The organism is Marinifilum sp. JC120 (assembly GCA_004923195.1).
Taxonomy (GTDB): Bacteria; Desulfobacterota; Desulfovibrionia; order Desulfovibrionales; family Desulfovibrionaceae; genus Maridesulfovibrio.
The window spans coordinates 57464-111670 of record RDSB01000017.1 but is presented as its reverse complement, the minus strand read 5'-3'; the positions used below and the strand labels follow the sequence as shown (position 1 = coordinate 111670).

At 47.8% G+C, this 54207-nt stretch carries 48 protein-coding genes and 1 tRNA gene (1 of these 49 running past the window's edge); 21 read left to right on the top strand and 28 right to left on the bottom strand.

The window, feature by feature from the left end:
• A partial coding sequence (locus D0S45_15885) for a hypothetical protein (protein ID TIH13266.1) occupies nt 1–79 on the top strand: 79 nt, incomplete at its 5' end.
• Between the two features lie 141 nt (nt 80–220).
• Here D0S45_15885 and D0S45_15880 read toward each other — a convergent pair.
• From D0S45_15880 to D0S45_15870, 3 genes are all read right to left on the bottom strand, one after another.
• Nucleotides 221–297 (bottom strand) — tRNA-Pro (locus D0S45_15880).
• 110 nt (nt 298–407) lie between these two features.
• Entirely contained in the window at nt 408–1421 is a 1014-nt protein-coding gene (gene amrS, locus D0S45_15875) for an AmmeMemoRadiSam system radical SAM enzyme (protein ID TIH13265.1), read from the bottom strand.
• A 21-nt stretch (nt 1422–1442) separates the two neighbouring features.
• Nucleotides 1443–1712: a hypothetical protein gene (locus D0S45_15870; GenBank protein ID TIH13264.1), complete on the bottom strand. Its 270-nt coding sequence runs from the start codon at nt 1710–1712 to the stop codon at nt 1443–1445.
• Nucleotides 1713–1872: 160 nt separating this feature from the next.
• Here D0S45_15870 and D0S45_15865 point away from each other — a divergent pair, with 160 nt between their 5' ends.
• Nucleotides 1873–2919, top strand: coding sequence for a phosphoribosylformylglycinamidine cyclo-ligase (locus D0S45_15865; protein TIH13263.1), 1047 nt, complete (start codon nt 1873–1875; stop codon nt 2917–2919).
• 78 nt (nt 2920–2997) lie between these two features.
• Here the strand turns inward: D0S45_15865 and D0S45_15860 are convergent, their stop codons facing one another.
• The 11 genes from D0S45_15860 to recA form a co-directional block, all read right to left on the bottom strand.
• Nucleotides 2998–4251, bottom strand: coding sequence for a hypothetical protein (locus D0S45_15860; protein ID TIH13262.1), 1254 nt, complete (start codon nt 4249–4251; stop codon nt 2998–3000).
• Between the two features lie 23 nt (nt 4252–4274).
• Complete coding sequence (locus tag D0S45_15855; protein TIH13261.1) at nt 4275–5729, bottom strand: YdiU family protein; 1455 nt, start codon at nt 5727–5729, stop codon at nt 4275–4277.
• 14 nt (nt 5730–5743) lie between these two features.
• A complete protein-coding gene (locus D0S45_15850; GenBank protein ID TIH13260.1) occupies nt 5744–6331 on the bottom strand; it encodes a DUF1318 domain-containing protein in 588 nt (195 codons plus the stop codon).
• A 17-nt stretch (nt 6332–6348) separates the two neighbouring features.
• Entirely contained in the window at nt 6349–8418 is a 2070-nt protein-coding gene (locus tag D0S45_15845) for a hypothetical protein (GenBank protein ID TIH13271.1), read from the bottom strand.
• A gap of 222 nt (nt 8419–8640) precedes the next feature.
• On the bottom strand, nt 8641–9921 hold the full coding sequence (locus D0S45_15840; GenBank protein TIH13259.1) for a radical SAM protein: 1281 nt from the start codon (nt 9919–9921) through the stop codon (nt 8641–8643).
• Nucleotides 9922–9935: 14 nt separating this feature from the next.
• Entirely contained in the window at nt 9936–11351 is a 1416-nt protein-coding gene (locus D0S45_15835; protein TIH13258.1) for a sensor histidine kinase, read from the bottom strand.
• A 40-nt stretch (nt 11352–11391) separates the two neighbouring features.
• Nucleotides 11392–12642 carry an HDOD domain-containing protein gene (locus D0S45_15830; protein TIH13257.1) on the bottom strand — a complete coding sequence of 417 codons (1251 nt, stop codon included), beginning with the start codon at nt 12640–12642 and terminating at the stop codon, nt 11392–11394.
• Nucleotides 12643–12961: 319 nt separating this feature from the next.
• Nucleotides 12962–13354 (bottom strand): 30S ribosomal protein S9, encoded by a 393-nt coding sequence (locus D0S45_15825; GenBank protein TIH13256.1) that lies wholly within the window; start codon nt 13352–13354, stop codon nt 12962–12964.
• A gap of 19 nt (nt 13355–13373) precedes the next feature.
• Complete coding sequence (locus D0S45_15820) at nt 13374–13802, bottom strand: 50S ribosomal protein L13 (protein TIH13255.1); 429 nt, start codon at nt 13800–13802, stop codon at nt 13374–13376.
• 88 nt (nt 13803–13890) lie between these two features.
• A complete protein-coding gene (locus D0S45_15815) occupies nt 13891–16533 on the bottom strand; it encodes an alanine--tRNA ligase (GenBank protein TIH13254.1) in 2643 nt (880 codons plus the stop codon).
• A 111-nt stretch (nt 16534–16644) separates the two neighbouring features.
• Entirely contained in the window at nt 16645–17712 is a 1068-nt protein-coding gene (gene recA, locus D0S45_15810) for a recombinase RecA (GenBank protein ID TIH13253.1), read from the bottom strand.
• A 336-nt stretch (nt 17713–18048) separates the two neighbouring features.
• Here recA and D0S45_15805 point away from each other — a divergent pair, with 336 nt between their 5' ends.
• From D0S45_15805 to rnr, 7 genes are all read left to right on the top strand, one after another.
• On the top strand, nt 18049–19101 hold the full coding sequence (locus D0S45_15805; GenBank protein TIH13252.1) for a DUF814 domain-containing protein: 1053 nt from the start codon (nt 18049–18051) through the stop codon (nt 19099–19101).
• 2 nt (nt 19102–19103) lie between these two features.
• Entirely contained in the window at nt 19104–19322 is a 219-nt protein-coding gene (locus D0S45_15800; protein ID TIH13251.1) for a hypothetical protein, read from the top strand.
• Between the two features lie 217 nt (nt 19323–19539).
• Nucleotides 19540–20487 (top strand): calcium/sodium antiporter, encoded by a 948-nt coding sequence (locus D0S45_15795; GenBank protein ID TIH13250.1) that lies wholly within the window; start codon nt 19540–19542, stop codon nt 20485–20487.
• Between the two features lie 152 nt (nt 20488–20639).
• Entirely contained in the window at nt 20640–22088 is a 1449-nt protein-coding gene (locus D0S45_15790) for an MFS transporter (protein TIH13249.1), read from the top strand.
• 220 nt (nt 22089–22308) lie between these two features.
• Nucleotides 22309–23040, top strand: coding sequence for a Bax inhibitor-1/YccA family protein (locus D0S45_15785; protein TIH13248.1), 732 nt, complete (start codon nt 22309–22311; stop codon nt 23038–23040).
• Between the two features lie 171 nt (nt 23041–23211).
• Entirely contained in the window at nt 23212–24291 is a 1080-nt protein-coding gene (gene lpxK, locus D0S45_15780; GenBank protein TIH13247.1) for a tetraacyldisaccharide 4'-kinase, read from the top strand.
• Nucleotides 24292–24437: 146 nt separating this feature from the next.
• A complete protein-coding gene (gene rnr / locus D0S45_15775) occupies nt 24438–26678 on the top strand; it encodes a ribonuclease R (GenBank protein ID TIH13246.1) in 2241 nt (746 codons plus the stop codon).
• A gap of 64 nt (nt 26679–26742) precedes the next feature.
• Here rnr and D0S45_15770 read toward each other — a convergent pair whose 3' ends face one another.
• A complete protein-coding gene (locus D0S45_15770; GenBank protein TIH13245.1) occupies nt 26743–27042 on the bottom strand; it encodes a hypothetical protein in 300 nt (99 codons plus the stop codon).
• Nucleotides 27043–27206: 164 nt separating this feature from the next.
• Here D0S45_15770 and D0S45_15765 point away from each other — a divergent pair, with 164 nt between their 5' ends.
• Nucleotides 27207–27863, top strand: a complete 657-nt coding sequence (locus tag D0S45_15765; protein TIH13244.1) for a helix-turn-helix transcriptional regulator — start codon at nt 27207–27209, stop codon at nt 27861–27863.
• Between the two features lie 771 nt (nt 27864–28634).
• On the top strand, nt 28635–29345 hold the full coding sequence (locus tag D0S45_15760) for a hypothetical protein (protein ID TIH13243.1): 711 nt from the start codon (nt 28635–28637) through the stop codon (nt 29343–29345).
• A gap of 73 nt (nt 29346–29418) precedes the next feature.
• Here the strand turns inward: D0S45_15760 and D0S45_15755 are convergent, their stop codons facing one another.
• Nucleotides 29419–29757, bottom strand: coding sequence for a hypothetical protein (locus D0S45_15755; GenBank protein TIH13242.1), 339 nt, complete (start codon nt 29755–29757; stop codon nt 29419–29421).
• Nucleotides 29758–29870: 113 nt separating this feature from the next.
• Nucleotides 29871–30440 carry a hypothetical protein gene (locus tag D0S45_15750; GenBank protein ID TIH13241.1) on the bottom strand — a complete coding sequence of 190 codons (570 nt, stop codon included), beginning with the start codon at nt 30438–30440 and terminating at the stop codon, nt 29871–29873.
• Between the two features lie 81 nt (nt 30441–30521).
• Between D0S45_15750 and D0S45_15745 the strand changes: the two genes are divergently transcribed.
• Nucleotides 30522–30983 (top strand): hypothetical protein, encoded by a 462-nt coding sequence (locus D0S45_15745; protein ID TIH13240.1) that lies wholly within the window; start codon nt 30522–30524, stop codon nt 30981–30983.
• Between the two features lie 267 nt (nt 30984–31250).
• Here D0S45_15745 and D0S45_15740 read toward each other — a convergent pair whose 3' ends face one another.
• Nucleotides 31251–32009, bottom strand: a complete 759-nt coding sequence (locus D0S45_15740; protein ID TIH13239.1) for a hypothetical protein — start codon at nt 32007–32009, stop codon at nt 31251–31253.
• A gap of 68 nt (nt 32010–32077) precedes the next feature.
• Here D0S45_15740 and D0S45_15735 point away from each other — a divergent pair, with 68 nt between their 5' ends.
• The 3 genes from D0S45_15735 (at nt 32078) to D0S45_15725 (ending at nt 37350) form a co-directional block, all read left to right on the top strand.
• Nucleotides 32078–33118, top strand: a complete 1041-nt coding sequence (locus tag D0S45_15735) for an endonuclease/exonuclease/phosphatase (GenBank protein ID TIH13270.1) — start codon at nt 32078–32080, stop codon at nt 33116–33118.
• A 129-nt stretch (nt 33119–33247) separates the two neighbouring features.
• Nucleotides 33248–34309: a hypothetical protein gene (locus D0S45_15730; GenBank protein ID TIH13238.1), complete on the top strand. Its 1062-nt coding sequence runs from the start codon at nt 33248–33250 to the stop codon at nt 34307–34309.
• Between the two features lie 20 nt (nt 34310–34329).
• Nucleotides 34330–37350: a response regulator gene (locus tag D0S45_15725; protein TIH13237.1), complete on the top strand. Its 3021-nt coding sequence runs from the start codon at nt 34330–34332 to the stop codon at nt 37348–37350.
• Between the two features lie 10 nt (nt 37351–37360).
• On the opposite strand, the gene D0S45_15720 is transcribed toward D0S45_15725, so the two are convergent.
• Complete coding sequence (locus tag D0S45_15720) at nt 37361–37786, bottom strand: iron-sulfur cluster assembly scaffold protein (protein TIH13236.1); 426 nt, start codon at nt 37784–37786, stop codon at nt 37361–37363.
• A gap of 180 nt (nt 37787–37966) precedes the next feature.
• Here D0S45_15720 and D0S45_15715 point away from each other — a divergent pair, with 180 nt between their 5' ends.
• Together D0S45_15715 and D0S45_15710 are read left to right on the top strand one after the other, a co-directional pair.
• Nucleotides 37967–38884, top strand: a complete 918-nt coding sequence (locus tag D0S45_15715) for a LysR family transcriptional regulator (protein ID TIH13235.1) — start codon at nt 37967–37969, stop codon at nt 38882–38884.
• 16 nt (nt 38885–38900) lie between these two features.
• Nucleotides 38901–40091 (top strand): GNAT family N-acetyltransferase, encoded by a 1191-nt coding sequence (locus tag D0S45_15710; GenBank protein TIH13234.1) that lies wholly within the window; start codon nt 38901–38903, stop codon nt 40089–40091.
• Here D0S45_15710 and D0S45_15705 read toward each other — a convergent pair.
• Nucleotides 40088–40693: a hypothetical protein gene (locus D0S45_15705; protein ID TIH13233.1), complete on the bottom strand. Its 606-nt coding sequence runs from the start codon at nt 40691–40693 to the stop codon at nt 40088–40090. The genes D0S45_15710 and D0S45_15705 overlap by 4 nt on opposite strands.
• A gap of 103 nt (nt 40694–40796) precedes the next feature.
• Here D0S45_15705 and D0S45_15700 point away from each other — a divergent pair, with 103 nt between their 5' ends.
• On the top strand, nt 40797–41945 hold the full coding sequence (locus tag D0S45_15700) for a GAK system CofD-like protein (protein TIH13232.1): 1149 nt from the start codon (nt 40797–40799) through the stop codon (nt 41943–41945).
• Nucleotides 41946–41963: 18 nt separating this feature from the next.
• Nucleotides 41964–42815: a deoxyribonuclease IV gene (locus D0S45_15695; protein TIH13231.1), complete on the top strand. Its 852-nt coding sequence runs from the start codon at nt 41964–41966 to the stop codon at nt 42813–42815.
• Nucleotides 42816–42890: 75 nt separating this feature from the next.
• Here the strand turns inward: D0S45_15695 and D0S45_15690 are convergent, their stop codons facing one another.
• On the bottom strand, nt 42891–43166 hold the full coding sequence (locus D0S45_15690; protein ID TIH13230.1) for a DUF2325 domain-containing protein: 276 nt from the start codon (nt 43164–43166) through the stop codon (nt 42891–42893).
• Nucleotides 43167–43400: 234 nt separating this feature from the next.
• Between D0S45_15690 and D0S45_15685 the strand changes: the two genes are divergently transcribed.
• Both D0S45_15685 and D0S45_15680 read left to right on the top strand, forming a co-directional pair.
• A complete protein-coding gene (locus D0S45_15685) occupies nt 43401–46517 on the top strand; it encodes a PAS domain S-box protein (GenBank protein TIH13229.1) in 3117 nt (1038 codons plus the stop codon).
• 175 nt (nt 46518–46692) lie between these two features.
• Entirely contained in the window at nt 46693–47193 is a 501-nt protein-coding gene (locus D0S45_15680) for a hypothetical protein (protein TIH13228.1), read from the top strand.
• A 39-nt stretch (nt 47194–47232) separates the two neighbouring features.
• Here the strand turns inward: D0S45_15680 and D0S45_15675 are convergent, their stop codons facing one another.
• The 7 genes from D0S45_15675 to D0S45_15645 all read right to left on the bottom strand — a co-directional run.
• The gene (locus tag D0S45_15675; GenBank protein TIH13227.1) at nt 47233–48096 is read right to left on the bottom strand and encodes a 4Fe-4S dicluster domain-containing protein; all 864 of its coding nucleotides are present in this window, start codon (nt 48094–48096) and stop codon (nt 47233–47235) included.
• A gap of 112 nt (nt 48097–48208) precedes the next feature.
• A complete protein-coding gene (locus D0S45_15670; protein TIH13226.1) occupies nt 48209–48745 on the bottom strand; it encodes a hypothetical protein in 537 nt (178 codons plus the stop codon).
• A gap of 104 nt (nt 48746–48849) precedes the next feature.
• Complete coding sequence (locus tag D0S45_15665) at nt 48850–50037, bottom strand: GAK system CofD-like protein (GenBank protein ID TIH13225.1); 1188 nt, start codon at nt 50035–50037, stop codon at nt 48850–48852.
• A 224-nt stretch (nt 50038–50261) separates the two neighbouring features.
• Nucleotides 50262–51350: an HprK-related kinase B gene (locus D0S45_15660; protein ID TIH13224.1), complete on the bottom strand. Its 1089-nt coding sequence runs from the start codon at nt 51348–51350 to the stop codon at nt 50262–50264.
• Nucleotides 51347–52225, bottom strand: coding sequence for a GAK system ATP-grasp enzyme (locus tag D0S45_15655; GenBank protein ID TIH13223.1), 879 nt, complete (start codon nt 52223–52225; stop codon nt 51347–51349). Before D0S45_15655 ends, D0S45_15660 begins: the two co-directional genes overlap by 4 nt.
• A gap of 21 nt (nt 52226–52246) precedes the next feature.
• Entirely contained in the window at nt 52247–53899 is a 1653-nt protein-coding gene (locus tag D0S45_15650; protein ID TIH13222.1) for a PhoU family transcriptional regulator, read from the bottom strand.
• Between the two features lie 41 nt (nt 53900–53940).
• A protein-coding gene (locus D0S45_15645; GenBank protein TIH13221.1) for a hypothetical protein crosses the window boundary here: on the bottom strand, nt 53941–54207 show its 3' portion. The gene runs 876 nt beyond the window's last position; the window shows 267 of its 1143 coding nt (coding positions 877–1143); its start codon lies off the right edge, out of view; its stop codon occupies nt 53941–53943.

Genomic DNA, 54207 nt, shown 5'->3' with positions numbered 1-54207 from the left:
GAAGCTCATCCAAAGGCGGGCATACGGGTTTAGAAACTTTGAAAATTATCGACTGCGTGTACGCGTTTTGTGCGGGTAGTCGATAAGAAAATTAACGGTTGGAAATTTGGTCAATCGGGCTATCGCCCCTTTCTTTGGTGTAGACCCCCAAAAGGTTCCCCACCCGGTTCCCCATAAAAAAAAGGACTTACATCGTATTAATGTAAGTCCTTGAATTTACTGGTCGGGGCAGGATGATTTGAACACCCGGCATCTTGCTCCCAAAGCAAGCGCGCTACCAGACTGCGCCATGCCCCGATTTGCTGTGTGCAGAAAAGGTGTTTACGTGGATTGGGTATGCTTGGCAAGAAGAAAATGTATTTTTTTTAAATATATTCATTTTCGGCTTCGCGTTATTTTTTAACTACTTAAAATATCCCGTCAATTTTGCAGCCGCAATACTTACACATGCCGTCGGCGAGGCCTGCATTGGTCATCTCAAATCCGTATCGTTTGAGTAGTTCCTTGTGACAGTCCGGGCAGAAGGTGGATGAGTTGTCATTGCCCGGAACATTGCCGATGTAGACGTATTCGAGGCCTGCGTTGGTCCCGGCCTTTCTTGCCAGTTGCAGGGCTTCCATGGATGTGACCGGGCAGTCCTGCATTTTGTAATCCGGGTGGAAGCGGGAAATATGCCACGGTACTTCCTTGCCCAGTTCATTGGCTATGAAGGTGGCCAGCTGCTTCAGTTCGTCCGGGGAATCGTTTTTGCCGGGGATGAGCAGAGTGGTTACTTCCACCCACCAGCCGTTTTTTTTCATGTGCTTGAGATTTTCTAATACCGGATTCAAGCGGCCGGAGCAGACATTCCGGTAGAAGTCATCATTAAAAGCTTTGAGGTCGATGTTGGCGGCATCGATCAGCCCGGTCAGTTCTTCGATGCAGTCCGGGCTTTGGAAGCCGTTGGAAACCATTATGTTTTTGAGTCCCTTATCGTGAGCGATCCGGGCGGTATCCTGCATCAGTTCGAAAAATATGGTCGGTTCGGAATAGGTGTAGGAGATGGAATCGCATTTGTGACCCATAGCCGCTTCCACCAGAATCTCCGGGGTTACTTTCTGTCCGGTTATTTCCCTACCTGTTTTGGGATGCTGGGAAAGGGAAGCGTTCTGACAGAAGGTGCAGCCGAAATTACAGCCCTGCGTGCCCAGTGAAAATGTACTGGTGCCGGGCAGGAAATGATAGAGCGGCTTTTTCTCCACCGGGTCCACATTAAGTGCGGCAACCAGTTCATAGGTGCGGGTCATGAGTTGGCCGTCAACATTTTGCCGAACCCCGCAATTGCCGTGTTCGTTTTCGTCAATTATGCAAAAGTGGCTGCACAGGCGACATTGGACCTTGCTGTCCTTGAGGGATTTCCAGAGTCTGGCGGGATGAAGCATGCTTTTCCTTATGAGTTGTGACTACGGTTTAATTTCAGGGACCACGAAAATGGGGCCGACCTGCTGATCTTCTTTGTCCTTGTTTTTCTTTTTGGGAGACACACGTATGGTATTGGAATCATTGTCTGATTGGATTGTGATCTGGCTCTTGTTGCCGTTCCCGGTACCCATACGGATGGGCTTGCGGTCCTTGGCGGTATCTTTGTTGATGAACTTGGTTCCTGCGATGGCGTTGCCGCATAGGAGCACCCCTAAAATAATAAAAGCGATGAGCAAAGTTTTCTTGTACATGGTATTTCTCCGTGGCATAGTATAAACTCTTATTTGGTCCTGTGCAAACAATGGACCTTTTTCTTTTCCCGGCAGCGGGAAATGGGTGATGTTGTTCCTTGAACTTATGCGGGATTCAGCATATACAGTCCGTTCTTAGAGACTGTTAGGAGAAATTAATATGGCAAGTCGTTCTGATGCATATAAAGCCGCCGGTGTAGATATCGACGCGGCTAATGATTTTATTGGTCGCATTAAAGGTATGGTGGGTTCCACTTTCACCAAGGGTGTGGTCACTGATATTGGCGGGTTCGGCGGGCTGTTCAAGCTTGACCTTACTCAGATGGAAGAGCCCGTGCTGGTGGCAGGTGCCGACGGCGTGGGAACCAAGCTTAAACTCGCTTTTGCCGTGGACAAGCACGATACCATCGGTATCGACCTTGTGGCTATGAGCGTAAACGACATTCTCGTGCAGGGCGCAAAACCCCTGTTTTTCCTCGACTACTTCGCAACAGGTAAACTTGAGTCCGGTGTGGCTGAAGAAGTTATCGCGGGTGTTGTGGAAGGCTGTAAGCAGTCCGGCTGTGCGCTGCTCGGCGGTGAGACCGCTGAAATGCCCGGCTTTTATGCTGACGGCGAGTATGACCTTTCCGGTTTCTGTGTAGGTATGGTGGATAACACCAAGATCGTAGACGGTTCCTCCATTACCATTGGGGATTCCATCATCGGTCTGGAATCTTCCGGTATCCATTCCAACGGTTATTCTCTGGTGCGTAAGATTTTTGATGAGTCCGGTCTTAAGGCAGATGATCTGCTGCCCGGAACTGATCGTAAAATTGGTGAAGCCCTGCTGACTCCCACCAGAATCTACGTTGATGCGGTTCACAACCTTTCCCGCGATATTGAGATCAAGGGTATGGTTCATGTGACCGGCGGCGGTTTTTACGACAACGTACCCCGCATCCTGCCCAAGCAGGTTACCGCTGAAATCAACTTTAATTCATGGGAAGTTTCTCCCGTGTTTAATTGGCTCAAAGAACAGGGCGATCTCAGCTGGCCTGAAATGCTGCAAATCTTCAACACCGGTATCGGATACATCCTCGTTGTAGCCAAAGACCGTGAAGAAGATGTGCTCAACAGACTGGCCGGAATGAAGCTCAACTCATGGAAGATCGGTGAAATTACTCGCCGTGACGGAGATTCCGAGCAGGTTAAAGTTAATTTCTAGTTTTTATTGTTGATATGTTTAAAGCCCTCGAACCGTTTGGTTTGAGGGTTTTTTTATTTCATCTTTTTCAATCTATAATCATCGCCCGTGGGATGGTTCCCATTTATCCGCCAGTTCCAGTGCCTCATTTATCTCTGATTGGGTCATTCTGTTTTTGAGTCTGGACCTACTTTCTATGGCCTGTTTAATTCCTCGCGTGGCAGACAGGCTGAACCACATGTATGCCTGAATGTCATCCTGCGGAACTCCCTGACCGTTTTCATACATTGCGCCGATGTTATACTGGGCTTCAGGAACTCCCTGTTTCGCAGCCTTTAAGTACCAGAGGGCTGCTCTGGCGTGGTCCTGCTTTACACCCTGTCCGTTGTCAAACATAAGTCCCAGATTGTACTGGGAGAGAGCATAACCCTGCTCTGCGGCGGTTAAGTACCAGAGTACCGCATGTGAGTCGTTCTGAGGTACTCCCAATCCCTTTGAGTACATAAGGGCCATGTCGTGCTGGGCTTTAACCAATCCCTGTTCCGCAGCCTTCATGTACCATTGAGCAGCCTGCGTGTAATCCTGTGGCACACCCTGACCGTTTTCGTAAAGCCGCCCGAGATTGAGTTGTGCCCCTGCAAAATCCTGTTCAGCGGCCCGGCGGTACCATTGAGCCGCAACAGAGTAATTCTGCTCAACCCCTTTTCCACTGTCATACATAAGCCCAAGGTTGTTCTGGGCCATTGCATTACCTTGCTTTGCAGCTTTGCGATACCATGCCGCAGCCTGCTTTAGATCCTGTGGAGTTCCCACGCCGTGGGCATACATTATGGCCAGATTGTATTGGGCCATAGCCAGTCCTTGTTCCGCAGCTTTGCGATACCATGACAGGGCAATTTTATAATTTTGTGTTACTCCCAATCCTTTTTCATACATTGAGCCGAGGTTGTTCTGGGCTTCAGCGAATCCATGGTCGGCAATAGGACGGTACAATTGTACGGCGCGGGCAAGATCCTGCTTAACTCCCATGCCGTTGGCATACATCATTGCCAGGTTGTACTGTGCACCAGTCGAGCCTTGATCGGCTGCTTTGCTGAACCACATTGCCGCTTGAGAAAAGTCCTGCTCCATACCGATTCCGCGAGTATACATTACTCCCAGATTATACATGGCTTCAGCATGACCTTGGTCGGCAGCTTCGAGGAATTTTCTGCCCGCAAGTTCGTAATCTCCTTGCTGGTAGGCTACTAAGCCGTCTTCAAAGTTGTCAGCGTATGAGGGAGTGGGTAGAACAGTAAATATCCCCATAAACAACAGGGTTGCACAAAATATTATATGTATGGGGTATCTCATATATACTCCGGGCTTGTTTTTGCTTAAGTGCCACAAAATGTCTGGTAAACCCGCTCTGTTGGTTTCGGCGGAGTCGTATATTCAACGTTCTCCGGCTGATCTTCGTAAGGATGGCGCAGAATGTTGATGAGTTTTTTAGTCGGTTCGAAATCATTTTGCTTTACTGCGGCGGTGATTGCCTGCTCCACGCGGTGGTTGCGGGGAATAAAGGCCGGATTGTTGCGGTCCATGGTTTGGGCTGCTTCTTTGCTATTGATGTTTTGCCAGGTCAGTTCATTTTTCCATTTATCCAGCCAGTCCATGATCTTGGCTTGATCGCTAAAAAGTTCAAGCAGCGGATTTGTTTCACCTAAAACGGCTTTACTCAGCATCCGAAAGCTGAGGGTGAAGTCTGTTTTGGACTCCTGCATAATCTGCAAAAAATTATCAAGCAGTTCATGGCTGCGCTCTTTCGGGGGAAGACCTATCTTGCTGCACATTTCAGAAAAGTAGTGGTTTCTGAATTCAGCTCCGAATCCCTGCACTATTTCTTCCGCGCGGACTTTGGCTACATCCGGGTCCTTGTGGATTAGGGGAAGCAGACATCCGCCCTGCCCGGCCAGATTCCACTGGGCAATGGACGGTTGGCGTGCGTATGCATACCTGCCGTAATGGTCGATGGAACTGAATACTGTTGCCGGATCATAACCGTCCATGAAAGCGCAGGGACCGTAATCAATGGTCTCACCGGAAATTGTGGTGTTATCGGTATTCATGACACCGTGGATGAACCCGACCCGCATCCATTTTGCTACCAGTCGTGCTTGAACAGAGCAGACCCTGCCGAGGAATGCCGCATAGGGATTCCTCACATCTTTAAGTTCCGGATAATGGCGGTCTATGGCGTAATCGGCCAGTGTTTTTATGCCTTCGTGATCGTTACGGGCGGCATAATACTCAAAGCTGCCGATCCTGATGTGACTGGAGGCAACACGGGTGAAGACCGCGCCGGGAAATTCCTCTTCACGGAAGACTTTTTCTCCGCTGGAAACCATGGCAAGGGCGCGGGTGGTAGGAATACCCAGCCGAAACATAGCTTCGCTGACAATGTATTCGCGGATAACCGGGCCAAGCGGGGAGCGGCCATCACCATTACGCGAATACATGGTTTGGCCAGCCCCTTTGAGCTGGATATCGTAGCGCTGGCCGTTGCTGTTGATGAATTCGCCGAGCAGGACAGCGCGTCCGTCACCCAAACGGGGCACGAAATTGCCGAATTGATGTCCGGCATAAACTTGAGCCAGCGGATCTGATCCCTGCGGCATTTTGTTGCCGGAGAAGAGCTGTGCAAGTTCAGAATCTGCTTCCGGCAATGGGAATTCCATTTCCCCGGCAAGTTCTCGGTTCACGAGTATGAGCCGGGGGTGCTTTACCGGGGTGGGATTTATGCGCTGGTAGAATTTACTATCCAGCCGTCCATAGCTGTTATCAAAAGGCATGGGCTTCTAAACCTTTATTTCCTTTGCCACTTGCCGCTCTGGCTCTGAATAAACCAGCCGGAGGGCGCGCCTTCCTGCCATTTTTCAGCAAAGATAGCCTTAACTTTTCCGATCTCGCTGCCGGCAATATTCATGGAAGCTGCTACTTCAGTGTAAAGCTGGTCGCGGGTGTCGTTGTCTTGCGATACAAGGCGACGCAGTGCGGCGGTCTGTTTGATATTCAGTCCGTCTTTGTTAATGATCTGAACGTATCCTTCATTGTTGATGCCGATGTTGCCTGAATTGTAGTATGGGATCAGTTTTTTGTGGTCATTGGCAATGGTGTTTTTCAAACCCCGGATGGCGGAGTTGGAGCTTTTGTTTATCTCGGATTTGCTCACTTGGGCATGCGCGGCCTGCGGGGCCATTATGGCGAGGAAGGTTTCCAGTGCGGATTGATCGTCCTTGTTCTGTTGCTTGGTATCAGTTCCGTATACGTCTTCCACAATATCCTCAGCTGCCCGTTCTACCTTGGCTGCCGGGAAGTATATGTTCACTGTCACACAGGCGACAAAGGAAAGAAGGCTGAGAAATGTTAAAACCTGCGCGGTTTTTTTGAGCATGGTAAACTCCTGTGCTGTTAATTGCCGATGACCCTTTTCAGCCTTTTAAGCATGTCTGAAAAGCTGATCAGGTTTTCGGGGTTGCTGTTGATTACGTTGATGCCGAACAAGGGCGGCCTTTTAATAATGTACTCGATATCGTCATCTCTGATCAAGCCTCTAATCTTGAAGATGTCGTCATCGAGTGTACATTCAAGGCCGAGACCTGCATATCCGAATTCTTTGAAAAATTGAGAAAACATCCCTACGCCAGCCCCGGTCAGTCCGGAACCAGTACCAATTACCGAGAGGGTGTTAACTGCCTTGAGACTGATATCCCCGGATTTACCGGAACCGGGAGTTGTCCGGGCCAGCAGATGGAAAGCCGCAGGCTGATCATAAGCAATGACTAGCTCGGTCAGGTCGAGGTCCATGCGTCCGGTAATGCGTCCGATGTCCAGAGCCTGACTGAGCGGTTCCAGATTAAGATGTTTTACACTGAAATCTGCACCGTACTGCCGGGAATCTTCAAATGGATTTTCCGCGAAAATTTCATCAATCTCCATCTCTCCGTCATAGACCTTACCGAACAGCTTACCGCTGGTGGAAAGGTGATCCTTGAGTAACCAGAATTTTAGGTCTCCGCTGATCTGTCCATCGACGGGCAGTGATTCTGGTGAAAGAGGCAGTAGGTTTATGTTGTTAGCTACAATTTCCCCCTTGAGTACGAAGTCATCATTGAAGGGATGGCGCATCTTTAAGTCTGAAAAATTGAGGGTGCCTCCTTCAAGATTAATAGTCGGGATAGTTCCGAATTCAATTGAATTGGATGATACGCTGATGGGGAAAGCAAAATTTTCTATCTTTAGATTTCCAGCAGAAATATTTTTAAAGCTGACCATGCCGGACGGGATATAGGGCAGGGTTTTATCCGCTTGCGGTAGAAAATTTTCATTGAGTGAGAGTACAAAAGGTAGACCTGCCTTAATTCCACTGAACACGGTTTCAGTTTTATTCACCGTGCAATTTTCAAAGCTCATTTCCCCGCGCAGGTGAGTTTTCTGTTTTGTACCGTTAAAGGCGCAATGCAGGGCAAATTTACCGCTACCATCCAGTCCTTCCAGAGAAAAAGGATCAATTGCAAATGTCCTGAATGGAACGGACAGCTCGGCTGCCTGGTATTCTGCTTTGCCGGAAAATGAGAGGTTTTGGAAAATTTCTTGTATCCGCGCCCCCGCTTTCAAACTTCCCATAGCCCCCCAATTAATGAGGGTCTTAAGTTCAAGGTTACCTGTTTTGTCAGGCACAGTGGATTTAATTTCAGCTTGTAGAGGGTGGTCAGTAAGATTCACATAGAATGTATCGTAAAGTGCTTCCCCGGAATTCAAATTAATTTTCAGGGCAGGTTGCGGAGTTTCCATCTGGCTATGGGCTTCAATGTTTCCGGCGACACTGTCCACAAGTGCCATGCCGTCCGGTGATGCGGCAGAAAGGTTTTTGAAGTCAAATCGCAGAAGAGCTTCCGGAGAGGTATGTATCTTGTTCAGCCCAAGAGTTAGCGTGAATTTTCCTTCCTTGTCCCATTTCTTAAAGTCCGGGAAATTTAGCTCCACTATCCGCTCAAGCAAGGGCATGGGGTTATTAATTTTCAGCAGGCAGTTGCCATTATTGGCTGGGGAAAAAGTCAATCTGGTTTTGAGTTCGGGGAGATTACCAGCTTTGATGTGTAAATTCTTGAGGTCTGCCGCACCTGAAGCAGGATCAATAATCCCGTTCCCGGTAATACTCAGGTCGGGATTTTTTAATCCAAGTTGGGGTAAGTTTGTTTCCAGCTTTTTAATTTTGAGAGCAAAATTTTGTAGCTGTAATAAGCCTGAGTTGAGACTAAATGTGGTTGTAACGTTTATGGGTCCGGATTTGAGTGGTCCTTTTTTATTCAGGAATTCGCCGCTGAACCTGAAATTTGTTCCCTGAAGATGTTCAATATATCCCTTGAGAATTCCAGATATTCCCGCCTGTGGCAGATTCACTGAGAACTGCCAGTTCAGGCCGAAGCTGCTTTTTGCAGGTACGGATTGCGGGATGGTGAAGATCAGCAGCAGAAATATACATGCGCTGAAGAAAATGGACCGTCTGTTCATCACTTTCTTATACACGGGTGAAAGGCGACTGGGAAGTTAGCACACTCAAAAGAAAAAGGGAGATCTGATCCAATTGATCAAATCTCCCCTTGTTTGAATTTTATTTCTTATCCTTAAAAGTTTTAGGAGAGTCCAGAGAACCCTTTTTCAAAAGGGTTCTTTGGCCCCCGGAGGGCTGCCAGAGGCAATCTAATCCTTCTTCACTCCATCCCCAAGATAGGGGTTGAAGTATCCGAATCCGACCCATGGACATTCGGTCTTAATCCGTTTGCGGAAATTCACGAATCCCATGCCCGGACCGAATTCATGTGGCTCCATAAGCTCCATGTACAGGTCGGGGTCGATGTTCAGGTTGCGTAGCTGGATGAAATCGAATTTGGTCTGCTTGGCTATTTCAATGAGCGCACTGACTTCAAATTCAGTATCGCTGATACCGGGAAAATAGAGATAGTTCAGAGATACGTGCAGCCCCAGTTCTTTGGCTTTGGCAATGGTTGCCACAACATCGTCAAATTTGTAGCCCTTGGGACGGTAGTAGGCATTGTAAACAGGTTCACGTAAACTGTTCAGGCTGACCCTGATAGAGTTGAGCCCAGCTTCAGCCAGCGGTTCCATTGATTCGGTGATGGAGCCGTTGGTGTTGATGTTTACGGTCCCGATTCCGCCTTCGTCGCGAAATTTTTTGATCGCCTCGGCAAGCAATACATGCTCGGTGAGTGGCTCGCCTTCACAGCCCTGCCCGAAAGAAAAAACGGGCTTGCGTTCACGCTTGAGGTGGTAGTGCATGACCTCGGTGATTTCCTGGGCAGTGGGGGTGAACTTGATGCGTTCCTGCGGTGATGGAAAACCGGAATCTTCGGGCTGTTCGGAAATACAGCCGATACAGCGGGCGTTGCAGGTTCTGGCTGTGGGCAGGGGAGCCTCAAAACGGCCGAGAGCGAGGTTCTTTGCCGCAGGACAGCCGTAAGTGAGGGCGCATCCACACAGATGGCTGACCAGCCTGTTCTCAGGAAATTCCTTCATCATGCGGTGGGCACCGGCATCGATTTTTTTGTTGGGAATTTTGGTGAAGACCTGACGTTTGTCCTCGTCCACCTGTTTTGCGGTAACCCAAAATTTTCCATTGGCATAACCTACTGCGCCGTAAGAAAACATGGGCAGTACCGGTGCATCTTCGGTGTTGCCATAGGCGGCAAGCCCGGTAAGGGTATGTCCGGGACAGGGAAAGGCTGTAACAGCAGTGCCTTCCATTTCGACCACTTCTCCGGTTTCCGGGTCAAGGCCGATAGGGTAACGTCCCGGTAGCAGGAAAAACTCACTGTCCGGGGGCAGGGGAATGTATTCTTCGGGCTTGGGCTGGAAGAGTTCATCACCCCGGCGGCACATCATTTCAAGTTCAGGATGATCATATATTTTTCCGTCCTCATCTGCAAAGACGAGTAGCGGACGTGGTTTTTTTTTAGCAGCCATTCTCTGGTCCTGTTTTATTTAATTGGTGGTTTCGGGATTGTTGTGATCAGGGTCGTACCCTTTTCTTCAGAAGTTGTGAATGAAATATCTCCACCGGACCCGCTGGCGATGAGTCTTGCGCTGTAGGTTCCAAGCCCGGTTCCCTTTTTCTTTCCGTAGGTGGTGTAGCGGTCAAAAAAGGTATCACGGATGCTGACCGGGATTTCGCCGAAGTTATGTATCTTGGTGGTGATAAAGCGGCTGTTTTCAGTGATGTTGATGGTAATTGTAGAGTTTTCAGGAGCAGCTTCTGCTGCGTTCTTCAGCAGATTGGAAAACATTGTGATAATCAGCGAAGCTTCGCCGTAGCAGACAATAGAGCATTCTTCGGTGAGCGGTTCCCCGTCCAGCAGACTGGTAATTGTCAGCTGTTTATCCTCTACCAACTGGCTTAAGTCACCTGTCGCGGCACTTATGGCACTATAGAGGTTGAAGGGGTGGGCGTCCGCCTTGAGTGAGCCTGTTTCCAAGCGGATCAGGGTCAGAGAAGTGTCGATCTGGCGGATCATGCGTTCACTGGTCTTGCGCACTATTTCGGCCAACTGCTGGAATTCATCAGCAAGTCCTGCTTCGGTTTCAAGGATGCGGGACATTCCTACAATATTGGCTGTGGGGGAGCGCAGGTCGTGTCGTGCAATGCGTTCCATCTCTTCGCGCAGTTGCAGCTGCTGGCGTTGCTCGGTGACATCCACGGCAAGCAGCATGAAAATTGAGGGGGCTACCTGATCTATTGTCAGATCCCAGAACCTTTCGTAGGCATTGACTGATTTCAGGTAGTGGAGATGGTAGGATTCCAGATCTGAAAAAAGATTCTGGCGCACTTCACCGGAAAGTGCAGACATGAAAGGCGGAGCCTGTTCATATTCAAAAACCGGGAGCTGGTCATGAGCGGCCTTGTTGGCGAGGATGGTTTTCTCGGTTTTGGTACTTATCAAAAGTGCAGGAAAAGGCAGGCTCTGCATGATCAGGCCGAAGAGCTTGGCGTCCTCCTCATGCTTTTTTTTACGGACATGCTGGGCCTGAAAGTTGTTGATGAATGTGAGCAGCTTCTCTTTAGGTGCAGAGGAAGGCAAAAAGGAAATGTTGCTGAAATCAAAAAGCGGTTCAAAAGATTCCGGCTTTGCGGTGTCAATGATGAAAAGGGCTTCGGCTTCTTCGTTTACCTCGCGGATGCTGGAGAAGGTCTGGCAGGTTTCGTCCTGCTCGGCCATGATAACCAGATCCGGTTGCTGGCTGGCATAGGTGAAGAGGGTTTCTCTTGGGGAGAGGGTTATGGATACCGCATGTCCGAAATCGTGCAGAACGGGCATGAGGGTATGGATTATCGGGCTTTTCCCGGTAATCAGGATGTTCAGCTTCGCATTTTCATCACTATGGCATGAGTGCGGCATGTTGGCTCCTGTTTAGGTGCTTGCGCTGAAAGCGTTTTGATCAGGATGAGCCTGGGATCTGGAAAAAACCGTTGGCCCAGCGGGTAGAGTCATAATAGCTTTTTGAAACCATCACCGGGTCCAACTCCATTTCATCCAGTAAAAAGTCAAGATTTTCCCAGTCTCCCGATTCAAAGAAAGTGGTAATATCCAAATACCTGCTGTAAAGGTTTTCATCCCCGCATAGAGCCTGAGTGATTTCCTCCTCAAGGGGCAGGTAGCTGGTCAGTTCTTTCATGGGCAGATCGAACATAGCACCGAGTAGGGAAAAAAGTCCAAGCAGGAACATAGAGTCCGCAGGTAGTCCTTTCTTAGAGTTCTGGGCGAGTAATTGCAGAAATTTAGCTCTTTGAGTGGCCAATTGCGGCAGTTCCCGGCTCTTCTCTTTTGGGGTTAGGTCAGTGAGCAGAATAACCCGCAGCCAGTTTTTAAGCATTTTCCATCCGGCGAGAACAAGGGCCTGCTTGATGGAAGTTATCTTTTGCGTAAATCCAAAAGTTGGAGAGTTGAGCAGGGTCAACAAACGGAAGCTGATAGAAACATCGTTCTGCAAGGCTTCGGCAAGGGCTTCGAAGTCCGGGGAAGGGTCTTCAATCAACTTGAGCAGTTTGAGCTTTACAATTTCCCCGGAGCGGAGCTTGCGCCCTTTTATATTTTCCGGTCGTTTGAAATAAAAGCCTTGAAAAAAATTGAACCCCAGTTTTTGGGCCATATTGAACTGGTCGGTGTTTTCCACACGTTTGGCGATAAGCTTGGTGTCGTACTCCCGACACATGTCGCATATGCGTTCCAGTTTCTTTTCATCTGTAGAGAGAAAATCAACTATAATGGCATCGGCATAGGCAATAAGGAATTCCCCTTGGGGCCTTGCTTCAAAGTCATCGATAGCAATGTAAAATCCGTCTTTGGATAGTTCTTTCAGGGCCTTGATCAAGTTGGGGGTGGGCGGTGTTGTTTCCGGAATTTGGACAACGGTTTTTCCCGCAGGCAGGGAGTATGGAACTTTGTCCATGATAGCTTTGTGCGAAAAATTAACTACCAGCTTTACGTTATCTGGAAGGTTTTCTCCGGGGGATGCGCACAGATTTGCTGCAACTCGCAAGGTAGCCTTGTAGCTATCGGAAATAACTGCGGTTGTGGCTTCGCCACTGTTGCGGAAAAGCAGTTCATATCCCCAGACGGATTGATCCGGCATAAGGATGGGCTGCCGGGCGAAAAATGTTTTGTCGTAAAGCGGTTTTTTACGGGACATAAATTAAGTTGTTCCTGCTAACTGTTTTGCTTAGGGATATATTTTTTTCAATTGAATATCCAGAACTTCAGCACCGTGAGAATACATATCATCTTGTATGTTTCTTCATACTGAAAATTCCGCAAACTTATTTTTATTTCCTGCAATTTAGTTGTTGTCCAGTTCTGTTCGTATGCTTTCTATTTGGCACAAGGTGTTGTTTTGTACGTGAATCGCTTCGAAGCACAGAGCAGGGATTTTTTACGGCGCATATAAGAAAAGGCGGAACTGCATAAGCAGTTCCGCCTGAATGGTCTGGCGAATAAATCCGCAGTACTTCTTAACGTTTGGAGTACTGGAATTTTGCACGTGCGCCGGGCTGACCGTATTTTTTACGCTCTTTCTTACGAGCGTCACGAGTCAGGAGACCAGCACGTTTGAGGATAGCACGAAGTTCGGGATCTATCTCAATAAGTGCACGGGAGATGCCGTGTCTTACAGCCTGTGCCTGACCTGCAACTCCACCACCGTCGGCGTTGACTTTGATGTCAAATTTGCCAAGGTTTTTGGTGAGTTTCAGGGGCTGCTGAACGATCATCTGTAAGGTTTTACGAGGAAAGTAATCTTCGTAAGGTTTACCGTTAACGGTAATTGCACCGGTTCCCTCATAAAGGCGGGTACGGGCAACAGCGTTTTTTCTTCTGCCGGTAGCGTAATTGAAATCTTTACTCATTTTATTGCTCCACCCTTAATTAGAATTCCAGTGCTTTGGGCTGCTGTGCAGTGTGCGGATGATCAGTACCTGTGTATACTTTCAGTTTTTTGATCATCTGTCTGCCGAGGCGGCTCTTGGGGAGCATGCCGCGGACTGCGGTTTCGATGACTACTTCAGGCTTCTTCTCAAGCATAACCTTGAGAGTTCTTTCTTTCAAACCACCGGGGTGGTTGGTGTGCTTGTAGTAGGTCTTCTTTTCCAACTTGTTTCCGGTAACCTTGATTTTGTCTGCATTCAGCACGACAACGAAATCGCCGGTATCAATGTGAGGAGTGAAGATAGGCTTATCTTTTCCTCTGAGTTTGTTGGCGATCTGGGTAGCAAGGCGACCGAGAATCATATCTTCAGCATCAACTACGAACCACTCGCGGCTGATGTCTTCATCTTTGGGGATATATGTCTTCATTAGAAATGCTCCTTACGTGAAATCTGGGAAGGGGATGTATACAAACATTGACCGTTAGATGTCAAGCTTAAAATCCCTTTTTCTCAGATCAGGAATCTGCAACCAGTTTCTTCAGGGTTGCGAATGCTTTTTCAATTCCAGCGGGGTTGGTTCCACCGGCCTGCGCCATATCGGGCCTGCCGCCACCACCACCGCCTACCTCAGCCGCAACGGGTTTGATCAATGCGCCGGCCTGGAATCTATCGTGCAAGTCCTTGGTAACGGCAATAATCAGGGAAACTTTTTTGTCATCAACCTGTGCGACCAGACAAAAGATGCCGGAATCCATTTTGGATTTCAGATCATCGGCCTGATCACGAAGGGCTTTGACATTGGTAACTTCGAGCTTGGCAGCAATAACTTTTATTCCGCCAATCTCTTCCACGGAACTCATGAGGTCCGCACCTGCACCGGATGCCAATTTCGACTGAAGCTTGTCATTGGCCCGGGTCAGTTCTTTCACCTGTGACTGCAAAACCGCAATTTTGTCGGCCAGCTGTCCGGGTGCTGCTTTGAGCATTGCGGAAGATGTAACGACTTCCGCGCGCTGCTCTTGCAGAAATTTAAGTGAATTCCATCCGGTTGCGGCTTCAATGCGGCGGATACCCGCAGCTACGCCGGATTCGGACTGGATCACAAATGTTCCGGCTTCACCGGTTGCCTTGAGGTGGGTACCACCACAAAGTTCCATGGATTCGCCCGGAATTTCAACAACTCTGACTACATTACCGTACTTTTCTCCGAACAATGCGGTCGCGCCTTTTTCAGCCGCTTCATCATTGCTCATCTCCTGAACGACTACGGGAGTGTCGCCCAGTATAGCACGGTTTACCTCAATTTCAACCTGACTAATCTCTTCGGGAGTCATGGCTGCAATGTGGGTGAAGTCAAAACGCAAACGGTCAGGTCCCACCAGTGACCCGGACTGCTTTACGTGGTCGCCCAGAATATTTTTCAGAGCAGCGTGCAGCAGGTGCGTAACTGTGTGGTTACGCTCTGTGGCTGTTCTTGTTTCCGGTGCAACTTCCAGCTTGGCTTCCTGATCAATGAGCAGTTCGCCTTCGCTTACAAAAATTTTGGATGCGGTAAGATCCGCGGAAGCTTTTACGGTTTCCAGTACTTCCGCGTTACCGGTCAAGGTTCCTACTGCTCCGGCATCACCCATCTGACCGCCGGATTCACCGTAGAAGGGAGTCGCGGCAGTGATTATCCAGCCACCGTTGCCCTGAGTGATGCGCTTGAGGTGTTCGCCTTCTTCGGAAAGAAGATTAACGATGCGGGATTCTGTGGTCAGCTCGGTATATCCGGTGAAGCTGTTCTTGAGACCAGCTTCCAGAACCTGACGGAAGATTGCGCCGGAGTTTTTTTCGCCGGAACCTTTCCATGCTGCCTTGGCACGGTCTTTCTGTTCCTTCATGGCTGCGTTGAAGCCGATTTCATCAACCTCGAAATCCTGTTTCTCTGCAACATCATTGATGATGTCCAGCGGGAATCCGAAGGTGTCATAGAGTTTGAAAGCGGTTTCACCAGATATGAGGTTCTTGCCGTCTTTTTTCAGCTCTTCCATTTCTTCTTCAAGGATGATCAGGCCCTTGTCGAGAGTCTGGCTGAAGCGTTCTTCTTCTTCCTTGACCATGCGGGACATGAAATCTTTGTTGTCCAGCAGTTCAGGGAACTGACCGCTCATCTGTTCAACAACCATGGCGGTTGTTTCGTGCAGGAAGGGATCGGTCAGGCCGAGCAGGCGACCGAAACGGAATGCACGGCGGATCAGACGGCGCAGAACGTATCCGCGGCCTTCGTTGGAAGGCAGAATCTGATCGGTGATCAGAAATGCAATGGAGCGGGAATGGTCGGCAATAACCTGCAAAGCAGTATCAATTTCGCCGTCTTCTTTATATTTAACTCCAGCTTTCTTGGCTACAGCCTGAATCATGGGCTGGAAAATGTCGGTCTCAAAGTTGGACTGTACGCCCTGACAAACCGCAGTGATGCGCTCAAGGCCCATTCCGGTGTCAATGGAGGGGCGGGGCAGTGGTACACGGGTTCCGGTCTCGTCCTGATCATACTGCATGAAAACGAGGTTCCAGATTTCAAGGTAGCGGTCACAGTCACATTTGCCGATGCCGCAGTTGGGGCCGCAGCTCATGTTCTCGCCCTGATCGATGTGGACTTCAGAGCAGGGACCGCAGGGTCCGGTATCACCCATGGACCAGAAGTTTTCCTTCTCGCCGAGGCGGTATATACGCTCAGCAGGAAAGTTTACAACATTCTTCCAGAGTTCTTCAGCTTCATCGTCATCAGTATAAACAGTGACGTAAAGTTTTTCTTTAGGCAGCCCAAGTTCTTCAGTGAGGAAGCCCCAGCAAAATTTGATGGCGTCTTCTTTAAAGTAGTCGCCAAATGAGAAGTTTCCGAGCATTTCGAAAAAGGTGTGGTGGCGTGCGGTACGGCCTACGTTTTCGAGGTCGTTGTGCTTGCCGCCCACGCGCAGACATTTCTGGGAAGTGGTCGCCCGTTTGTAATCCCTTTTTTCCTGACCGAGGAAGGTGTTCTTGAACTGAACCATACCCGCGTTAGTAAAGAGCAGGGTAGGGTCGTCCTTGGGAACGAGGGAAGAGCTGTCTACGATTGTGTGACCGTTTTTTTCGAAATATTTAAGGAATCTTTCTCTGATTTCACTGGCCTTCATGGGCTGTCTCCGTAATAGCTATATCACCGAAAGGAGTAATTTCCTGTCGGTTTTATTCTTAGACCCCCGCCGGAGCGGGGTTCCTTAATATCTTATCCGGGCCAACAGGCTTTACTCTGTAGGTCCTTGTTCGTCAACCTTCTCGCCTACATTCGCGTCGGGGTCCTCTTTCATTCCGAGGTGGACGAGTAGTTTGTCTTCAATTTGCTGGCGCAGTTCCGGGGTTTCCCCGAGGAATTGGCGTACATTTTCTTTACCCTGTCCAAGGCGTTCAGAACCGTAAGCATACCATGCACCGGATTTATCCACGATGCCGTGGTCAACTCCGAGATCAAGCAGTTCCCCTTCGCGGGACATGCCTGTTCCATAAAGGATATCCACAAGGGCTTCGCGGAAGGGCGGCGCTACCTTGTTTTTAACTACTTTGATTCTGGTACGGGAACCAAAGACTTCATCCTTATCTTTAAGCGTCTGAATCCTGCGGATATCGAGACGCACAGAGGAGTAAAATTTCAGGGCATTACCACCGGAGGTTGTCTCGGGGCTACCGTATCCGGTCATACCGATTTTCATACGGATTTGGTTAATGAACAGAACTACAGCTTTAGATTTATGGATAGTACCGGTTAGCTTTCTCAGGGCATGAGACATAAGTCTTGCCTGTCCGCCAACCTGAGTTTCTCCCATATTTCCTTCAAGCTCGGCCTGCGGGGTAAGTGCAGCTACGGAGTCGATGACAACAATATCGACCGCTCCTGAGCGGACCAGCAAATCGGTTATTTCAAGGGCCTGTTCACCATAGTCCGGCTGGGAAATGAGCAGCTCGTCGGTGTTTACTCCGAGGCGTTTGGCATATTTTACATCCAGTGCATGTTCAGCATCAACGAATGCGGCTGTTCCGCCCGCTTTCTGGCATTCCGCAATAACGTGAAGGGCCAGAGTTGTTTTACCGGAAGATTCAGGGCCGTACACTTCTGTAATTCTGCCCTTGGGGATACCGCCGATACCCAGTGCCATGTCGAGGCTGATTGATCCGGTGGGAATTGTCGGAATATTGTGTGAGGCATCGGAATCAAGGCGCATGATGGAACCCTTGCCGAACTTGCGTTCAATAGTGGTCAGGGCTGTGCTTAAGGCTGCCTTGCGGAGTTCTTCGGGATTTGCGTTTTTCTTGCTCATTTTTTCTCCATTAATAATTGGACGGTTAACGTATCCGGTTCTTGTTTATTGTCACATGCGCAAGGCTGACATTATCGGTAAGAATTTTAACCGGCTAACATCTGCATCCGGGATGCGTTAGTTTGTCCTCCTGTCCGAGGGGCGAATTTTCGACACAACGGACAAGTGCTTTCCATATCAAACACTAATTCATAAAGCAACGAACAAAATAGGCGACTGATAGAGCATTCCCCGTAGTTTCGCTGCGGAAAAGGTTTGCATTCGGCTCTTTCTCAGTCGTTTGTCGGGTGAGCGGATTTTGTTGCGGTTTCTAAAAAATGAAGGTACTGCCGCCCCATGAACAAACAATATGACGCTTTGGCCCTTTTTTCCGGGGGCCTCGATAGTATATTGGCCTGCAAGGTCATTCAGGATCAGGGACTCAAGGTTCTCGGCTTGCACTTTGTTACGCCTTTTTTTGGTAATCCCGAGAAGATAGAACATTGGCAGGATATTTACGGTGTGGAAATCGTGACTGTAGATATCAGTGAAAAATATATTCAGATGATGCTTGATGTGCCGGATCACGGCATGGGCAAGCTGGTCAATCCTTGCGTGGATTGCAAGATCATGATGATCAGCCACGCCAAGACTCTTATGGAAGAGTACGGGGCAAAATTTCTGATTTCCGGTGAAGTGACCGGGCAGCGGCCCATGTCTCAGCGTCCGCCTACTTTGAATTCTATTCGTAATTGCTCAGAAACCCGGGATATTCTGCTCCGCCCCCTCTGCGCTCAGTCCCAGCCCATCACAGCTGTGGAAGAATCCGGTTTGGTGGATCGCGAGAAGCTGCCCAATATTTTCGGGCGCGGGCGCAAGGAACAGTTGCGAATGGCTAAGGATTATGGCTTTTCCGAAATACCGACTCCCGGCGGGGGGTGCAAGCTCACCGAGCAGGAAAATGCGGCTCGCTATTTTCCGCTTTTGCAGAGACTCACCGAGCAGGATGTTAATTCTTTTCAGCTTGCAACCACCGGACGTCAATTCTGGGCTGGGAATAAGATGCTGGTTGTCGGGCGTAATCGCGATGACAATGAGCGCATTGAAGATCTTTACGAGGCTGAAGATTATCTTTTTGAAGTGCGCGGTTTTCCCGGTCCGCTCAGCATCGGACGTGGTTTCTGTGGCGAAGAATGGGCGCAGCAGGAAGTGCTCGATGCAGCAGCCATGACCGCTTCTTTTTCACCCAAGGCCGTTAAGTCCGGTGAAGAAATTCATGTTGCCATAATCGGTCCCGAAGGGGAGATGATCGTCAAGGTAACCCCCAATCGCGAAACTTCTTTTGTCCGGCCTACTCTCGATGGATTGAAAGAATGGAAGAAAGAACGCGGTGAAGTAAAAGAGGCGTAAGAATGCCTCCGGCGGCCAGCGCTGCTCTCTATATCCGTAAGACTCGAGCAGGAGACTCTCACCTAACGGCTATAAGTAAGAACCCTTTGGAAAGGGTTCTCTGGACTCTCCTAAACTTTTTATTAGGACTTCGCCGTTTATATATGAAGGGAATGTTTGTCCCGGAAATACTTTTGAATTTAATAATGACCTGCTATTCTAATTCGCATATTGCGCTATGACGTTTGCGGCTTTTGTTTGCGAAGCCTATTGAAAGGTTTTGGGATTCTTAAACCCTTTTGCCACAAATCCGCAGGAAAGCGGATTTGGACGTTTCCTGAAAGGCAACGCCCCGAAGGGCTGAGCCACAGGACGTGGCGAATCAAAAGGGTTTAAGCCGCCGGAGGCAAAATGCGATCATCAAAAAAGCGCGTAGCGCATCAAAATTAAGGGATTTAAATGCTTTCCAATATATTTTTCTTTTTACTGAGTATATTCCTATTATGGTTCGGTGCGGACTGGATTGTTGAGTCTGCTTCGAAGATTGCGAAGAAATACAAAGTTTCTGACCTTGTTATTGGTTTGACCATTGTGGCTTTCGGTACATCCGCGCCGGAATTTCTGGTCACAGCCACAGCGGCATTCAAGGGATTATCTGACATTTCCCTGTCCAACGTGGTTGGGTCTAATATTTTTAATCTAGGTTTTATTCTTGGTCTGATGGCTTTGATCAAACCCTTGCCGACTAACAGATCATTGGCAATGCGCGATGCTCCGCTGCTGCTGGCGACTACCGCCTTGATTCTTGGGCTGGCCTATTTTGATAAGCTGGATCGTTCCGCCGGGATTATGCTGTTGGCAATACTTGGCGGTTACATCGGTTACCTGTTGGTCCACAGTAGAAGGGCAGCCAATGCCATGGCCGGAATCGTACCCGAAGTGGAAGAAGAGGGCGGCAGCGAGATCACAGCAAAAGATTGGCTCAAGCTGCTGGCTGGATTCATTGGTATCGCACTGGGTGGTGAATTCATGGTTGATGCTGCATCAGACATCGCCCGCCATTTCGGTGTTTCCAACTGGGTAATCGGTATGACCATCGTTGCTGCCGGGACATCTTTGCCGGAACTGGTCACCTGCCTTGCTGCATCTCTTAAAGGGCGCAATGAAATGCTGCTCGGTAACCTCATCGGTAGTGACTTTTTCAACTTCGCAGGCGTGCTCGGCCTGACCTGCCTGATGCGTCCGCTGGAAGTCTCCCCGGATGCCCTGCCCGGACTGACCGTACTGGTGGGAATGGTCGCGCTGGTGCTTTTCTTTATCCGCACAGGCTGGAAAGTCAGCAGGTTGGAAGGGGCAATTCTAGTTTGCCTGAGCATGGGCCGCTGGGTCTTTGATTTCATGGGCTAAAGTTTAGTTTTTATGAAAACGTTTTTGAGAAGCCTCCCGCATCGTTTGGTGCGGGAGGCTTTCTTTATGGTTTTATAATCCCTCGCATTTTCTTCTTATCTGTCGTATAAGATCGCTAAATAGCAGAAGTACGTTCAGATAAGGAGTTCATGATGTCGCAGAGTTCAAGCAGTGCTTTCAGCCATCCTAAACCATTCTATTTGCTCTTCTCCGTGGAGATGTGGGAGCGGTTTGGCTACTACGGAATGCAGGCCCTTCTGGTTTTGTTTATGGTCAAGAAACTGGGATTTTCCGATCAATTAGCGGATCAGACTTTCAGTGCTTTTGCGGCCCTTGTTTATGCTTTTATCTGCGCTGGCGGGTATATCGGAGATAAGATTCTCGGTAACCGCCGGACTATGTTTTTAGGGGCGGTTGTTCTTGCTGCCGGGTATGCGTTGCTGGGGTATGACTGCGAGAGATTTCTTTATCCGGCACTGGGTATCATTATTGCCGGGAACGGGCTGTTCAAGGCCAACCCCTCGGCACTGGTATCCAAACTTTATGAGAAGGGTGACTCCCGCGTGGATGGTGCCTTTACCCTTTATTATATGGCGATCAACATCGGTTCCTTTGCAGCCATGTCGCTCTGTCCGATCATCCAGAAACATTACGGCTGGAATGCGGGATTTTTTGTCTGCTTCATCGGCATGCTCATCGCAATCGGAAATTTTATTGCTTTTCGTTCCATACTTGATCCCATCGGTTCCGAGGCTGATTTTGAGCCGTTGAATCTGAAAAAACTGCTGCTGACCCTGATTGGTACAGCTGGCATTGCCGGGACTTCTGCTCTGCTTTTGACCCATCTGACTCTTGCCCATGAACTTCTTTACGCTTCTCTTGTCGTTGTGGCGGCTCTTTATGTGCGTGAGATTATTCGCGCTGAAGCTCACGAAAAAGCAAATCTGGTCATCTGCCTGATCCTTATGGCCGAGGCCATTGTTTTCTTTGCTCTTTATCAGCAGATGCCTACTTCGCTTAATCTTTTTGCTGCCCGTAATGTGGACCCGTATATCTTCGGTATCCCGGTGGAAGCGGCATCTTTTCAGGCACTGAATCCTTTCTGGGTCATGGTTATCAGCCCTGTGCTGGCGATTGTTTATTCCCGGCTTGATAAAGCTGGCAAGGATCTTTCCCTGCCCGGAAAATTCGCACTGGGTATGATGATGTGTTGTGCGGCCTTTCTCACCTTAGCTTTTGTGGCCAAGTATCAGGCTGATGCCAACGGTTATGTTTCCGGTAACTGGCTGGTGCTCAGCTACGGTTTTCAGAGTCTCGGAGAGCTGCTGGTCAGCGGCCTTGGTCTGGCAATGGTGGCCCGGCTGACCCCGGAACGTTCCATGGGGTTCATGATGGGGGCCTGGTTCATGTTTCAGTCCGTGGCAATGGTTCTTGGCGGGGAGATTGCGACCATGGCAAGTGTGCCGGAACATGGGGTAACCGCAGTGCAATCCTTGCAGATTTATGATGATCTGTTTTTCAAAATCGGAATCGCCACCGGGGCCATAGGTTTAGTTATGACTGCATTTGTTCCGGTGCTCAAAAAGTATATCCGGGATTAGCTGTATCTTTAAAGAAATAGTAAAAAATGCTTTTAAGGTCGAATTAATTCATGAATTCGACCTGCTGGGGATTCGTCAATAAACGTTGCTCTGTAGGAAATCGACCGAAAAACCTTGCCTGTAGGGCTTAAGCTGTTTATTTATACTCTTGTAGTATGTAAAAAAATCGGACGGACATTGTCCGAATTATGATTAAAAAAAGAATTCAAGGAGATTAATTATGAGTAGATTCGGTGCAGCCGGTACCGTTAGCGCGAGACCGGAAGTCCTTAATGCATTTATGCGCGGCATTTACAGCTGGATGAGCGCGGGCCTCTTGGCAACTGCTGCCGTGGCATGGGTTGCCCTTTCCACTCCGGCGGTTATGAACCTTGTGCTGGCCCAGAATCCCGAAACCGGGGCTGTTGCTCCGACCATGCTTTTCTGGGGTGCGGTTATCGGTGAAATCGGTCTGGTCTTCTACCTGAGCATGCGTATTTCCAAACTTTCAGCCAGCGCTGCTACCGGGTTGTTCATGGCTTACAGTGCGCTGAACGGTCTGACCCTGTCCATCATTCTGGTTGCTTACACCACAGCGTCCATTTTTCAGACCTTCCTCGTTACCGCAGGAATGTTCGGCGCTATGTCCTTGTATGGTCTGACCACCCGCAAAGACCTGACCGGAATGGGATCATTCATGATGATGGGTCTGTTCGGTATTCTGATCGCCATGGTGGTGAACTTCTTCATGCAGAGCTCTGCCATGACTTTCGCCATCTCCATTCTCGGAGTGTTTATTTTCGCAGGCCTCACCGCTTACGATTCCCAGAAGCTCAAAGATATGGGCGAGTACATTCCGGCTGACGATGCTACCGCAGTAAGACGCGGCACCATCCTCGGCGCGCTGACCCTGTATCTCGACTTCATCAACATGTTTATCTTCCTGCTCCGCCTCATGGGTAACCGCGAGTAGTTAAGACTCAAGCTTAAATTATCTATGCTCTGTCGGACTTTCCAAGTCCGGCAGAGCATATTTTTTTGATGCCTCTGGACTCCTTTCCCAAAAACTTTTAGCGGGAGGGAGTTATTTTTGTTAAAAATGTCTTGGCATGATTTAACTTTTTTGAACTCGGAGAATTGTAAGATGTCCTTGCTGTTCAAAGCCCAGAAAATTTTAGGACCCATCCTCGCTCCAATATCCAAGGGATACGGCGCAGTCATGTCCCGCCGTGCAGAGAAGTATGCAAGTGGCGGGTGTGAGAGGTTTCGGCCTGCTTGTCCGTGCATTTCCGTGGGTAATATCGGGTCCGGGGGCAGCGGAAAGACTCCTATTGCGGACTGGCTGCTCAAGTGGGCGGAGTGTGAAGGTTTGTTGACAGTGCTGTTGACCCGTGGTTATGGGGCCAAACCCAGTTCATTACCGTATTTGGTGGGCAGCTTTAGCCCTGTTCATGAGGCCGGGGACGAGCCGCTCATGCTGGCGAATGGAAATCCAAATGCGAAAATCGTTGTCGACCCGGTACGTAAGCGATCCGGGGCATGGGCAACGGATGAGTTTAAGCCGGGCTTGATGCTGCTTGATGACGGATTTCAGCATATGGCGGTGGAGCGCGATCTGGATTTTGTGCTGCTTACTCCCGACGATTTTACAACAGGTTGGGATAAGGTCATCCCCCGTGGGACATGGCGGGAGAATAAGCAGGCTTTGCAACGGGCGGATGTCTTTTTTGTGAAAAGCGGGCCGGATGCTTTCAAGCAGATGATCTGGCTGATAAGAGAGAAGTTGTCCGAATTCGGGAAACCCGTATTTCAGTTTGAGCTGCGCGCCAAGGGTCTTAAGTTACTCGGCGGTGGAGAACGGCTCGGTTTCGGCAGCGAGAAATATCTGCTTTTTGCCGGGATCGGTAAACCGGAAATCTTGCGCAATGACGCCGGGAAATCTATGGGCCGTGCACCCGAAGAATTCATAATTTTCAAGGATCATCACGCATACACCGCGCAGGATGTGGAGCTGATCCGAAAAAAAGCAGCGGCAGCGGGTACAAAACGAATTATTTGCACTCCTAAGGATGCAATTAAATTAGCCAACCTTGGCTGCGAAGATTTTTATGTAATTGATCTGGAAGTGGAATTTAAAGAAGCCATATTTTTTGACGATACAGAAGAAGCTCCCTTTGATAAGTGGTGGAATAAACAAAGATTAATAGACGCATTTAATAAGTAAACAGCACGCCTATCCGAGTTAAGCGAAAACAAAACCGATAAAAGGTTTTGGGATTCTTAAACCCTTTTGCAAAAGGGTTTAAGCCGCCGGAGGCAAAATCAAATTAAAAAAGCGCGGTAGCGCATCAAATATTTCAGGAATTTAAAATGGGAAAGAAAAGAAAATCGAAAGATCCAGGTATGATTAAGCCTTTTGAGGCCATGAATGTTTTCAATAAAAGCCGCAAACCTTTATCCGCAGGCGAGCTTGAAAAAAGACTCGGCCTGACCAAGCGGCACCGCAAATTTGTTAAAAATATATTGAAAGACCTTGTCCGTGACGGGAAGATCATCAAAATCGGCAATGCCTACGGCGTTGTGGATAAGATGAACATGGTCACCGGGAAATTGCAGGTCCAGCGTTCGGGGGCGGCATTCCTGTTGCCGGACGATAAGAAACGCAAAGATATTTATATCCACACCAAAAACCTGCGCGATGCATGGCATGGCGACCGGGTTACCGTTGCCATTACCGGTTCCCATTGGGGCGGTAAGCGTGAGGAAGGGCGTGTGGTCCGTGTGATTGAACGTGGCAAGCAGGTCTTTCCGGTGCGGGTTATCCGGCCCATGGGTGGTACTGCGCTGCTTTGCCATCCCACTGATCCCCGGCTGGATTTCGGCATTGTGGTGGAACCGGACGAAGCGGTTGTTGACGAGCCAATACTGGACGATAACGGCAAGGAAATTTACCCGGCTGATTCTGTTGATGCTGAGGTCGATTTCACACAGATTGCAAGGGGCGAAATCCTGCTGGTGGCTCCCGGTGAGCAGATCAACCCATCGCTTTGGGAAGGACGCATCCTGAAAATTCTGGGCGAGGAAGATGATGTTCTTGTGCAGGAGGCCGTAGTCAAGGCCAACCACGGTATCCCCACGGCTTTTCCCGGTAAAGTGATGGCGGTGGCCGATGCTCTGCCGGATGAACCGTGCGAAGAGGATTTTGCCGAGCGCGAAGACATGCGCGACATTCCTTTTGTGACCATCGACGGCGCAACTGCGAAAGATTTTGATGATGCTGTGTTCGTTGAAAAGATTGGCAGTGGTTACCGTTTGCGGGTGGCAATTGCAGATGTCAGCCATTATGTAGCCATGGAATCCCCGATGGACCGCGAGGCTCTGAAGCGCGGTAACTCCTACTATTTTCCAAAGTCCGTGGAGCCTATGTTTCCGGAAGCTCTCAGTAACGGGCTGTGCAGTCTGAACCCGGATGTGAACCGTCTGGCAATGACCGCGACTATTGAATTTAATAAATCCGGCGAGCCTGTAAGGTCTTCTTTTGCTCCGGCAGTGATCAAGAGTCATGCCCGGCTGACTTACGAGCAGGTCTACAAGGGAATTATTCTTGACGAGAAAGAGGAGCAGGAAAGTTTCGGTGACCTGCTGCCCATGCTCAAATTGTCTGAAGAGCTGGCCCGTAAGATCAATAAACGTCGTAAAGGGCGGGGTAGCCTTGAATTTGACCTGCCGGAACCGGAAATCCTTTTTAATTTGCAGGGACGGACCGTGGATATTCGCCCGCGTTGTCGAAATTTTGCGCACCAGATCATTGAGGAATTCATGATTGCGGCTAACGAGGCTGTGGCAGAATTCCTAACCGAAAAGGAAATCGGCTGTTTGTACCGCGTGCATCCCGGTCCTGATGAGGAAAAGCTGACTAACCTGTTCAAGGTGTTGCGCAAGATCGGCATCAGCAAGCAGGCGCCTGATCCGATTACCCCGCAGTCTTTGCAGGCTGTAGTGAAGGATTCCGAAGGAACTGATCAGGAGTATATTGTTAGCAGGTTGCTGCTGCGTTCCATGAAGCAGGCAAAGTATGAACCTGACAATGAAGGACATTTCGGGTTGGCTTCGGAATGCTATTGCCATTTCACTTCTCCCATCAGACGCTATGCCGACCTTGTGGTGCACCGCCTGCTCAAGGTTGCTCTTGGCGATGGTCATCAGGCCATTCCCGGTCAGAAACAGCTGGGACGTATCGGTAGTTCCATCAGCGGAACAGAGCGCACAGCCATGGAAGCGGAACGCGAAATCCTCAAACGTCTGACCATTATTTTTCTTAAGGATAAGGTTGGCGAAGAGTTTACCGGAGTGATCTCTTCCATTGCGGAATTCGGATTCTGGGTGGAATTTCAGGAAGTCATGGCCGAAGGCATGGTCCGCCTTTCGTCGCTGGGAGATGATTACTATACTTTCTGGTCGGACCGCCAGATGATCGTCGGAGAACGCACCGGGCATGCTTTCCGTTTGGGGCAGAAGATTACTGTCCGGCTGGAATCGGTGAGTCTTGAATTGCTTGAAGCCAACCTTGCTTTGGTTTCTGGTGCTGAAGATTACAAGAAGTTTGTTTAAATAAGAAAGCCCGCTAATTCTGCTTAGAATTAGCGGGCTTTTAAAATTTGTACTGCTCTTAAATTCAGCGGGTGGCGATTTCTTCGATTCTGCGGGCTATTTTGCAAAAGAGGGTCAGTTCACATACTTTTTCGTCTATTTCACAGGCGTATATGTCGTCTGCTTCAGCGATGGCGTTAAGGGATTCATAGACTTTGACCAGAGTTTCCGGTGTAACTTTTCCGCAAAGGTCAGCAATTAATTTTTTGAGTTCCACGGGAGCATCGTCAAGCAGGGACAATTCAACTCCGGCATCACCGAAATCGAATTCAAAATGTTCCACATATTCTGTAGCCAGATTTTTAACAATCAGGTCATTACTCATTCACATCTCCAAAGACTATATCCCCTAACTATTTGCGCACTTTACTACAAACATATTTTTTTTGAAAGCTTTCTCTGTTTATAAAAATGGTTGCAGTATCGAATTATGAGTGTTAAGTATAGATGAACTTTTGCGTTAAACAGTTGTTAATTTTTGAGGTGCCGATGCAAGCTAAAGATTTCGATTCTTTTTTTGAAAGAGTGAAGAGCCAGACTGATATTTCCACACAGGCTCAACTGGCGCGCGAGCTGGGCGTCGGCAGGGCTGCTGTTTCCCTTGTTAAGAAGAAAGGGACCGTTCCCCCGCGCTGGATTTTAGAACTCTCCGTGCGCTACAATCTTGATTCCACATGGCTTGAATCCGGTATGGGGTCCCCGCGTCCGGAAGTTAATGCCGTTGAATTTGCAGATGAATTCTCCCGTATTCCCAAGGTTGCGGCCCGTTTGTCCGCAGGCGGAGGTTCTTTTGAAACCGGGGGCGAAATAGAAGGATTCTACGCTTTTCGCAAGGATTGGATCGGCGGAAAGGGGAATCCAGCGGACATGGTTTTAATGGAAGTTTACGGCAACAGTATGGAGCCGGAATTAAAAGAAGGTGACATTGTGCTGCTGGACCAGTCTCGGCAGGATATCCTTGCCGGGGGTATTTACGCTGTGGGTGTGGAAGACACCGTCATGGTTAAAAGGGTTGAAAAGAGGCCCGGGCAGGTGGTTCTGCACAGCGACAACAAAGATTATGATCCCATTCATCTCGGTGGCGATGAACTTGAGAATGTGCGTGTTCTTGGGCAGGTCGTCTGGGTTTCTCGCGAATATCATTAGTTTTTTTATCGTGTTGTTTTTGCAGGCCCTCCTTCTTGGGGGGCTTTTTTTTGATTTTCGGTCGCTATAATTCAGTTAAAGTTAACTGTAGATGAAAAAAATGTTATGTAATGTTTATTTTAGATTGACATGTGTGTTTTGTTGTGGTTGATTGAAGTCGTCACATGGCAAGGGCAAGCCGGGAAGGCGCGAATTAAGTCCAAACAAATTCACGAAGCAGGAGTCGGTCATGCAGGAAAGATTTTGCAAATGCGGTAACAGGGTCATGGTCCAGTACCACAGCAAAAAAGATGAAGCATGGTTTACCCGTTTCTGGCTTATGGGGAATACTTTTGGCAAGACCATTCGGGTCTGCCCTGATTGTGGTTCTCCTCTTGATATAAACAGACTTAAATAAATTAGTAACAACCCTGAACAGTTTCCAGTATTTTTTCAGTACGGAAGTGCAGGGCAATAGCTGGCGATGTTTTTATCGGCAGAGCATATTTCAAAAAATTTCCGCAGGTTTCTCCCTTATTGCCTGCCGGAATACAGCACCATCTCATCTACACATTTAATCCATCTCTCATCATCATGGCAGACTGTCCGTCGGGGGCAGTCTGCCGCCCCTCTGGCTCTATTTTCGGAGTTGTAATTCATATAGTAATGTTTTCTTTATGAGTGCTGATAGTCTGCACATGGTGGTCTTATGCAGGCTGGACCGGAGCGTGGCAGCCTGATACACACACTTCGTGTTTATCAGCTTTATGTCTGAATGCTTGGAGGTAAATAATGGGTGAATGGATAGTAGATTTTCAGGGCCGTAACCACTCGACAGCAATTAAACTTAATTTTCTGTGGAAACAGGACAATATTTTCATCATGGACAACCATCGTGCTGCATTGTGGTGCTGGGTGGAAAGTTTGAAAAAAAGTGAAAGCTTAAACCTGTTCCATGTGGACCGTCATTATGACGCTCTGTTTTCTGCTCAGGATTATTCTCATTTTCCGCATGCTGATTTTGAAAACTTCGGCATCAGTGAATATCTTGAATGCGGATACGACAATGATTTCTTTGCGGTTACTCCGCTATTTCGTTGGGATAATTATCTTGGTCTTTTCATTGAAAAGTATGGGGACAGAATTGAGAATTGGGCTTTTGCCACCCATGGTAAAGGTTCGGCTCCGAAATCAGTCCGCTTCGCTGCTTATGAACCGTGGGAGTTTCCGGCCGCCCTTGGTGAATTCAAAGGTGATTGGATTTTCAATCTTGATCTAGATTATTTTTTTGGGCGTATGGCAGATGGGAAAATGGGACGCCTTTTCTCTGACGAATATATAAGAGGCTGGGGTTCCGAGCTGCGCAAGGCACTGAATAGCGGTGTCATCAAAACCCTTACTGTCAGCTTGAGTCCTGAATGCGCCGCAGGATGGGAAGGGGCAGAAGCAGCTTTGAAGATTTTGAATCAAGGGCTTGAGATTGATTTCGCTCTGCCTGAATAAGGAAATATAAGAATAAGCCCCGGTAGTCCTGTATGGAATATCGGGGCTTTTGGTTTTCTGTCCGAATCTAAATCTAATCTCTGTTCCAGACCTTGAATTTGTGGTTGGCGAAAAAGTCGGTGTAAAGCTCTTCTGCTTTTTCCTTGAACTTATCGTCATGCATGATCAGTACGCTTAAGGCTTCGTATTTGAAGTACGCAACGACATCTTCCCAGTCTATTTCATCCTTACCACTCTTGGAGCGGAAACCTTGAAGACCGGGTTCAACCAGTTTCTGGGTCATGGGGTTGTCAACCCCAGCGGTTTTGAAAAAATCGCAAATTTCTTTTTTTACTTCATCGGGCCAGTCGGTTTCACCAAGTGGGATGAGGTCCTGAAATTTATTCTCCTGACCTTTTTTCAAAATATACATTTTAAACTCCGTATTTCAGTTTCCGATTGTTGATCGTGATTATGGAATAAAAGCAATTGTTTTTCAAGATTATCCACGTGTCTTTGAAATAAACATTTTGACAATACAATAAATTATTTAACTCGTATGAATCTGCCGATGATCTGTCCGGTTGCCGGGCTTGATTGTGAATCATCAAATTCCGTTTTTAAAAAAGTCAGTGCCGAGTAATCAGGTGAAAAGACGAGGGTTCTGATCTGAGAGTTACCACCTCTGCTGTACTCTATGATATCAGTTACATAAACTGTATCCCCGGAAATAGTCACTGATCTGCGCACATCTTCTCCATCAAGTTTCCATGTAGATTCAAGGTAGTCTCCGGTTTCCGGGATAATGTAGCTGTCATAGTGGTTTTTGCGCTCCTGATTTTCTGTCACGATGTGCAATGTGGCTTCGGCTGTGACTAACTTTTTCTTATAGTGAACGGTCACTCTCCCTTTATAGATCCCTGCAAAGCGTGAATTGTCTTTTGCTTTAACTTCCTGAGTCATGTTTGATTGCTTTTTCTCGGTTTCCGTTGTCTTGGCGGGAAATGTAACTTCGAAGCGCGGCCGTTTCAAATCCTTGAGGTTATTAATCTGCTGCGCCGCAGCAAAGTGAGCTGAAAGGAGTATTGTGGTCATTATTGCAATTAATATTTTCATAAATCTTGGCTCCGAGGTTTTGCTTGAAGGATTTTTGAGCTATGTTTGCAAGTGATTAAAAAGTAACTGGAGGACAATGTTATGTTTCGGTTTGTTTTTGTTTTTTTGCTGCTCGCAGCAGGGATATTTACTTTTGTACCTCATCTTCAGGCTGAAATGAAGATCACCCTTAACGATGGAAAAGTCATTGAGGTTCCTGTTTCCGAAGGTGAGGTCAAATCAATTGAATATGCCGATGTGCAAAGTTCAGATGGGAAAGTTTTTCCGGAAAATGCTATCCGAGTCATGAGTGCTAAGTACGGCAATATGAGCTTCGAACTTGAGGGTGAGTTGGGCTACAAACAGTATTTCTGTAACGCAAAGGACGCTCTGGTAAAAGAGTGCGATGGTAAAAGTAAATGCCGCCTTATCGTGGGGAATAAATTTTGCGGTGACCCCTATCCGGGCAAAGGGAAATATTTGTACGTGGAGTATACCTGCGGGAAGAAGCTTAAACGGGCAAAAAAATCCCAAACAGAGATAATGGTTCTGAGCTGTCCCTAATTTAATAGGGGGGGGCTTCAGTAGGACCGATTTTTGCTTGTAATAACAAAGGTGAAAATTATTCCTACTGGAGGTTTGCGTATGAGGAATACTTTGGCACTGGGCCTTGTTCTGCTCAGTGGCATGTTGCTTTTGAACTCAGGATATGAAGTCTACCGCTGCTTTGTCCCGAATGAAATAGTGGAATCGCAACCGGTTAGGCTAGTACGCATTGAAGGTAAAAATTGCCCTCTTTATTACCCGGAGGGACAGTAGAAAAATCACCCCTTACTGAATTTCAGTAAGGGGTGATTTTTTTGTAAATTCATTGAAATCACTTAGGAAATCAGCGTATTTTCTGTGTATAATAAGGTGAAGTCTGAAAGAGTAAAGCGGTTCTTCAAGAATTTTGAAATGCTCCATGGTGTGTTGTGTATCTTTAATTAAGCCGGGTAGGGTCATTTTATTACAGATGGCTGCATCAACCCTTTTTTTAGAGACCAGGTCCAGTATCTGTCTTGTTGCATATACAGGATGTCGTTTTAACAATCCTTTTTCAAAATATTGATTAAGGGGACCATGGTCATTCCCATGTAATACGGCAATAGTTGCTCCCGTCATATTGTCAAAGTCGACTTGCTTTATTGGTGAATCCTTTAAGACAAGAAGATGGTCGGAGATAGTCCACATGGGCATTGATGAAGTGTATTTGTTCTTAACTTCAGGCGGAAGGAACATGGGGGAGGTCAGGGCAAAAGCATCTGCTTTACCTCTTGTTAGTTGTTTGCCTATCCTTGCTCTGGGCATGCATTTATATTCAATCTTGTATTGCGGGTAGTTTTCTTGAAATCTATGCATCAGATCAATAAAAGTTCCGCTCAGGTTTTTAGAGGGTTCCTTTTTGCTTGTTACAGTGTAAAAAGGAGGAAATTTATAGCCGCAAACAATTTTAATGACTTGTTGTCTTTTTTGGTGTGCATGGACCATAGAGGCAACAAGCAGGATCGCAATGATAGGTGTGATGGTTTTGAATATAGTTTTAAGCATTTATTTTTATCATAAGTTTATAAAATATAATATAATATAATATAATTTTAGGAGTCACAATGAACTACATGTATACTTTTTTAAAGTTGTTTACATCTGTTTTATTGTGTGGGCTTATTTTTGTTGCCGGTTATTTTCTGATCAAATGGTTTACTGATCCGGTTTATCGGATAGGGGTGTTGGAAAAAGGTCAGGTTCTTAAGTTCAATGAAGAAGTTCAATCCGCAGAGGTTGATGATGGAAAACTAAAGGTATTGAGCTACAATCTGGGGTTTGCGGCTGGATCGGTGCAGCACACGCTTGCCGATGAACACCCCGAAACCTTTTTCACCACCAATCTGGATAGTTTTATTGATCTGGTCAGGGCGGAAGATGCGAATATAGTGCTGCTTCAGGAAGTAGATCTTGATTCTAAGCGTTCATGGTATATGAACCAGTTGAATTATATCATGGATAGATTGGGTTGGGGGTATGCCGCTCCGGTGGTTGATTGGGATATGTTCTTTCCCCTTCGTAAAGAGCGTAAGATTACCAAGGCTACGGTTGTAATTTCCAAATTTCCTATTGTATCCAATGAATATGTCCAGACTTCCTGCAAACCTAATTTTGAAAATAGTATCCTGAACATTTTTTATTATCCTTTGCTCTGGAAATCTTCCATGCAGCGGGTTGCGGTAGAGGTTGGTGGTAAGCGGATCGATGTTTACAATGTCCATCTCTGCGTCTGGAACAGGGCGGCTCGGGTGGCGCAGGCAAGGTATCTTGCCGAGTGGATAAAGAGGGAAAGCTTCGGTGTGGAATTTCTGATTGGCGGTGATTTTAATTTTCAAGCATATATCAGGGGAACCCCGATTCCTGAAGCCGATCTCCGCAAGGCTCCTTTTCTCAATCAGTTGCGAGAGGATTTGGACGGAGTAGGTGAAGTTCTCAGCAACCCGGGAGATTCTGCTGAAATGTTGCATAAAAATTTTACCTTTGCCGAGCGCAAACATCGTTATGATTTTCTTTTTTATTCAAAAGGATTGCTTCCGGGGTCGGCAAAAGTCGTGGATACCATTTCTGCTTCCGATCATTACCCTGTCTTTGGGGAATTTTCCTCTGTAAAATAGTGTGTGCTGATAGGTGAAATAATCAGAGGAGGCATGTTTATCTGTCTGTGTTGATGAAAAAATGATATAAACAAGGCTACAATAAGTTTATTTATGAAACTAAAAGGATGTTCAGCACTGTGGGGAGTGATGAAAAAAAGACTTTCTGTATTTATCTGGGGTTGCTTGTATGTTTTGTTTTCTTGCTGCGTAGCTGTTGCAGAGGAAACACAAACCAAGAAGATATTGATTGTGCATAGCTACAGTCTAGAAAATATCTGCGGGCAACCGCAGCATCAGGGAGTGCTGGAAAGTCTGGAGAAAGCAGGGTTTGTGGAAGGCTCAAATCTTATTGTTCATCAATATGCCATGAAAACCAAGAAGGTGAATAATAGCCCGGATCTTATAGAAGAACAGGCCGCGGCGGTTCTGGAAAGAGTCCGTGAGGTTCGTCCTGATGTTCTGGTTTTACTTGATGATAATGCCTTTAGCTCCGTCGGCCTTAAACTTGTGGACAGTGATATTGATATTGTTTTTAGCGGGATGAACGGACAGCCTGAAGATTATGACCGCAAAGTGAAATGGATGGTTTCCCGTTCGAAACCGGGACACAATATTACCGGTGTGTACGAGAAACTTCATTTCATCGATGCTTGCAGGGTTCAGAAACAGCTGATTCCCGGACTTGAAAAAATATTGGTCCTTTTGGGTGAATCTCCCACGGGCAAGGCTGTGTTCAAGCAGGTCAGTAAGGAAATGGACGAAGCTGGTGAGAATTTGGGGATTGAATTTGAGACCCGCATTGCCACTTCTTGGGAAGAGTATACAGAAATTATCCGTCAGGCCTGCTCTGATCCATCGATAGGCACCATCTATCCGGCGGCAACACTGCTCAAGGATAAGAATGGCCAAAGCCATTCCACTGGGGATATTGTAAAATGGACCGTTGCTAATTGCCGTACGCCGGGAATTTCAATTAACTATGTTTATGCCCGTTTGGGAATGCTGGGCGGGGCCGGAGTTGATTTTATAGCTATGGGCAGGCAGGCAGGTAAAATGGTTGCCATGATTTTGCAGGGAACATCTCCCGGAGATATTTCTGTTGAAGAAGCAGAGCGCTATGCTCTGGTTTTTAATCTTAAGCGGGCAAAGGAATTGGGAATGGTGATTCCCGCCGATATTTTGATGGCTGCTGATGTTGTTTACAAATAGTTGAAGTTCATGTTGCTGAAATGAAAAAAATATCTTCCTACAGACTTTCCACTCTAGTTGCTGCCGCAATATGCGGGATGGCCATTATCACTGCTCTCGCTATGGGCGGGGTCTTTTCTTACAGTTATTTTAGCACACTTAAACATGAATTTCATGACCGGGTACGGGCTGAGGGACAGGAATCCAGCCTTGAGCTTTATAGTTTTCTGCACCGTGCTATGGCCCGTCTTGGGGAACTTAGCAAGGATAACTCTATCCGGGTCGCCATGATGATGGGGGTGGATTACCCCCTGACCGAGAAGTTATCCGAGTATGACCAGGCCCCACTGGGAATTGATTTTTTTGTCTTGCGCAAGGGTGACGCCAGAATATTCAGCTCTTCGGCAAGGCCCTTCGATGAAACCTATATTCAAAATGCACTTATGAATTCTCCGTTCCGTTGTTCCTTTTGTCGGGTAGGCAGGGACGGATTTATAACAGTTTTTTCACTTCCCATCCTCAGCAGGTCGGAAGTTGTCGGCAGTGCCGCTTGTCTGGTGGATTTTTCAAGGTCGGAATTGGTTTCCACATTTAAGAATTCCTTTGGAAGCAAACTGGTCCTTTTTGAACAGGGGAATGCGTATGATCTTATTACAGGGCAGTCCCTTGCTTTGTCTCTGGGAGATTCTGTCGGTGATGACGAGCTTGTCAAGGTCAGGCTCGGCGAGGATACAGAGGGGGTTTTGTATCGTAGTGCGTTGGTTTCAGGACTTGGGTATTTTGTCTCCAATGCAAGGCTCAATGAGTCTTTGCAGCAAACATTCTTGCTGCTTCTGCCGTTGTTTGGAGTGGTCATAGGGCTTTGTATAGGTGTTTCGCTTTACTTGAGCAGTAAATTAACTCGCCCGCTGCGCACCATCACCACTTCCGCTGAAGATATTTCCAGGGGTTTGGAAGAGGATATTCCCGGCCGGGAGAGTCGCATTACTGAAATCAGCGCGCTGGGTAACGCTCTTTCCGCAATGCTTGAAAACTTGCGTCGTACCCGGGGGTTGGAACAGTATCAGTTCTTTTTTGATAATGTGGACGATTTGGTCTGCATAACTGATATGGATGGCCTTTTTATGAAGGTTAATAGCGGCGGGGCTGATTTTCTTGGATATGACCGCGATGAGTTTTTAGAGAAGACTGTTTTTGAACTTGTTCCAGCTTATGAGCGTGAAACCCTGCGCGGACTTATTAACAGTATTTTTACCGAAGAAGGTTCTCGGCAGTTTGAATGTCCGGCTGTGGCAAAATCTGGGGAGATTGTCTACACGGATGTGCGTAGTCGCAAGATTACTTATCATGGGCAGGATGTGCTGCTTAGTGTTGTCCGTGATGTAACTGACCGTAAGCGGGACGAAGATGAGTTGCAGCATTACACGGCGGAATTGCTGAAGGCTAAAGAGGTTGAGGAGCGCAATTCATCGCATATGGCGGAAACTCTCAAGAAGCTTGAAGAGGCCATGGGTAAAGCGGAGGTCGCCAACCGAACCAAGAGTGAATTTCTGGCTCAGATGAGTCATGAAATTCGTACTCCCATGAATTCTATTCTGGGTATGGCTGATATGCTTTTCGATACCAGCCTGACCATGGAGCAACGGAGCTATGTCTCCATTTTCAGGGATTCCGGCAAGGCGTTGATGAATCTCATTAATGACATTCTTGATCTGTCCAAGATCGAGTCCGGCAAACTTACTCTTGAAAATACAAAATTTAATATTGATGAGCTTGTGGACGAAGTTGCCGGGATCATGTCCGTAAGCGCGTGGAAGAAAGAACTGGTTTTTGCCTGCCATGTAGACCCGCTTTGTCCAACCCTTTTCGAGGGTGATCCGACCAGAATAAAACAGATTCTCGTCAACCTGCTCAGCAACGCGATAAAGTTTACTGATTCAGGTTCTGTGGTTTTGGATATTTCTAGTTCTGTCGGTCCGGAAGGCAGGACTGCTTTGCATATGGTCGTGTGTGACAGTGGGATAGGAATTTCGGAAGAAAAGCTCAAAATTATTTTTGATAATTTTGTACAGGCTGACTCTTCCACGACCCGCAAGTACGGCGGTACAGGGCTTGGGCTATCTATTACCCGTAATTTAGTTGAGCTAATGAACGGGCAGATCAGTGTTCGCAATATATCATCCGGCGGAGCCGAGTTCCGGGCCGATATTCAGGTCGGCGGAGTTGATGAAATAGAAGCGGATACATGCAGAATCAGGTCGGCAATGCAGGATCGCGAAATTCTGGTCATCGATGAACGGAATTTGGTCAGGAAGTATATCTGCAAATGTCTTGGCGAGTGGGGTGCTAAATGTTTGCATGCCGGGGATTTGAATTTTGCCTGTGTGCAGAGCGACTCCTGCCGCAGTGATGCTGAGTTGGTTATTATTTCTGATCGGCTCGGCGATGAAGACGGATTAAGTGAAGTCGAAGCCATCAAGGCCCGGTTGAATAACGATAATCCTATGCTCTGCACTCTCTCCTCTTCTCCCGGAGTCAGCAGCAACCGTCCGGAAGTAAACCAGCTTTTCGGAGTCAAAAGTAGTGTGTTCTGGCCTGTGACCAGAGGCGGACTACTTAAGGCCATGCTTGATATCTATGGCGATCTTCCTTCTGGAACAGAGGTTCGGGAAGAAATGATTGAGCTGAATCCACTAAGAATTCTTGTGGTTGATGATTCGGAAAACAATCGTATACTGCTTGAATTTCTCCTGAAGGATACTCCTTTTAGGCTCCGTTTTGCCGTGGACGGCGATGAAGCTGTCCGTATTTACCGTGAAAATAATTTTGATCTGGTACTGATGGATATCCAGATGCCTGTAAAAAACGGTTTAGAAGCTACCCGCGAAATCAGGGGGTATGAGTTGGAAAACGGGTACCCGGCCACACCTGTGGTAGCTCTTACGGCTAATGACAGGAAAGAAGACAGGGAAGCCTGCCTTGAGGCCGGGTGTAGTGGCTTTTTGACCAAGCCGATTAAAAAGATTTCCTTGATAAAGGGTATTCTCAAGCACAGCTTATAAGTTTTCGCGACTATTTTTTCTGTATCCAGTTTCCCAATGCTTCCTGTAGTGCTGAAGCTGCCAGATGCGCGCAGTGGGTTTTGTCTTCGGGTAATCCGCCGAGTCTTTCGAGGATGTTTTCCCCACCTATTTCAGAGGCTTCGTCAATGTTTTTGCCCATGCTGAGTTCGCAGGCCATGTCACTGCTGACAATACTTGGCCCGCATCCAGTGGTGAAGAAAGATGCTTCCTTAATGGTATTGTTTTCTATTTTGAGAAATATTTTGATGATATCGCCGCAGGTTCCCCGCATTTCCCCTATGCTGTCCGGGTTTTCCATGGTCCGGGCGTAGGTCGGGTTGTGCCAGCGGGAGGTTTCCTCCCCGAACATGTCGTGGGCTGCGTCATCGCACTGCTGCTGAATATCGGAAAGCAGACTATCAAGATTATCGGTCATAATAAAACTCCTTGTTGATATAAGGCGTGCAGAGGTTGGCCCAAGGCGTAAAAAAATGCAATCAAACTTTTTACTGTTTTTTAGCTTCAGACATTAATATTGTAATTAAACAGGATTTATTGTTGAATAAAAAGAAGTCGGGGATTTTATCCCGCAGTTTTTAAGCAATGGATTTTTTTGATGGAATTAAGACAGCTGAGATATTTTATTGCCGTGGCCGAGGAATTGCATTTTGGTCGTGCGGCTCGCAGGGTGCATATTGCCCAGCCTCCTTTTTCGCAGCAGATAAAAGGCCTTGAGGAAGAACTCGGAGCCCGTCTTCTGGAGCGCAACAGTCGTAAAGTACGGCTCACAAATGAAGGACGCTATTTCTACAAGCAGGCTATGGACATTGTGGCTCAGGCCGAAGAGGCTGCTGCAACTGTGGGGCGGATGTCCAAGGGGGAATACGGCAACATAAAGGTTGGATTCATGGAGATTGCCATGGACAGCCTTTTGCCGGAAGCGGTGCGTTCTTTCAGCCACAGATATCCCGGTGTTTCTGTGCGCCTCAGCCAGTTCGGCGCTTCAATTCAGCTAGAGAGAATCCGGTCCGGTGAATTGGATGTGGGGTTTTCAACTGTTTACCTTCATGCCATGGAAGGCTTATCGTCAGTAAAACTTTTTTCCAGAAAACATGTTCTTGCTGTGCCGGAAGATCATATCTTTACCGCTGAAAAAAGCGTATCATTGGCTGAAGTTGCACGGGAGAACCTGCTCCTGTTTCCCCGCAGCGGGCAGCCGGACCTTTACGATGCTATCATGAAAGCCTTTACCTCACGGGGGCTGTTGCCCAAGGTGAATCAGGAAATTTCCGGCCTTTCCGGTGCTTCCGCCTTGATATCGTCAGGCATGGGGGTGACTTTTCTCCCGGAGAACAGCAGGGTTTCACGCAAGGGAATTGCCATGGTTCCCATCAGTGACGAATTTCCCTGCATGGACATCTATATGGTCTGGAACAGGGAGGATTACTCCAATACGGCTGGAGTTTTTATGGAATGGGTTGCGGATTATTTTTCGGTATCAAGATCATTTGCCGGGAAAGTTAGCGGTCAGTAGTTTTTAGGATTGGTAAATGACTGATATATTGGATGGACTTGAAATTTCATGGATTCCTTCAATCACCGAAGTTGACCGGGATGAGTGGGATCGGCTTGCCAAGGGATTAAATTTTCCTTTCCTTGAGTGGGATTGGCTGCGCCTTATTGAGCAGAGCCGGAGCGCAACTCCTGAAAGCGGTTGGCTAACGGCTCATCTGCTTGTGCGTTACGAGGGACGGCTTGTGGGAGCTGCTCCTCTATTTGTCCGCGATCAGAGTGAAGGGGAGTTTATTTTTGACCGGGTCTGGGCTGAAGTGGCTCAGAAAGGGGGCATGGCCTATTATCCTAAGATTGTGGGTATGAGTCCCTATACCCCGGCATCCGGTTATCGGTTTATGATTGCCCCGGATATTTCAGCTCAAAGGGTTACCGGCTTGATCTGCCAGACTCTTGACCGCTTTTGCTCTATTAACGGTCTGGGTAGTTGTGCTTTTAATTTTGTGGACCCTGATTGGGCTGTTGAAATGGAAGCTTACGGATACGCTGCATGGAAGCATCAGGGATATGTCTGGCTTAACAATGATTACCGGAATTTCGACCATTGGTTGGACACCCTGAACAGCAACAGGCGTAAAACTGTCCGCCGTGAGCGCAAGGCCTTGCACCGTGATAATGTCAGGGTGCAGACATTGACCGGATATGAAATTCCGGACCGCTATTTTGATCTTATGTATCACTGCTATGAATCTACCAATGATAAGTTCGGGGTTTGGAGCTGCAAATACCTTACTCCTGATTTTTTCGAGGGTCTGAAGCAGAATATGCGGGAAAATCTGATGTTTACTGTAGCCCTTCGGGGTAATGATCCTGATCCGCTGGCCCTCTCAATGTTTGTCTTTTCCGGGGATCAGCTCTGGGGCAGATATTGGGGCTGTTTTGAGGAAGTCCGCTTCCTCCATTTTGAACTTTGTTATTACGCTCCCATTGAATGGGCCGTGTCCAACGGTATAAACAACTATGATCCGGGCATGGGCGGTGAGCACAAAGCCAGACGCGGTTTTTTCTCTACTCCTTCGTACAGCCTGCACAAGTTCACCGATCCGTCCATGGACCTGACCTTCAAGACTTATATTCAGGAAGTGAATAACCTTGAAAATGGCTATATCAGCGAGATGAATGATCTGATGCCCGTAGGCCGAATGGATATGGGCAAGGACAGTAATTAGCCCCGCCGGGTAAGCAGGAATTCTCGTACATTTTCATTCTTGCGCGAAACTTCATCATATCCTTCGAAATGGTGGTCGGTGTCATATGAAATGATTTCGGCTCCGGCCTTTCTGAGTATTGATTTCATTATGTTCTGGTCCAGCAGTTCGTCCTGTTCTCCTATCAGAGCCAGTACTTCCCCATTGTGGACTCCCTTTTCCACAATGCCTTTTTTCAGTTCTCTTTCCACCATTGCAAAACGGTCCACATGTTCCTGTGAAATGAGGATGCTGTCACCGTTGGAGAATTCATATACTTCTCCCAGACGGTTGCGTACCAGAGCTGCCGGAGTCAATGCCGGATTGATTAGCAAAGCCGGGATTGAGTGGCGAAAATGCATGATTAGCGAGTAAAGGCCGCCCATGGAAGACCCCTGCATAATCAAAGGACGGTTTTTGTTTTCCATGACAATTGATTCTATTATTTCAATTGATTCCAGTGGGTCTGGGGGGAGATCCGGGCTGATCAGCTCATGCTCGGGAAAGTTTTCAGTAAGTGCTGCGGCTTTTGAGTTCGCGCCTGAGGATCCGAATCCATGTATGTTGAGGAAAATGTTTTTCATATCAGTAAGATTGAGGTATGTTGATTGCCAATTGTTATAAAATAACCTGCTGAAACTACAATATTCACTATCTAAATGTGCGGTTCAGGTAAAGGAGTTGCTGGTGAAGAAAGAGCATCCGGGAATTGTTTTTTTTAGCGGGGGGACGGCCCTTAACGGTTTGGCCTCTGAACTTGCAAAAGTAAACCCCGAATGTGCCTATATTATAACCACTTTTGACTCCGGAGGCAGTTCCGCTGCCTTGCGGGAAGTATTCGACATGCCAGCGGTGGGGGATGTTCGCAATCGCTTGCTTGCTCTGGCGGATACGGACAGCCCGGATAAAGCAAGAATTGTTGAATTGCTCGGAACCCGCCTTCCTCGTTATGCAGACAGAACAGCTCTTAACGGACAGCTTTCGCATCTCGCCAATGGTTCTCATTCCCTCATGGACGGTTTTTCTGAAATTGTTCGCAAAATACTTGCAGACCGCTTTGCTCTTTTTATCGAACTTGCAGGAGACAAGTTTGATCCGGTTAATGCCAGTCTCGGCAATGTCCTGCTTGCGGCTGGATTCATGGCCCACCAGCGGATATTGGCTCCGCCTATCGCTCAGCTTTCTCATCTTATAGGTGTCCGGGGGATTGTCCGGGCTTCTACCGTTGATAATGGGCATCTGGCTGTGCGGCTGGTGAACGGGGAAATTTTGGCCGGGCAGCATCTGTTTACAGGCAAGGAAGTTGATCCGATATCCTCACCCATTGACGGTATGTGGATCTGTTCCGGGGTGGATGACCCATGGCCGCGTCCTGTGCATGCTTCATCGCTGGCAATAAATCTGGTTCATGGTGCGGATTTGATTGTTTACCCTATGGGGAGTTTCTATTCCAGCACGCTGGCCGCCCTGTCTCCGCAAGGGTTGGGAGAGGCTGTTTCTCAGAATCCCTGCTCGAAAATTTTCATCCCCAATATGGGCTTTGACCCGGAACTGATCGGGCATAATATTAATTTGCAGGTGGATAGGCTGCTTGAAATTTTGCGTATGGATAATTCCGCATATATCAGTTCGGAAGCAGTGCTAAATTATGTTCTCATTGATTCTGAAAACGGTACCTATCAGGAAAAGCCGGATATTTCTGCTTTGGAAAAACTTCCTTTGAAAGTAATTGACCGCAGGCTTGTTTCAGATGAATCTGATGGTCTGATTGATTCGCGACTGCTGGCTTCGGTTCTTATGGAGTTGGTGGGGCAAAAAAGTGATATCAGGAAATAATAAGCAAAGGATTTTTTTATGTATATAGGTGCCCATATGCCCATAATCGGTGGTGTGGACAAGGCCGTGGAGAGGATCATGTCTGTGGGTGGAACCGCTCTCCAGATATTTACCCGCAACCAACGTCAGTGGAAGGTGAAACCGCTTGAAGATAAGGTCGTAGAAAATTTTAAGAAACTCAGGGCAGAGTGGGGCAATTATCCCGTCAGTGTCCATGATTCCTATCTCATTAATCTTGCTTCTCCTAAACCTGACAGTGTGGATAAATCAGTAAAGGCTTTTGCTCAGGAACTGCGCCGAACTGAGACTCTGGGTATTGAATATTTGGTGACTCATCCCGGTTCTCACCTCGGTTCAGGCAAGGTGGAAGCCCTTGAACGATACGTAGCAAATCTTGATCAGGCCATTGCCCTTTCGGAAACTGAGGAGGTGAAGGTACTTATTGAGAATACTGCCGGGCAGGGGACAAATTTAGGTAGCAGGTTCGGTGAGCTGGCTACAATTCTGGAAGATTCCGGTTACACTTCGCGTATGGGAGTATGTTTTGATACCTGCCATGCTTTTGCCGCCGGATACGACCTGCGTACCGCTGAATCATGTGCAGAGGTTTTTGAGCGTTTTGACGAGTTGATCGGTCTTGATTTCATCCGTTTTTTTCATCTTAATGACAGCAAACAGGAGTTGGGTTCCAATAAAGACCGTCACGAGCACATCGGGAAGGGAAATATAGGTCTCGAGGGGTTCAGATATATTATTAACGATTCCCGTTTTTCCACTGTACCCAAGGTAATTGAGACCCCGAAAGAAGATGATCCGGATTTCAAATTTGATAAAATGAATATTGAACTTTTGCGCTCCCTGCACAGTTAGCAGGGGCGAGGGGAGGATATTGCGGCTGGCCGGAAGACTGTCTCCAAACCGTCTTTCCCGCCGGAATATCGAGTTCTAAAGGTTTTCGAGGCAGTTTTTGAGGGTGGAAACACCGCATGAGTGGAACATATGCAGGGGGATCTGCTTGGCTTTGGTGTATTTTACGATGTCTTTTTTGGCTGCATGGGAAATCTGGTTAGTAAAGATGATTACGTGGTCTGCGTTGCCAAGTTTTGAAGATACCTTATTTTCTTTTCCGGTGAACACTTTGAGTTTAACGCCTTTTTTCTTGGCTGAAACAATGTAATCTCGCTTAAGTCTGTCCATTCCGCCTATGAGAGCTGCACACATGATTGCCTCCATGTTTTTAAGTATTAAATATTTTATAGTGAAAATGATTCTCACTGTCAAGTGAGTGTTTGTTTTTTTATAAAATTATGAGAAAATAGTTCTAAGTGTGCTAAGATCGGTAAAATATTTAAAGCTACAGTGTCAGTTTCGGGTATGGACTCAGGTGTCATTCAGTCAATAAATTTCAGTATTGGTTAGTTCTTAATAATTATCCGCATGGAAACGTCTGATCTGATGAAAAAAAACGGGACCAATCATAAGCCGGGTTACGGCTACAGCCTTCTGCTTATATGTGCCATTGTCATATTTACAGGATTTGTAGGTCTTACGTTATGGACCGGGTACACTTCGCAATTGCAGGTAAGGAATACTGCACGCGAATTGTTTGTGGGGGAATCCGCTAAAAGGTCCATGGCTGTAAGTTTTTATTTTTCCAAAAGGGTTTCCGAGCTGGGCAGTGTGGCTGACAGCACGCCTGTGCGTTCATTGGTTAACTCGTTGGATGCTCACGGGCCAGAAGGATTGGCGAAAACCCCTGATCTGCTCGGGGATGTGTGCGCTTTGCTTGGCCGTAATCTTTCCCAGTGGACAGTTAGGGACGAGTTTGTTTTTTCCAGAATTGCAGTACTTGATGAAGAGGGATATGTGCTGCTGGATTCCGATACGGAATGTGTTTTTGCTGAAGAAAAGAAGGACATTGCAAGGTTTAGAGTTCGGCATGGTTCCCCTGCTTTTTTTGCTGGAGAATATGGTGGAGAATTGTCCATTGTTGTCAGCGTTCCTGTGGATGCTTCGCAAGGCATAAAGGGGTCTGTTGTCGGCTGGACCAGAATAGATAGTCTGCACCGAAGCCTGAGGGCTATGACAATCTCTCCTTCTGTGGGGACCGATTTTCTGCGCGTGGGTAGTACTGTGGTTGCTGTTTCGGATGTCTCTGCGCATCAGAGTGGTGAACTTTTGCTTATGGATGTCCTGCGTGAATGGGATGGCCTGACTGTGCTTGAGGCTGGTAAGTCTGGCCGGGAAGTTGATTACTTGGCTATTTCGTCTCCGGTCCAGGGAACTTCGCTGAGCGTAATCAGTCTGGTGGAGGAGGAAAGGCTTTTCGGTTTCCTCAGCATCAGGATGCAGTTTCTGTTGTCCGTATTTATTTTTCTACTGATTTCTTTTGGCTGTTTCTGGCTGATCAAGGGAGTGTTGGGGCGTAAAATTTATGAAGCCCGCACGCAGGAGGCCGCCAGAAGAATAGATGAAGTCAACAAGCAGAAGGAGAAGGTTGAGCAGGAGATTAAGAATCGTCATCTTGCCGATGCCTTGCGTAGAAGAGCAGAAATTAAGTTTCGCGATATTTTTGATAACGCCCCCATGGGAATTTTTCAGGTCACGTTGGACGGAAGGTTTCTGACAGCCAATAAAGCACTTGCTGAATTGTACGGTTATGCGAGTAGCGATGAACTTATTTCAGAAGTATCCAGTGTCAGTGATCAGATCTACGCAAACAGCCAGGACTGGGAGCGTGGAGTGCAGATGTTGCGCTTTGCCGGGCAGGTGGCTTCGTATGAAATTGAGTGTAGGCATAAGGGCGGGGGTACAGTCTGGACATCAAGAGACTTGAGGCTGGTCGAGTCTGAGCCGGGCATGCCTTCTTATGTTGAAGGGTTCGTCATAGATATTACCGCCCGTAAAAAAGCTGAAGCAGAACAGCAAAAAAGTGAGTGGCGATTCCGTTCCCTTTTTGAAAATTCTCCGGTGGCCCTTTGGGAACTGGATATGAGTCAGCTCAAAGCTCTTTTCGATTCTTACGGGCCGGAAATGATTCCGGTCATTCGTGAGGACCGGCTGGCTGACTATAAATCAGTGCGCCGTTGTGTGGATCTTATCAGGATCATTGACGCTAATAACCGGACTATTGAATTTTTTGGAACAGGGTCCCGCGAAGAACTGATCAGGGATGGTTTTTCTCCTTATATCACACATCATTCATGGCGAGTTTTCCGTACGGTTTTTCTTGATTTGCTGAAAGGGGCAGAGAGGCACCGTAGTGAGTTCAGTTTTCTCCGGCTGGATGGCAAGAATCAGTTTTTTATACTTAACCTGACAATTATCCCGGGGGCTGAGGAGTCGTGGGAGCGGGTTTTAGTTGCGGTTGAAGATATTTCCGAGTTGAAAAGGGTTGAGAAGGAATTAAGAAGCAGCAGGGAAGAGGCGCAAGAAGCCAATGAGGCTAAGGGGCGCTTTCTGGCTAACATGACTCACGAATTCCGGACGCCCATGAATGCGGTTAAGGGGATGGTTCAATTACTCCAGCGTTCTGAATTGACTCAGGAGCAGCAGGAGAATTTGCGTTTGGTCAAGTCCTCTGTGGACAGTCTGTTGGTCATTGTTAACGATATTCTTGATTTTTCGAAGCTTGATTCCGTGCACATGGAGCTTAATGAAGAAAATTTAGATCTTCCGGCCTTTCTGCGGGAGATGAGGGATGTTGTAGACATCGGTGCCATGAACAAGCCCTTAAAAGTTGTGCTTGAGGCGGAAAATGTGCCTGACTGCGTACGGGTGGACGGTCTAAGACTGCGGCAGGTTCTTGTTAACCTGCTTGGAAACGGGGTAAAATTTACTGATGAAGGTTCCGTTACCTTGCGTTGCAGGCCGCAACAGCAATCTTTTCAGAGCGAGAAGACCCACCTTCTTTTTGAAGTCTCCGATACTGGAATAGGATTGCCGGAAAACGCAATGGAATCCTTGTTTGAATCCTTTGTGCAGGCTGACCCAAGTATTACCAGAAAATATGGTGGAACCGGGCTTGGGTTGGCAATTTGTTACAAGCTTGTAAAACATCTGGGTGGGGAACTTTCAGCACGTAATAATGAGATGGGCGGGGCTTTGTTTTCTTTTGTCCTGCCTGTGGAAATTTGCACGGATCATCGTCAGTCGCAGGAAATTCAGGACAGTCCTGAAGAAAAGGTCGTTTCCGTGGATTATTCAGGCATAAAAGTGCTGGTGGCTGAAGACAGCAAAATGAATCGTATCCTGCTGCGTAAGGTTTTTGAAAAGAACGGGCTTGTAAATTATGTGATGGTTGAAAACGGCAAAGACGCCGTGGATACTTTTATTGAATCAGATGATTTTGATATAATTTTTATGGATATCCAGATGCCGATCCTGGATGGCTTTGAAGCTGCCCGTGCAATCCGCAAAACCCACTCCCCGGTCAGGATAGTGGCCCTCACAGCCAACGTGGGCGATGATTTTATGGAAAGATGCATTGAGAGCGGCATGGATTCCCGGATTACCAAGCCGTTTAATGTTGATGATCTTCTGGCTGAGCTTGCAAGGGTTGTTACTGCTTAGTCGAAGAATAAAAAATGGTTGGATACTTTTTCTATTTTTGAGCAAATTTATTTTATTCAGGGTGTTGAGCTTGTCTTTGTGTGGTCCGATATTTCTTGAACGGTTTTGATTACAATGGTAATTCCCTAGTCGTGGCGTATGAAAAAATAGTAATCCGCTTTTCAGGCGAGTTGTAATGTTAAAGGCTCTTGCACATAAAAAATATAATTATCTACGTGTGGCCCCTTTACCCCATTTTGTTCTGGGACTTTGTATCGGCATGGTCGTGACTCTTGCGTGGCTTGCTGCGGAGTTTTACCGTGATGGACACAGCTGGGGCTTTATTACTTCAGCGGCTATTGCCATGAGCTGGGTGACCGGGGCTTTTTTTTCCGTGGCGGATATCATCAGCCGTTACCGTGAATACCTGCGCATCCGCAAAATGCTTGTCGATAAAGGGTTCAGCGATAAGATTTTCAAGGCTGTGGCCACCTCAAGATGTCAGCGCGATGCTGCTCTTTGGGCCGCACGGCAGGCTGGGTACGGCTGTCTGGCCAAAAAGGTCTATCATCGATTGGGCTACCGCTGGTATCACCTCATGCCCGACATGCTGGTCCGCAATCCTTTCCGGCTTTTTACCCCCAAATTTCTGCGCACGGCCTTTAAGCCCGGTAAGCGCGTTAATGATGAAAAGTAAAAAATACCCCCATCTTCCATGAAAGATGGGGGTATTTTTTTAATGCGTATTCGGACGGGCGCGGAAGATGAATTTTCCGTCCTGCTCTTCTGCTACTGCTTTATGTCGTGGCGGGATATTGCGATATTTAACTGCCGGATGTCCGAGGAACAATGCTCCGTGAGCCATGTGTCCTTCCGGGATACCTAGGTGGCTTAGCACCTTTGCGCTGTAAACCGCAGCCAGAATTACATATCCGGCCCAGCAGGTTCCGTACCCTTTGGCGTGAGCTGTCAGTTCAAGGGTGTTGGTGGCGATTATTGTGTCCGCCTGCGGAGTAATGCCCATTTTGGGTGCCCATGCAACTGCAATTGCCGGAGCGTTGCGGCAGATGGCGTCATTTCCTTTTTTCCAGGCATTGACCAATCCTGCAAGAAAGAGTTTGTCAGCCAGTGGATTTTTTTGCTTCACCATTTCTTCCATCCATTCGACAACGACTTCCCCCAGTTCATGGACCTTTTCCGGGGTATCTAGGACGGTCCATGAAACTGGCTGGGCATTGTGTCCGGAAGGGGCGTAGGCTGCGATGTTAATCAGTTCGCCGATTTCCTGCGCACTGACATTTTTTTTCTTGAATTTACGTACCGAGCGGCGGGTTTTGATCAGTGTTTCAACAGCGGCTGGTTCAGGTTGGTCGCTTTTGCTGAAGGGAGTTGCCTGCTTATCTTTAAATGCCGTCAGGGTGATGGCTCCAGTGGGACAGACGGCCATACAGTGACCGCAGTTTATACAGTAATTGATTTTTTTGGGATGTACTGTGGGAACCTGTCCTCTTTCTTTCACAGTGAGGACTGAGAGAGGGCATTCATGTACGCAAAGCTGGTCTGCTTTGCAAAGCTTGGGATCAATTATAACTGGTAACATTTTATATCCTGTAGTTGGGTGTGTTAATCAGGAGTTCGGGAAAAGGTAAGCATTGTTTGCCGTTTGACCAGAGCATGAGAAAGCCCCGGCTGTTTAGTCGGGGCTTGGTGGATTATGAGAGGAGTCGCTTTGCTCCAGCAGTGAGCAGCAGGCCAGCTGCCACTAGCATCCATGTGGCGGGAATTGGTACTGGTGCAGGAACAGACTCAAGGAAACCCATTTTTCCGTTGGCATGCAGGTTCTTGTGTCCTTCGTATCCAAAGTGTCCGAAGCGGATCTTCTTGGGCTCGAATTCTACATAGAAAGCGTTATCAATGCTCTGCATTCCGGCCAGTGAGGTGTAGTCGAAGACGGATTCAGCGGTCAGGGGAGTGTATTCATTGAATCCCTGCATTCCTTTTCCGGCGTAGAAGCGGACAGTGATGCTGTGGTCAATGTGTGAGTCAATATCACCGATGGTGAAAGTATCGGTGACTTGCAGGTCCTTGAGACCAATGGAGCCGAGATAATAGTTATTGCCGAGCTTCCACGTCTTGCCCTTGTTTTCCATCACGAATCTGAAGCTGGACCCGTGGGCAACGGTTGCAAAGATGAGCATTGCAGCCGCTAGAACAATGACAAATAAAGCTTTCATAGTCGTGAACTTCATTTGGCCCTCCTGCGGCTGTGCAATTAAGTTGGGCTTAACAAAAACATACACCTTCCTACTTATAAGGTAAGGGGGCGGGGGTGAAAGTCAATGAAGGGGGCATGCTAGGTCAGTGAAAGCAGGGCCTGCGAGAGAAGTTCCGGGTCCAGATAGGGAGTGCTTTCATCGCTGACGAGTTCGCAGTCAATTACCTGAATGCCGAGTTTGTTTATCTCTTTTTTATCAACACCGCCGGGATAGATTCCGTTTACCGAGTCCACAAGGACGAAATTGAGTACATCGCTTATGGCGATGTTGTCAGGGTCATCCTTGCGCAGGTAGCAGATAAGCTTATTGATCTGATCCGTAAGCGAGTGGCCTTTCAGTTCCGGGTCGGTACCGGTGTTGGGAGTGAAAACTTTAGGACACCTGCTGTCGCTGATGGCATTTCCGATCCCTTTGGGCAGCAGATTGGCCACTACACTGGAATAGAAGCTTCCCAAGGGATAGCAGATAAGCTCTGCGCTGTTGATCAGCTTTTTCATTTTATTGGGGATCTGGACCGTGCACGGGGTGGAGTCACCCAGTTTTTCGGCCAGCCAGAGTTTTTTGATGCCGGAGCCGATGGGGGAGGCTTCCTTTCCGGTAAGCCGATGCTGTCCGACCACGAAAGTGCCGTCTTCAAGTTCGGCTGCCAGATGAATATCCAGATTTACAGTAGCCCGTACAATACCGCGCACCTCAACCAGCTTGGAAAAGATATAAAGCACCGGGTCGATATGACGGCGGTTGCTGATGTATCCGGCGGTGAGGATTATATTTCCGATGCTGGCCCCGCGCAGGTTGAAATCATCCATAATGTCGGCAAATTTTATAAAATGATTGCGGATTATTTTGCGCATGGGGGCCGGGATATCGCGCACCAGCGGATGTCGGCATTCCATCATTTCTTCAAATTCAGCGAGTAATTCACTTTCGTCAGCATCTTTGGGCAGTCTGTAGGAGAAAAGTTTATATATTTCAGGGTTGCCAAGTACGGACTGGTCCGCAAGGGCCATGAGTCTGTTACGGATATCCCCCACAGCCAGCATTTTGAACTGATTACGGATAACCGCGGAGCTGCCCCCGGAATCAAAGGGGGTGATGACGTGGATGGAGTTATGGGTGTACTGGGTCAGTACGGACGAAGTTTTTTTAAGGGCGGTCCCACCACTGAAAAAGAGGATTCGGGGGCCGAGGTCCGGGGTTCTCCGGTAGCGTTCCAGCTTCATCGGGTCCGGCACCCTTACTTCGCGTTCGATTTTAATGCGCATTCTCTTCCTGTAATTTTTATTGCCTCCGGCGGTTGGGGAAGGGGAAACTCTTGCAAGAGTTTCCCCTTCAGAAACTTTTAGTATGCTTCGCATCTATCGCGTTAAAGCGACCTTCGAATATACAGATGGCGAAGCCTTATTAAAAGTTTTTGAAGAGTCCAGAGAAACTTTTTTCAAAAAGTTTCTCTGGCCCCCGGCAGGGCTGCCGGAGGCTTATTTAATGATTAAATACTGCCTTCTTTCATAAATTTGAGGCAGGCATCGGCAGCTTTATCAAAGTCCACGCCACCGCTGATTTCAATGAGAGTTGTCTTTGACAGAAAATCAGCATAGGCGTCAACTCCCGGCGTACTCGTTTTTTCAGCAGAATCGGGAAGGTAAAATAGTCCCGGCTCCTTCATGAATGCGGGGAGCAGGTCTTTGCGCTCTTTGGGATCAATAATTTTGACTACGGATTCGGAATTATCGCGCTGCCAGTTGAGGATAACCAGCCCGTTCATGGGGGCCTTGAGTACGAATTTATTTTTACCGTAGCATTCATCGATGAGGGCATCGTATTTGTGCTCAAGTTCCCAGAGTTCTTCCTTGGGCATGGATAGAAAATATTCCTTGTCCTCGGGAGCTACGATGCAGGAAAGGTCCGGGTTGTTCAGTGCGGTGCCGGGATTGATGCGTGGTTGTTTGGCAACTCCGTACATGGTTAGGGAATTACCTTTGTCTTCAACCATTACGCGGTCATTGCTGACAAAAGTTGTTCCCCGGCTCATGAGGTGCAGGGCAAGGGTGGATTTACCCATACCGGAAAAACCAGCCAGAGCGATGCCGCGACCATTGGTAATTACCCCGGCAGCATGTCCGAGAAAGCAGCCTTTTTTGAGTTTGTATTCAATGAAACGGTTGTTGATGAAGTTGATGAGTTGACTGGAGTTTTCAATGCAGGGACCGATGGCAATATTCACGCCTCCGCCGAAAATGAAGATCATGCCGGTCAGTCTTTTGTAAACTACGCGCCCGTCGGAAAGGTTGCAGAATTCTTCCTTGATCTTGGTTTTGCCCGGTTCAGGCTGCTTTATGGTATACTCTAGGCCGAGGTCCGCTTTGGGGCATTCATGGGCAGTGATCAGAATGTCGCTTTTGTCTGTGCCAGCCAGAAATTCTTTGAAGTAGTTCTTCAGGTTGGACAGTAGCTTGGAATTGTTTACCCTTGTCTCAATTACGCAGCCGCCGAGGTCGAGGAACAGGGACTCTGTGGCCGGAAATTCGTTGCGGTATTTTTCAACAATTGCGGATTTAGTGATTGAGGTCCGGCTCATTCTCCTTCCACCTTTTTGATTACATAGTCTACGTAATGGGCAGCAGCATGAATGCCTCTTGCATCGAGCAGGCCGCGGAAACCTCCGAAGGCCGAGACTTCAAAAACATAGGGACCGTCGGGAGTTATGGCTACGTCCACACAGGTGAAATCAAGATTGAATATGGCCTGTGCTTTCTGGGCGAGGTCGATGATTTCCTGCGGGGGATCTATGGGGGCGTATTTGCCGCCGTTGACCGTGGTGGTGTTCCATGAATCAGTAGTCTTGCAGCGGGCGTAAGTGGTAAGGTATTCGCCGCCGAGAAAGACAATGCCAAGATCACTGTTATTGAGGTCAATGGTCTTCTGGATGTACATTGTGCTGTACTTCTTGTGATAATCCTCAATGACCTTGCGGGCGTCCGGGCCGGGTTTCAGTACGAACATGCCCCGGGCCTTGGTGCTGTACAGGGGCTTGAAGACAGCTTCGCCGTATTCTTCCACAGCAGCGAGAGCATGGTCCACGTCTTCAGTTATGGTGGTCGGAGGCATAGGGATGCCGCCCAGTTGCAGGGATATGGTGCAAGTGAGGCGGTCCAGCACGCGCAGGATGGAGTAGGGGGATGAGAAAATTTTCACCCCGCGCCCTTCAAGCATACGCAGCATTTCAAGACGGTCCAGCAGGTCCGGGGAGTATTTCTTGCCGATTTTCTTGATTATCAGCGCATCATAAGTGGAGAGATCATGTCCTTCCACCATGGCCCGCCCGGAAGGCAGATCGAGCCGCACATCCTGCATCTCAAAAATCATTTTTTCCTGACCGGTCTTGGCAGCTACAGCCTCAGCCAGCTGTTCGGACGACCACGCGTCTTTGAGTCCTATTACGCCTATTTTCATAGTCAGCACCTTTTTTGCTTCTTAGTAATGAAGGATGTCTTCCGGCAGAACAAAGTGATCCCACTTTCCGTTGTAGCGGTTCACCTTTTCCAGCAGGAACATGGATCGGTTGAACATTTCCTTGGCAAAGGTGTAATTGAATTCAAAGCGGGTGGATGTGTAGAAGGAACGGGACAATGCCAGCGCAAGGCGGGCCTGCCATGTCTCATCGTTATTTTCCTGAGCGAATTCTTCAGTAAAGTTGTACATACGGGATATTACCGCGTTGATCTTGTTTCTGATGGGCCGTTCGAAAACAGGCATGCGGAAACCGGAAACAAGGAAAACCGAAAGATCCTGAATGTAGTCGAAATCACGGGAGCGATGCAGGTCAATGAATCTGACTCTTTCGTCTTCATTGCTGTATACCACGTTGTTGCAATTGAAATCTCCGTGGATGAATACGGTGAACGGTGCCGGGAGCAACTTTTCAATAGCCATACACTCGTCGATCAACTCTTCAGTGGATATGACTTTAGCATTTTCCATCTGGTGGTCATTGCGGTGGAATTCCGGGTGGACCTGCAATACGCCGTTCTGACGGGATTTGAGCTGGTCCATGAAGGTGGTCGGGGCCGGAGCATCTTTCTTGGTGCTGGACCAGACATGGCGCAAGGTCTGCTCAAGGGTGAACTGGGCATTTTCAAGATCGGCATCGTCCGAAGTCAGGATCATGGTATCAAGCGTACAGCCGGGCAGAAATTCAACCAGCATGGAACCTTTATTTTCATCTTTGGTTTCATGGAAACCGAAGATTTCTGGAACCATACCCGGAAAACGCTTATTCCACTGTTCGAGGCTGGTTCGTTCCAATCTGATTTTGTCGAGGTTTCCTTCCTTGTAAATACTTCCCTGTGCCACCGGGGGGGCCTGTTCCTTATCCTTGGTTTGGACATGTCCGATGCGGCAGCCGGAGCGTGATCCCCAGATGCCCTGAAAGTCGATGTCCGAGAATGATCCGTCGTACCCGGAAACACTTAAAGTCTGTTGCAGGGATTCAAACTGCTCAATTTTGATGCGCTCACCGAGAATGGAAAAGATGATAGCTTCCCCGATGTTGAGCAGGGAATCACCGATTCTTTCCAGATAACGGAATATAAAGAGGCAGGTAACAAGGTCGGGAATGTTTTTACCGCTGCCCATTTCAGCCATGATACGGTTGAAATTGTCTTTGTATAATGAATCCAGCCTGTTTTCAGACTTACAGATTTCAAGGGCCAGAGGCATATCTTCCGAGCTGAATCCGTTTGCTATTTTTGCGGTGCTCTCTTCAATAATATCAAAAGCTTCGGCGCACTCGTAGCGGTTAACGTAGCCTTTGTCCTCAAGGTAAGCCATCTGGTTGACGATGTTTACGCAATGGTCGCCAATACGCTCCAGATTGACCGAGGAAAGCTGAATGGCTCTGATCTTGTTCAGCAGCTTGGGATCAAGGTCAATGGAACTGTTGATGCGGGAATAGGACTTGTTTTCGATAACTGTTTTCAGGTTATCAATGTAGTCGTCGCGCGAGGTTATCTTGCGGAACAGGGAACGGGAGGGCGAAGCCACGAATTCCCGGGTAGCCTTAAGCTGATTCAAGACCTCAAGGATGAGGAATTTAAAATTTTCGTCCAATCCTTCGAATGTAAGCATGTGTCTGTATCTATCTTTTATGGTTTTATTAGCGTGGAGTGTTAATTGGCCATTCTTGCTTTATATTCAGCTATTACCGAAGATCTGTCGATCCCGGCAACAATGAGCTTCTTGCGAATATTCAGGTCGTCCCATGCGGGTTGCAGGCCGATCTCGCGGGCCGCCTTGGCATGGTCCTGAGTCTCCAGAGGTTTGGTTTTTTCACTCATGTGGCAATCGTCGCCCATGAAGATAAGCAATTCCTTGCTTCCGGCGGGGCGGGAATCGTTTTGTTCATTGACCACGGAAATGAGAAATTCTGTGTAACG

Coding starts and splice junctions, on each gene's coding strand:
- D0S45_15665 (TIH13225.1), bottom strand. CDS start 50,037: ATGCGCATTAAAATCGAACGCGAAGTAAGGGTGCCGGACCCGATGAAG.
- D0S45_15765 (TIH13244.1), top strand. CDS start 27,207: ATGCAAGCTAAAGATTTCGATTCTTTTTTTGAAAGAGTGAAGAGCCAG.
- D0S45_15695 (TIH13231.1), top strand. CDS start 41,964: ATGTATATAGGTGCCCATATGCCCATAATCGGTGGTGTGGACAAGGCC.
- rnr (TIH13246.1), top strand. CDS start 24,438: ATGGGAAAGAAAAGAAAATCGAAAGATCCAGGTATGATTAAGCCTTTT.
- D0S45_15805 (TIH13252.1), top strand. CDS start 18,049: ATGAACAAACAATATGACGCTTTGGCCCTTTTTTCCGGGGGCCTCGAT.
- D0S45_15825 (TIH13256.1), bottom strand. CDS start 13,354: ATGAGTAAAGATTTCAATTACGCTACCGGCAGAAGAAAAAACGCTGTT.
- D0S45_15735 (TIH13270.1), top strand. CDS start 32,078: ATGTATACTTTTTTAAAGTTGTTTACATCTGTTTTATTGTGTGGGCTT.
- D0S45_15715 (TIH13235.1), top strand. CDS start 37,967: ATGGAATTAAGACAGCTGAGATATTTTATTGCCGTGGCCGAGGAATTG.
- D0S45_15870 (TIH13264.1), bottom strand. CDS start 1,712: ATGTACAAGAAAACTTTGCTCATCGCTTTTATTATTTTAGGGGTGCTC.
- D0S45_15650 (TIH13222.1), bottom strand. CDS start 53,899: ATGCTTACATTCGAAGGATTGGACGAAAATTTTAAATTCCTCATCCTT.
- D0S45_15675 (TIH13227.1), bottom strand. CDS start 48,096: ATGTTACCAGTTATAATTGATCCCAAGCTTTGCAAAGCAGACCAGCTT.
- D0S45_15800 (TIH13251.1), top strand. CDS start 19,104: ATGCCTCCGGCGGCCAGCGCTGCTCTCTATATCCGTAAGACTCGAGCA.
- D0S45_15755 (TIH13242.1), bottom strand. CDS start 29,757: ATGTATATTTTGAAAAAAGGTCAGGAGAATAAATTTCAGGACCTCATC.
- lpxK (TIH13247.1), top strand. CDS start 23,212: ATGTCCTTGCTGTTCAAAGCCCAGAAAATTTTAGGACCCATCCTCGCT.
- D0S45_15860 (TIH13262.1), bottom strand. CDS start 4,251: ATGAGATACCCCATACATATAATATTTTGTGCAACCCTGTTGTTTATG.
- D0S45_15660 (TIH13224.1), bottom strand. CDS start 51,350: ATGAGCCGGACCTCAATCACTAAATCCGCAATTGTTGAAAAATACCGC.
- D0S45_15840 (TIH13259.1), bottom strand. CDS start 9,921: ATGGCTGCTAAAAAAAAACCACGTCCGCTACTCGTCTTTGCAGATGAG.
- D0S45_15760 (TIH13243.1), top strand. CDS start 28,635: ATGGGTGAATGGATAGTAGATTTTCAGGGCCGTAACCACTCGACAGCA.
- amrS (TIH13265.1), bottom strand. CDS start 1,421: ATGCTTCATCCCGCCAGACTCTGGAAATCCCTCAAGGACAGCAAGGTC.
- D0S45_15730 (TIH13238.1), top strand. CDS start 33,248: ATGAAAAAAAGACTTTCTGTATTTATCTGGGGTTGCTTGTATGTTTTG.
- D0S45_15705 (TIH13233.1), bottom strand. CDS start 40,693: ATGAAAAACATTTTCCTCAACATACATGGATTCGGATCCTCAGGCGCG.
- D0S45_15865 (TIH13263.1), top strand. CDS start 1,873: ATGGCAAGTCGTTCTGATGCATATAAAGCCGCCGGTGTAGATATCGAC.
- D0S45_15790 (TIH13249.1), top strand. CDS start 20,640: ATGTCGCAGAGTTCAAGCAGTGCTTTCAGCCATCCTAAACCATTCTAT.
- D0S45_15690 (TIH13230.1), bottom strand. CDS start 43,166: ATGTGTGCAGCTCTCATAGGCGGAATGGACAGACTTAAGCGAGATTAC.
- D0S45_15750 (TIH13241.1), bottom strand. CDS start 30,440: ATGAAAATATTAATTGCAATAATGACCACAATACTCCTTTCAGCTCAC.
- D0S45_15680 (TIH13228.1), top strand. CDS start 46,693: ATGTTAAAGGCTCTTGCACATAAAAAATATAATTATCTACGTGTGGCC.
- D0S45_15830 (TIH13257.1), bottom strand. CDS start 12,642: ATGTCCCGTAAAAAACCGCTTTACGACAAAACATTTTTCGCCCGGCAG.
- D0S45_15740 (TIH13239.1), bottom strand. CDS start 32,009: ATGCTTAAAACTATATTCAAAACCATCACACCTATCATTGCGATCCTG.
- D0S45_15685 (TIH13229.1), top strand. CDS start 43,401: ATGAAAAAAAACGGGACCAATCATAAGCCGGGTTACGGCTACAGCCTT.
- D0S45_15720 (TIH13236.1), bottom strand. CDS start 37,786: ATGACCGATAATCTTGATAGTCTGCTTTCCGATATTCAGCAGCAGTGC.
- D0S45_15670 (TIH13226.1), bottom strand. CDS start 48,745: ATGAAGTTCACGACTATGAAAGCTTTATTTGTCATTGTTCTAGCGGCT.
- D0S45_15785 (TIH13248.1), top strand. CDS start 22,309: ATGAGTAGATTCGGTGCAGCCGGTACCGTTAGCGCGAGACCGGAAGTC.
- D0S45_15820 (TIH13255.1), bottom strand. CDS start 13,802: ATGAAGACATATATCCCCAAAGATGAAGACATCAGCCGCGAGTGGTTC.
- D0S45_15835 (TIH13258.1), bottom strand. CDS start 11,351: ATGCCGCACTCATGCCATAGTGATGAAAATGCGAAGCTGAACATCCTG.
- D0S45_15815 (TIH13254.1), bottom strand. CDS start 16,533: ATGAAGGCCAGTGAAATCAGAGAAAGATTCCTTAAATATTTCGAAAAA.
- recA (TIH13253.1), bottom strand. CDS start 17,712: ATGAGCAAGAAAAACGCAAATCCCGAAGAACTCCGCAAGGCAGCCTTA.
- D0S45_15850 (TIH13260.1), bottom strand. CDS start 6,331: ATGCTCAAAAAAACCGCGCAGGTTTTAACATTTCTCAGCCTTCTTTCC.
- D0S45_15710 (TIH13234.1), top strand. CDS start 38,901: ATGACTGATATATTGGATGGACTTGAAATTTCATGGATTCCTTCAATC.
- D0S45_15855 (TIH13261.1), bottom strand. CDS start 5,729: ATGCCTTTTGATAACAGCTATGGACGGCTGGATAGTAAATTCTACCAG.
- D0S45_15795 (TIH13250.1), top strand. CDS start 19,540: ATGCTTTCCAATATATTTTTCTTTTTACTGAGTATATTCCTATTATGG.
- D0S45_15770 (TIH13245.1), bottom strand. CDS start 27,042: ATGAGTAATGACCTGATTGTTAAAAATCTGGCTACAGAATATGTGGAA.
- D0S45_15725 (TIH13237.1), top strand. CDS start 34,330: ATGAAAAAAATATCTTCCTACAGACTTTCCACTCTAGTTGCTGCCGCA.
- D0S45_15745 (TIH13240.1), top strand. CDS start 30,522: ATGTTTCGGTTTGTTTTTGTTTTTTTGCTGCTCGCAGCAGGGATATTT.
- D0S45_15655 (TIH13223.1), bottom strand. CDS start 52,225: ATGAAAATAGGCGTAATAGGACTCAAAGACGCGTGGTCGTCCGAACAG.